General features: G+C 69.8%; 54 protein-coding genes, 1 rRNA gene, 2 pseudogenes and 1 riboswitch (1 of these 58 only partly in view). Of the genes and pseudogenes, 32 read left to right on the forward strand and 25 right to left on the reverse strand.

Translation table 11 applies throughout. The features are described from left to right. Nucleotides 1-152: 152 nt before the first annotated feature. The 11 genes from rrf (at nucleotide 153) to ACFYQ5_RS02570 (ending at nucleotide 10,409) form a co-directional block, all read left to right on the forward strand. Nucleotides 153-269, forward strand: a 5S ribosomal RNA gene (gene rrf / locus ACFYQ5_RS02520). Between the two features lie 148 nt (nucleotides 270-417). Further along, complete coding sequence (locus ACFYQ5_RS02525) at nucleotides 418-1,026, forward strand: CDP-alcohol phosphatidyltransferase family protein (RefSeq protein ID WP_389191988.1); 609 nt, start codon at nucleotides 418-420, stop codon at nucleotides 1,024-1,026. Between the two features lie 112 nt (nucleotides 1,027-1,138). Then, a complete protein-coding gene (locus ACFYQ5_RS02530) occupies nucleotides 1,139-3,634 on the forward strand; it encodes a sugar phosphate nucleotidyltransferase (protein WP_389191991.1) in 2,496 nt (831 codons plus the stop codon). Between the two features lie 97 nt (nucleotides 3,635-3,731). Continuing rightward, entirely contained in the window at nucleotides 3,732-4,652 is a 921-nt protein-coding gene (locus ACFYQ5_RS02535; RefSeq protein WP_389191994.1) for a DUF881 domain-containing protein, read from the forward strand. Continuing rightward, the gene (locus ACFYQ5_RS02540; RefSeq protein ID WP_003970459.1) at nucleotides 4,649-4,981 is read left to right on the forward strand and encodes a small basic family protein; all 333 of its coding nucleotides are present in this window, start codon (nucleotides 4,649-4,651) and stop codon (nucleotides 4,979-4,981) included. The genes ACFYQ5_RS02535 and ACFYQ5_RS02540 overlap by 4 nt, the downstream gene beginning before the upstream one ends. Nucleotides 4,982-4,986: 5 nt before the next feature. After that, nucleotides 4,987-5,820 carry a DUF881 domain-containing protein gene (locus ACFYQ5_RS02545; RefSeq protein ID WP_389191997.1) on the forward strand — a complete coding sequence of 278 codons (834 nt, stop codon included), beginning with the start codon at nucleotides 4,987-4,989 and terminating at the stop codon, nucleotides 5,818-5,820. A gap of 190 nt (nucleotides 5,821-6,010) precedes the next feature. Next, nucleotides 6,011-6,769 carry an FHA domain-containing protein gene (locus ACFYQ5_RS02550; protein WP_389192000.1) on the forward strand — a complete coding sequence of 253 codons (759 nt, stop codon included), beginning with the start codon at nucleotides 6,011-6,013 and terminating at the stop codon, nucleotides 6,767-6,769. A gap of 41 nt (nucleotides 6,770-6,810) precedes the next feature. Then, nucleotides 6,811-7,554, forward strand: a complete 744-nt coding sequence (locus ACFYQ5_RS02555; RefSeq protein WP_389192003.1) for a MerR family transcriptional regulator — start codon at nucleotides 6,811-6,813, stop codon at nucleotides 7,552-7,554. A gap of 53 nt (nucleotides 7,555-7,607) precedes the next feature. Next, nucleotides 7,608-8,081, forward strand: coding sequence for a bifunctional nuclease family protein (locus tag ACFYQ5_RS02560; protein WP_006123076.1), 474 nt, complete (start codon nucleotides 7,608-7,610; stop codon nucleotides 8,079-8,081). A 168-nt stretch (nucleotides 8,082-8,249) separates the two neighbouring features. Then, nucleotides 8,250-8,867 carry a MerR family transcriptional regulator gene (locus ACFYQ5_RS02565; RefSeq protein WP_389192006.1) on the forward strand — a complete coding sequence of 206 codons (618 nt, stop codon included), beginning with the start codon at nucleotides 8,250-8,252 and terminating at the stop codon, nucleotides 8,865-8,867. Between the two features lie 75 nt (nucleotides 8,868-8,942). Next, on the forward strand, nucleotides 8,943-10,409 hold the full coding sequence (locus tag ACFYQ5_RS02570; protein WP_389192009.1) for a DNA polymerase IV: 1,467 nt from the start codon (nucleotides 8,943-8,945) through the stop codon (nucleotides 10,407-10,409). On the opposite strand, the gene ACFYQ5_RS02575 is transcribed toward ACFYQ5_RS02570, so the two are convergent. After that, nucleotides 10,325-10,702 (reverse strand): PRC-barrel domain-containing protein, encoded by a 378-nt coding sequence (locus tag ACFYQ5_RS02575; protein WP_389192011.1) that lies wholly within the window; start codon nucleotides 10,700-10,702, stop codon nucleotides 10,325-10,327. The two genes, ACFYQ5_RS02570 and ACFYQ5_RS02575, sit on opposite strands and share 85 nt — an antisense overlap. Nucleotides 10,703-10,835: 133 nt before the next feature. Then, a riboswitch (glycine riboswitch) is annotated at nucleotides 10,836-10,931 on the forward strand. Nucleotides 10,932-11,124: 193 nt separating this feature from the next. Here ACFYQ5_RS02575 and gcvP point away from each other — a divergent pair. After that, nucleotides 11,125-14,010, forward strand: a complete 2,886-nt coding sequence (gene gcvP, locus ACFYQ5_RS02580; RefSeq protein ID WP_389192014.1) for an aminomethyl-transferring glycine dehydrogenase — start codon at nucleotides 11,125-11,127, stop codon at nucleotides 14,008-14,010. Between the two features lie 71 nt (nucleotides 14,011-14,081). Here the strand turns inward: gcvP and ACFYQ5_RS02585 are convergent, their stop codons facing one another. Next, on the reverse strand, nucleotides 14,082-14,288 hold the full coding sequence (locus ACFYQ5_RS02585; protein WP_389192017.1) for a DUF5999 family protein: 207 nt from the start codon (nucleotides 14,286-14,288) through the stop codon (nucleotides 14,082-14,084). Nucleotides 14,289-14,575: 287 nt separating this feature from the next. Then, entirely contained in the window at nucleotides 14,576-15,190 is a 615-nt protein-coding gene (locus tag ACFYQ5_RS02590; RefSeq protein WP_389192020.1) for a hypothetical protein, read from the reverse strand. A 492-nt stretch (nucleotides 15,191-15,682) separates the two neighbouring features. Here ACFYQ5_RS02590 and ACFYQ5_RS02595 point away from each other — a divergent pair, with 492 nt between their 5' ends. Then, complete coding sequence (locus tag ACFYQ5_RS02595; RefSeq protein WP_389192023.1) at nucleotides 15,683-17,188, forward strand: glutamate-cysteine ligase family protein; 1,506 nt, start codon at nucleotides 15,683-15,685, stop codon at nucleotides 17,186-17,188. Nucleotides 17,189-17,283: 95 nt separating this feature from the next. Beyond that, on the forward strand, nucleotides 17,284-18,063 hold the full coding sequence (locus tag ACFYQ5_RS02600; RefSeq protein ID WP_389192026.1) for a CPBP family intramembrane glutamic endopeptidase: 780 nt from the start codon (nucleotides 17,284-17,286) through the stop codon (nucleotides 18,061-18,063). Nucleotides 18,064-18,108: 45 nt separating this feature from the next. Here ACFYQ5_RS02600 and ACFYQ5_RS02605 read toward each other — a convergent pair whose 3' ends face one another. From ACFYQ5_RS02605 to ACFYQ5_RS02615, 3 genes are all read right to left on the reverse strand, one after another. Beyond that, on the reverse strand, nucleotides 18,109-18,930 hold the full coding sequence (locus ACFYQ5_RS02605) for a PhzF family phenazine biosynthesis protein (protein ID WP_389192029.1): 822 nt from the start codon (nucleotides 18,928-18,930) through the stop codon (nucleotides 18,109-18,111). 62 nt (nucleotides 18,931-18,992) lie between these two features. Continuing rightward, on the reverse strand, nucleotides 18,993-19,469 hold the full coding sequence (locus tag ACFYQ5_RS02610; RefSeq protein WP_389192032.1) for a hypothetical protein: 477 nt from the start codon (nucleotides 19,467-19,469) through the stop codon (nucleotides 18,993-18,995). After that, a complete protein-coding gene (locus ACFYQ5_RS02615; RefSeq protein ID WP_389192035.1) occupies nucleotides 19,466-20,119 on the reverse strand; it encodes a class I SAM-dependent methyltransferase in 654 nt (217 codons plus the stop codon). Before ACFYQ5_RS02615 ends, ACFYQ5_RS02610 begins: the two co-directional genes overlap by 4 nt. 118 nt (nucleotides 20,120-20,237) lie before the next feature. Here ACFYQ5_RS02615 and ACFYQ5_RS02620 point away from each other — a divergent pair, with 118 nt between their 5' ends. The 4 genes from ACFYQ5_RS02620 to ACFYQ5_RS02635 all read left to right on the forward strand — a co-directional run bounded on the left by ACFYQ5_RS02620 (nucleotide 20,238) and on the right by ACFYQ5_RS02635 (nucleotide 23,786). Continuing rightward, a complete protein-coding gene (locus ACFYQ5_RS02620; RefSeq protein WP_389192037.1) occupies nucleotides 20,238-20,831 on the forward strand; it encodes a PadR family transcriptional regulator in 594 nt (197 codons plus the stop codon). Between the two features lie 200 nt (nucleotides 20,832-21,031). Beyond that, nucleotides 21,032-21,574, forward strand: a complete 543-nt coding sequence (locus tag ACFYQ5_RS02625; protein ID WP_389192040.1) for a Clp protease N-terminal domain-containing protein — start codon at nucleotides 21,032-21,034, stop codon at nucleotides 21,572-21,574. A 67-nt stretch (nucleotides 21,575-21,641) separates the two neighbouring features. Continuing rightward, a complete protein-coding gene (locus tag ACFYQ5_RS02630; protein WP_389192043.1) occupies nucleotides 21,642-22,676 on the forward strand; it encodes a DMT family transporter in 1,035 nt (344 codons plus the stop codon). 153 nt (nucleotides 22,677-22,829) lie between these two features. After that, entirely contained in the window at nucleotides 22,830-23,786 is a 957-nt protein-coding gene (locus ACFYQ5_RS02635; protein ID WP_389192046.1) for a DMT family transporter, read from the forward strand. A gap of 36 nt (nucleotides 23,787-23,822) precedes the next feature. Here the strand turns inward: ACFYQ5_RS02635 and ACFYQ5_RS02640 are convergent, their stop codons facing one another. Then, nucleotides 23,823-24,518 carry a pyridoxamine 5'-phosphate oxidase family protein gene (locus ACFYQ5_RS02640; RefSeq protein ID WP_389192049.1) on the reverse strand — a complete coding sequence of 232 codons (696 nt, stop codon included), beginning with the start codon at nucleotides 24,516-24,518 and terminating at the stop codon, nucleotides 23,823-23,825. A gap of 35 nt (nucleotides 24,519-24,553) precedes the next feature. Here ACFYQ5_RS02640 and ACFYQ5_RS02645 point away from each other — a divergent pair, with 35 nt between their 5' ends. Next, nucleotides 24,554-25,885: an aminotransferase class I/II-fold pyridoxal phosphate-dependent enzyme gene (locus ACFYQ5_RS02645; RefSeq protein WP_389192051.1), complete on the forward strand. Its 1,332-nt coding sequence runs from the start codon at nucleotides 24,554-24,556 to the stop codon at nucleotides 25,883-25,885. Here the strand turns inward: ACFYQ5_RS02645 and ACFYQ5_RS02650 are convergent. Continuing rightward, nucleotides 25,872-26,267: pseudogene (locus ACFYQ5_RS02650) on the reverse strand (EamA family transporter); the annotation flags it as partial. The gene ACFYQ5_RS02645 and the pseudogene ACFYQ5_RS02650 sit on opposite strands and share 14 nt — an antisense overlap. Here ACFYQ5_RS02650 and ACFYQ5_RS02655 point away from each other — a divergent pair. Beyond that, nucleotides 26,266-26,787: pseudogene (locus ACFYQ5_RS02655) on the forward strand (LysR substrate-binding domain-containing protein); the annotation flags it as partial. The pseudogenes ACFYQ5_RS02650 and ACFYQ5_RS02655 overlap by 2 nt on opposite strands. 25 nt (nucleotides 26,788-26,812) lie before the next feature. On the opposite strand, the gene ACFYQ5_RS02660 reads toward ACFYQ5_RS02655, so the two are convergent. The 3 genes from ACFYQ5_RS02660 to ACFYQ5_RS02670 form a co-directional block, all read right to left on the reverse strand. Beyond that, on the reverse strand, nucleotides 26,813-27,283 hold the full coding sequence (locus tag ACFYQ5_RS02660) for a pyridoxamine 5'-phosphate oxidase family protein (RefSeq protein WP_389192054.1): 471 nt from the start codon (nucleotides 27,281-27,283) through the stop codon (nucleotides 26,813-26,815). Nucleotides 27,284-27,396: 113 nt separating this feature from the next. Continuing rightward, a complete protein-coding gene (locus ACFYQ5_RS02665) occupies nucleotides 27,397-27,852 on the reverse strand; it encodes a Rieske (2Fe-2S) protein (protein ID WP_389192057.1) in 456 nt (151 codons plus the stop codon). Between the two features lie 147 nt (nucleotides 27,853-27,999). Beyond that, entirely contained in the window at nucleotides 28,000-28,713 is a 714-nt protein-coding gene (locus tag ACFYQ5_RS02670) for a GntR family transcriptional regulator (protein ID WP_389192060.1), read from the reverse strand. 198 nt (nucleotides 28,714-28,911) lie between these two features. On the opposite strand from ACFYQ5_RS02670, the gene manD reads away from it, so the two are divergent. From manD to ACFYQ5_RS02690, 4 genes are all read left to right on the forward strand, one after another. Then, entirely contained in the window at nucleotides 28,912-30,120 is a 1,209-nt protein-coding gene (manD, locus tag ACFYQ5_RS02675) for a D-mannonate dehydratase ManD (protein WP_389192063.1), read from the forward strand. A 5-nt stretch (nucleotides 30,121-30,125) separates the two neighbouring features. Further along, nucleotides 30,126-31,571, forward strand: a complete 1,446-nt coding sequence (locus tag ACFYQ5_RS02680; RefSeq protein WP_389192066.1) for a mannitol dehydrogenase family protein — start codon at nucleotides 30,126-30,128, stop codon at nucleotides 31,569-31,571. 65 nt (nucleotides 31,572-31,636) lie between these two features. Next, complete coding sequence (locus ACFYQ5_RS02685; protein ID WP_389192069.1) at nucleotides 31,637-33,037, forward strand: MFS transporter; 1,401 nt, start codon at nucleotides 31,637-31,639, stop codon at nucleotides 33,035-33,037. Continuing rightward, entirely contained in the window at nucleotides 33,034-34,152 is a 1,119-nt protein-coding gene (locus ACFYQ5_RS02690) for an L-idonate 5-dehydrogenase (RefSeq protein ID WP_389192071.1), read from the forward strand. The genes ACFYQ5_RS02685 and ACFYQ5_RS02690 overlap by 4 nt, the downstream gene beginning before the upstream one ends. Before the next feature lie 21 nt (nucleotides 34,153-34,173). Here ACFYQ5_RS02690 and ACFYQ5_RS02695 read toward each other — a convergent pair whose 3' ends face one another. From ACFYQ5_RS02695 to ACFYQ5_RS02725, 7 genes are all read right to left on the reverse strand, one after another. Further along, nucleotides 34,174-34,983 (reverse strand): urease accessory protein UreD, encoded by an 810-nt coding sequence (locus ACFYQ5_RS02695; RefSeq protein WP_389192074.1) that lies wholly within the window; start codon nucleotides 34,981-34,983, stop codon nucleotides 34,174-34,176. Then, complete coding sequence (gene ureG, locus ACFYQ5_RS02700) at nucleotides 34,980-35,681, reverse strand: urease accessory protein UreG (RefSeq protein ID WP_389192077.1); 702 nt, start codon at nucleotides 35,679-35,681, stop codon at nucleotides 34,980-34,982. The genes ACFYQ5_RS02695 and ureG overlap by 4 nt, the downstream gene beginning before the upstream one ends. Nucleotides 35,682-35,715: 34 nt before the next feature. Beyond that, the gene (locus ACFYQ5_RS02705; RefSeq protein ID WP_389192080.1) at nucleotides 35,716-36,390 is read right to left on the reverse strand and encodes an urease accessory protein UreF; all 675 of its coding nucleotides are present in this window, start codon (nucleotides 36,388-36,390) and stop codon (nucleotides 35,716-35,718) included. 60 nt (nucleotides 36,391-36,450) lie between these two features. Then, a complete protein-coding gene (locus ACFYQ5_RS02710) occupies nucleotides 36,451-38,424 on the reverse strand; it encodes an urease subunit alpha (RefSeq protein WP_389193070.1) in 1,974 nt (657 codons plus the stop codon). Between the two features lie 5 nt (nucleotides 38,425-38,429). Then, nucleotides 38,430-39,143 (reverse strand): urease subunit gamma, encoded by a 714-nt coding sequence (locus ACFYQ5_RS02715; RefSeq protein WP_389192083.1) that lies wholly within the window; start codon nucleotides 39,141-39,143, stop codon nucleotides 38,430-38,432. A 209-nt stretch (nucleotides 39,144-39,352) separates the two neighbouring features. Then, the gene (locus ACFYQ5_RS02720) at nucleotides 39,353-40,060 is read right to left on the reverse strand and encodes a B3/4 domain-containing protein (RefSeq protein WP_389192086.1); all 708 of its coding nucleotides are present in this window, start codon (nucleotides 40,058-40,060) and stop codon (nucleotides 39,353-39,355) included. 197 nt (nucleotides 40,061-40,257) lie between these two features. Then, nucleotides 40,258-41,094 (reverse strand): EamA family transporter, encoded by an 837-nt coding sequence (locus ACFYQ5_RS02725; protein ID WP_389192088.1) that lies wholly within the window; start codon nucleotides 41,092-41,094, stop codon nucleotides 40,258-40,260. A 116-nt stretch (nucleotides 41,095-41,210) separates the two neighbouring features. Between ACFYQ5_RS02725 and ACFYQ5_RS02730 the strand changes: the two genes are divergently transcribed. After that, complete coding sequence (locus tag ACFYQ5_RS02730) at nucleotides 41,211-41,801, forward strand: helix-turn-helix domain-containing protein (protein ID WP_389192091.1); 591 nt, start codon at nucleotides 41,211-41,213, stop codon at nucleotides 41,799-41,801. Between the two features lie 4 nt (nucleotides 41,802-41,805). Here ACFYQ5_RS02730 and ACFYQ5_RS02735 read toward each other — a convergent pair whose 3' ends face one another. Further along, nucleotides 41,806-42,678, reverse strand: a complete 873-nt coding sequence (locus tag ACFYQ5_RS02735; protein ID WP_389192094.1) for a helix-turn-helix domain-containing protein — start codon at nucleotides 42,676-42,678, stop codon at nucleotides 41,806-41,808. Nucleotides 42,679-42,795: 117 nt separating this feature from the next. Between ACFYQ5_RS02735 and ACFYQ5_RS02740 the strand changes: the two genes are divergently transcribed. Beyond that, nucleotides 42,796-43,980, forward strand: coding sequence for an MFS transporter (locus tag ACFYQ5_RS02740; RefSeq protein ID WP_389192097.1), 1,185 nt, complete (start codon nucleotides 42,796-42,798; stop codon nucleotides 43,978-43,980). Between the two features lie 167 nt (nucleotides 43,981-44,147). Here ACFYQ5_RS02740 and ACFYQ5_RS02745 read toward each other — a convergent pair whose 3' ends face one another. The 6 genes from ACFYQ5_RS02745 to ACFYQ5_RS02770 all read right to left on the reverse strand — a co-directional run bounded on the left by ACFYQ5_RS02745 (nucleotide 44,148) and on the right by ACFYQ5_RS02770 (nucleotide 50,540). Beyond that, complete coding sequence (locus tag ACFYQ5_RS02745) at nucleotides 44,148-44,951, reverse strand: MerR family transcriptional regulator (RefSeq protein ID WP_389192100.1); 804 nt, start codon at nucleotides 44,949-44,951, stop codon at nucleotides 44,148-44,150. Continuing rightward, the gene (locus ACFYQ5_RS02750) at nucleotides 44,944-45,480 is read right to left on the reverse strand and encodes a VOC family protein (RefSeq protein ID WP_389192103.1); all 537 of its coding nucleotides are present in this window, start codon (nucleotides 45,478-45,480) and stop codon (nucleotides 44,944-44,946) included. The genes ACFYQ5_RS02745 and ACFYQ5_RS02750 overlap by 8 nt, the downstream gene beginning before the upstream one ends. Nucleotides 45,481-45,836: 356 nt before the next feature. Continuing rightward, complete coding sequence (aspA, locus tag ACFYQ5_RS02755; protein ID WP_389192106.1) at nucleotides 45,837-47,234, reverse strand: aspartate ammonia-lyase; 1,398 nt, start codon at nucleotides 47,232-47,234, stop codon at nucleotides 45,837-45,839. A gap of 62 nt (nucleotides 47,235-47,296) precedes the next feature. After that, nucleotides 47,297-48,352: an asparaginase gene (locus ACFYQ5_RS02760; RefSeq protein WP_389192109.1), complete on the reverse strand. Its 1,056-nt coding sequence runs from the start codon at nucleotides 48,350-48,352 to the stop codon at nucleotides 47,297-47,299. Next, a complete protein-coding gene (locus ACFYQ5_RS02765) occupies nucleotides 48,349-49,809 on the reverse strand; it encodes an amino acid permease (protein ID WP_389192112.1) in 1,461 nt (486 codons plus the stop codon). Before ACFYQ5_RS02765 ends, ACFYQ5_RS02760 begins: the two co-directional genes overlap by 4 nt. Continuing rightward, on the reverse strand, nucleotides 49,806-50,540 hold the full coding sequence (locus ACFYQ5_RS02770) for a FadR/GntR family transcriptional regulator (RefSeq protein ID WP_389192115.1): 735 nt from the start codon (nucleotides 50,538-50,540) through the stop codon (nucleotides 49,806-49,808). Before ACFYQ5_RS02770 ends, ACFYQ5_RS02765 begins: the two co-directional genes overlap by 4 nt. A 159-nt stretch (nucleotides 50,541-50,699) precedes the next feature. Between ACFYQ5_RS02770 and ACFYQ5_RS02775 the strand changes: the two genes are divergently transcribed. The 6 genes from ACFYQ5_RS02775 to ACFYQ5_RS02800 all read left to right on the forward strand — a co-directional run. Beyond that, nucleotides 50,700-51,173, forward strand: a complete 474-nt coding sequence (locus ACFYQ5_RS02775) for a MarR family winged helix-turn-helix transcriptional regulator (RefSeq protein ID WP_389192117.1) — start codon at nucleotides 50,700-50,702, stop codon at nucleotides 51,171-51,173. Continuing rightward, entirely contained in the window at nucleotides 51,170-52,051 is an 882-nt protein-coding gene (locus ACFYQ5_RS02780) for an SDR family NAD(P)-dependent oxidoreductase (protein WP_389192120.1), read from the forward strand. The genes ACFYQ5_RS02775 and ACFYQ5_RS02780 overlap by 4 nt, the downstream gene beginning before the upstream one ends. Nucleotides 52,052-52,379: 328 nt before the next feature. Next, a complete protein-coding gene (locus tag ACFYQ5_RS02785) occupies nucleotides 52,380-53,252 on the forward strand; it encodes a HipA family kinase (protein WP_389192122.1) in 873 nt (290 codons plus the stop codon). Next, nucleotides 53,249-53,632 (forward strand): DUF3037 domain-containing protein, encoded by a 384-nt coding sequence (locus ACFYQ5_RS02790; protein WP_389192125.1) that lies wholly within the window; start codon nucleotides 53,249-53,251, stop codon nucleotides 53,630-53,632. Before ACFYQ5_RS02785 ends, ACFYQ5_RS02790 begins: the two co-directional genes overlap by 4 nt. A 201-nt stretch (nucleotides 53,633-53,833) precedes the next feature. Beyond that, a complete protein-coding gene (gene fabG / locus ACFYQ5_RS02795; RefSeq protein WP_389192128.1) occupies nucleotides 53,834-54,595 on the forward strand; it encodes a 3-oxoacyl-ACP reductase FabG in 762 nt (253 codons plus the stop codon). Nucleotides 54,596-54,617: 22 nt separating this feature from the next. Beyond that, nucleotides 54,618-55,125, forward strand: the 5' portion of a protein-coding gene (locus tag ACFYQ5_RS02800) for an SDR family oxidoreductase (RefSeq protein ID WP_389192131.1). 248 nt of this gene lie beyond the right edge of the window; only the first 508 of its 756 coding nucleotides appear in the window; it begins with the start codon at nucleotides 54,618-54,620; its stop codon lies beyond the right edge, outside the window.

Genomic DNA, 55,125 nt, shown 5'->3' on the forward strand with positions numbered 1-55,125 from the left:
GTTGATAGGCCAGATGTGGAAGCCCGGTAACGGGTGGAGCTGACTGGTACTAATAGGCCGAGGGCTTGTCCTCAGTTGCTCGCGTCCACTGTGTTAGTTCTGAAATAACGAACGGCCGTGTTTTGTTCCGGTGTTGGTTAATTTCATAGTGTTTCGGTGGTCATTGCGTTAGGGAAACGCCCGGTTACATTCCGAACCCGGAAGCTAAGCCTTTCAGCGCCGATGGTACTGCAGGGGGGACCCTGTGGGAGAGTAGGACGCCGCCGAACAATTATTCCGGGAAAGCCCCGTGCCCTTGTGGCACGGGGCTTTTCTGCGTTCACAACCCCTCTTCCCGTACCCCTGTGCATCGGTGCTCGTACGGTGAGGGTAGGGTCAGGGGGCATCATTGGCACATTTTTCACAGGAGGCCCTCGGGTGGAGGTCCAGGAGACTCGAGTTCAGACGGACCGAGTACTCACCATCCCCAACATCCTCAGCATGGCTCGTCTCGTCGGCGTACCGCTCTTCCTGTGGCTGATTCTTCGCCCCGTGTTCGGTGGGCCCAACAGCGACGGCTGGGCCCTGCTGGTTCTGATGCTGAGCGGGGTCAGTGACTACCTTGACGGCAAGCTCGCCCGTCGCTGGAACCAGATCAGCAGTCTCGGCCGGCTCCTGGACCCGGCTGCTGACCGCCTCTATATTTTGTCGACCCTCGTAGGGCTCACCTGGCGGGAAATCCTGCCGTTCTGGCTGACGGCGGCGCTCCTCGCCCGTGAGCTGATGCTCCTCGTCATGGTCGGAATCCTGCGCCGGCACGGCTATCCGCCGCCCCAGGTGAACTTCCTCGGGAAAGCTGCAACATTCAACCTGATGTACGCCTTCCCCTTGTTGCTGCTCAGTGACGGAAGTGGTTGGCTTGCTTCGCTGGGCACCATTTTCGGATGGGCGTTCGCCGGGTGGGGTACAACCCTCTACTGGTGGGCAGGGATCCTCTACGTGGTCCAGGTCCGCCGTCTGGTCAAGGCGGATGAAGTAGCCGATTAGCTCGTTCACCTGGCGCCGTGCAGAGTCGCCGGCCCGCACCGGATAGTTGTGGTGTTGCCCCGACGGGTGAAGTCGGCTAGACCGTCGTCTCTTCAAGGAGGACGTTTCCGACATGAAGGCCGTCGTGATGGCAGGCGGCGAGGGCACACGCCTTCGCCCCATGACCTCAAGCATGCCCAAGCCGCTCCTGCCCGTGGCCAATCGGCCGATCATGGAGCATGTGCTGAGGCTGCTCAAACGGCACGGGCTCAACGAGACCGTGGTGACCGTCCAGTTCCTCGCCTCCCTCGTCAAGAACTACTTCGGCGACGGCGAAGAACTCGGGATGGAGCTCAGCTATGCCAATGAGGAGAAGCCCCTCGGCACCGCGGGAAGCGTGAAGAACGCCGAGGAAGCTCTGAAGGACGATACCTTCCTGGTTATTTCCGGCGATGCCCTCACCGACTTCGATCTCACGGACCTCATCGCCTTCCACAAGGAGAAGGGCGCACTCGTCACGGTGTGCCTGACCCGGGTTCCGAATCCTCTCGAATTCGGTATCACGATTGTGGACGAGGAAGGAAAGGTCGAGCGCTTCCTCGAGAAGCCGACCTGGGGTCAGGTCTTCTCGGACACCGTGAACACGGGCATCTACGTGATGGAGCCCGAGGTCTTCGACTATGTGCAGGCCGACACCTCGGTGGACTGGTCCGGTGACGTGTTCCCGCAGCTCATGAAGGACGGCAAGCTGATCTGCGGCTACATCGCGGAGGGCTACTGGGAAGACGTGGGCACCCACGAAAGCTACGTGAAGGCACAGGCCGACGTGCTGGAGCGCAAGGTCGACGTCGAACTGGACGGCTTCGAGATCTCTCCTGGGGTCTGGGTCGCGGAAGGCGCGGATGTCCACCCCGACGCCGTACTGCGCGGGCCGCTGTACATCGGCGACTACGCCAAGATCGAAGCAGGCGCCGAGATCCGCGAACATACCGTGGTGGGGTCGAATGTCGTCGTGAAATCCGGGGCGTTCCTGCACCGGGCGGTGGTGCACGACAACGTCTACATCGGTGAGCACAGCAATCTGCGTGGCTGCGTGATCGGCAAGAACACCGACATCATGCGGGCAGCCCGCATCGAGGACGGTGCCGTGATCGGCGACGAGTGCCTGGTCGGGGAAGAATCGATCATCCAGGGCAATGTCCGGGTCTATCCGTTCAAGACCATCGAAGCCGGCGCTTTCGTCAACACCTCGGTGATCTGGGAGTCGCGCGGCCAGGCACATCTCTTCGGTGCCCGCGGTGTCTCCGGCATCCTGAACGTCGAGATCACGCCGGAGCTCGCCGTCCGGCTCGCCGGAGCGTATGCGACGACGCTGAAGAAGGGCGCGACGGTGACCACCGCGCGTGACCACTCCCGTGGCGCGCGTGCACTGAAGAGAGCGGTCATCTCCGCGCTGCAGGCCAGCGCCATCGACGTTCGCGACCTGGAGAACGTGCCGCTGCCGGTGGCCCGTCAGCAGACCGCGCGGGGCAGTGCCGGCGGCATCATGATCCGTACGTCTCCCGGCGTGCCGGATTCGGTCGACATCATGTTCTTCGACGAGCGGGGAGCCGATCTCTCCCAGGCGCGGCAGCGGAAGCTGGACCGGGTCTACGCCCGTCAGGAGTACCGCAGGGCCTTCCCCGGGGAGATCGGGGATCTGCACTTCCCGTCGAGCGTCTTCGACTCGTACACGGGTTCCCTGCTCCGTAACGTCGATACGGCGGGCATCGCCGACGCGGGCCTCAAGGTGGTCGTGGACGCCTCCAACGGCAGCGCCGGGCTTGTTCTTCCCAGCCTCCTCGGACGCCTCGGTGTGGACGCGCTGACCATCAACCCGGGGCTCGACGAGTCCCGGCCGACCGAGTCCGTCGAGTCCCGGCGTGCAGGGCTGGTCCGCCTCGGCGAGATCGTGTCGTCCGCGCGGGCCGCCTTCGGGGTGCGGTTCGACCCTGTCGGTGAGCGGCTGTCCCTCGTGGACGAGCGCGGCCGCATCATCGAGGACGACAGGGCACTGTTGGTGATGCTCGACCTCGTGGCTGCCGAGCGGAGAAGCGGACGCGTGGCCCTGCCGGTGACGACCACCCGCGTCGCCGAACAGGTAGCCGCGTACCACGGAACGCAGGTCGAGTGGACGACCACGTCACCCGACGATCTGACCCGGGTAGGCCGCGAGGACACCACGATCTTCGGCGGTGACGGCCGCGGCGGCTTCATCATCCCCGAGTTCAGCAGTGTCTTCGACGGTGCTGCGGCCTTCGTCAGACTGATCGGCCTCGTGGCCAGGACACAGCTCACCCTCAGCCAGATCGATGCCCGTATCCCGCGCGCCCACGTGCTGCGCCGCGACCTCGCCACGCCCTGGGCGGTCAAGGGGCTCGTCATGCGCCGGGTCGTGGAGGCTGCGGGCGAACGCAGCGTGGATACCACGGACGGTGTGCGGGTGGTCGAGACCGACGGCCGCTGGGTGATGGTGCTGCCGGACCCGTCGGAGGCGGTCACGCACCTGTGGGCAGAAGGGCCCGACGACGCCTCGGCCCAGGCGCTGCTCGACGAGTGGGCGGCGGTCGTCGACAGCGCGGGCGACTGAGCAGGTGACCGTCGGTCCGGAAGCCGTGCCGCACGGCTTCCGGACCAACGGTGGGGCCATTCGGCGGCAGCGGGCATGACGTGCGACGATGTGCGGCATGTCGCAGCCGCCCCCCGATCGGAGTAGCGCTCCGCCGCGTCCTCGCCCGGACGCGTCCATGTCGCTGCTGACCACCGTGATGGAACACAGCCTCGACGAGGGATACGCCGAGGCCTCGGCACGTCGCCGTGCCGAGGGCAGCGACGGCATGCCGCGCACGCTGAAGGCGAAGCTGGGTCTCGCCGCGGGCTTGGTGCTGGCCGCCCTCGTGGTGACGCTCGGAGCCGCCGAGGCACAGGTCGCGGCGCCCGTCGTGGCCAAGGAACGCGAAGAGCTCATCGACCGGGTGAACGCCGAGACCTCCACGGCGGACACGCTCGAGGCGGATGTCGAGAAGCTGCGCAAGGACGTCGGCGAGCGGCAGCGTAAAGCACTTCAGAAGCATGGCGGGGACCAGGGCGGCCTGGTGGCGTTGTTGTCCGGTGCCACCCCGGTCGAAGGCCCCGGAATCAAATTGGTCGTGGACGACGCGGAGGACACCGACCAGGGCGGCGGCGGGCCCCGTGAGTCCACCGGCTTCGCCGACACCGGGCGGGTACGTGACCGGGACATGCAGCGTGTGGTGAACGGCCTGTGGCAGTCCGGCGCCGAGGCGGTCTCCATCAACGGGCAGCGGCTCACGGCGCTCTCCGCCATCCGCGCGGCGGGCGACGCCATACTGGTCGACAACAGGCCGCTCGTGCCGCCGTACACGGTGCTGGCGGTGGGGGACGGAAAAAGGCTCACCACCGCCTTCCAGGACAGCGCTGACGGCCAGTATCTTCAGGCGCTGCACGAGAGCTTCGACATCCGCACCAGCATCTCCGAGCAGGAGAACGTGCGTCTTCCGGCCGCGCCGAGCCTGATCGTACGTACAGCAGAGCCTCAGGCCGCAGACACGGGCAGTGGTGCGGCAGACACAGGGAAGGGCACATCGTGATCGCCGTACTGGGCCTCGTCGTGGGAGTCGTGGTCGGACTGTTGGTCCGGCCCGAAGTGCCGGCGGTGGTCGAGCCCTATCTGCCGATCGCCGTGGTGGCCGCGCTCGATGCCGTCTTCGGCGGTCTGCGGGCGATGCTCGACGGCATCTTCGTGGACAAGGTCTTCGTGGTGTCGTTCCTTTCGAACGTCGTCGTGGCCGCGCTGATCGTCTTCCTCGGTGACAAACTGGGCGTGGGAGCCCAGCTGTCCACCGGCGTGGTGGTCGTGCTCGGCATCCGGATCTTCTCCAACGCCGCGGCCATCCGCCGGCACGTCTTCCGGGCGTGAGGCCGATGAGTAACGAACAGAACCCGAGCAGCGGCCGGAACCACGGCGGGGAACCCGCCGGGGCGCTCCCGGCCGAAGCTCCCGCACCGGAACCGCCCCCGACGGCCCGGTCCGAGGAGGTCTCCGGCCGTCAGCGGCTCCGGGCCGGCCTCTGGCCGCCCAGGGTCAGCAGGGCCCAACTGATCGTGGCGCTCCTGCTGTTCGTCCTCGGTCTGGGTCTGGCCATCCAGGTCAGGTCGAACAGCGACAACAGCGCCCTGCGCGGTGCCCGCCAGGAGGACCTGGTCCGTATCCTCGACGAGCTCGACAACCGCACCCAGCGCCTCGAGGACGAGAGGCAGCGCCTCGACGACCAGCGCACGGAACTGGAGAACAGCTCCGACCAGGCGGAGGAGGCGCGCAAGCAGACGCTCGAGAAGGAGCGGCAGCTCGGTATCCTGGCGGGTACCGTCGCGGCGCACGGCCCAGGCATCACGCTGACCATCGGTGACCCGAGCGGCGCGGTGGAGGCCGACATGCTCCTGGACACCATCCAGGAGCTGCGAGCCGCGGGTGCCGAGGCGATCGAGATCAATGGTGTGCGCGTGGTGGCCAATACATATTTCTCCGGTGACGGGGGAGATCTGAGAGTTGACGGCCGGAAGATCAAGGCTCCCTTCGTGTTCGAGGTCATCGGCAAGCCGCAGGACCTGGAGCCGGCTCTGAACATCCCGGGGGGTGTGGTGCAGACGCTCGTGGGGGAGCAGGCCACAGCGGAGGTGGCGCGCGCCGACGACATCGTCGTGGACGCCTTGCGACCGGCGAAGCAGCCTGATTACGCTCGGTCCTCGACCCAGTGAGGCGGGGGTGCGCGGTGTTCGAAGGACACGGCCGGCAGGTTGCGGGGGGTCGGCGCAACAGATCGGTGACGCGTGGTGGAAACTGTCGGGTGGATACGGACGTTGTGAAGATGTCCGGGTCGGCAGGTGTGTTCATTCAGGGTTCGTCCTGCCCCACGGGCGGGTCTATTTCGGTCAAGGGGAAACGCCCGTGAAGTTGTTTGCGAAGTTGTTCGGAAAGAGCGCCCGTGAGGACAGCAACAGCGCTGCCCGCCACCGCGCTCCGCGTCAGGGTGCCGAGGAGCAGGGCTCGGAGCGCCCGCTCTTCCGCGACGAGGTCCAGGGTGCCGCCGGCGGGTCCGGCGCGTCGTCCGTCGACCCCGGAGGTGCAGGACGCATAGGTTTGGGTGGAGGGTTCGTCCCCGCTCCGGAGGGCTCGTCCATGCCGGTTTGTACGAGGTGCGGCCATCGCAACGCCGAGGCCAGCCGTTTCTGTTCCAACTGCGGTTCGCCGTTGAGGGGTGGAGTGCCCGAGCGTCCCTCGGAAACCACCTCGACCATCTCGATCTCCGGTATCGAGGCGTACGAGGCCGAGGCGACGGGCCAGACCGCCCTTCCCTCGCTCTCCCCGGAGGCACAGGCGGCCGTCGACGCCCTCCCGGCCGGTTCCGCGCTGCTGGTGGTCCGGCGTGGCCCGAACTCCGGCAGTCGCTTCCTGCTGGACGGTGACCTCACGACGGCCGGCCGTCACCCGGAGGGCGACATCTTCCTCGACGACGTGACGGTGTCGCGGCGTCATGTCGAGTTCCGCAGGAGCCCGGAGGGTAGTTTCACCGTGGGCGACGTCGGCAGCCTCAACGGCACCTACGTCAACCGCGAGCGCATCGATTCCGTCGCGCTGACCAACGGTGACGAAGTCCAGATCGGAAAGTACCGGCTGGTCTTCTACGCGAGCCAGCGGGGCGTGTGACCTCCCTCGGACTTCGTCCGAGGGGACCCTCAGGAAGGTCCATGCTGCGAACACCCACAGGCGGTGCCGGTAACGGCACCGCCGCCGCAGGCGAGCGCGCGATGAGCATCGGCACGGTGCTTCTGCAACTGCGCGACGAATTTCCCGAAGTCACCATCTCCAAAATCCGCTTCCTGGAGGCGGAAGGGCTCATCGAGCCTCAGCGGACGCCGTCGGGCTACCGGAAGTTCAGCCCTGCCGACGTCGAGCGGCTGTCTCAGGTGCTGCGCATGCAGCGGGACCATTACCTGCCGCTCAAGGTCATCCGTGAGCACCTGGAAGCCCTGGCGCGCGGTGAACAGGCGGTGCTGCCGGCCGGCGGCGGGCAGGGTGAGCCCGTCGACGCCTTCCGCGACCAGGGTCCAGGGCAGGCCACCGCCGCCCGTATCGGACGCTCCGAGCTCCTGGCCGCCGCTGGGGCCAGCGAGGAGCAGCTCGACGAGTGGGAGTCGTACGGGCTGATCGTGGCCGTCTCCGGGGGCAGCTACGACGCCGAGGCGGTGACCGTGGCGCGTCTGGTGGCGGACCTGGGCAGATTTGGCCTGGAACCTCGGCATCTGCGGGCCGTGAAGGCGGCTGCGGAGCGCGAGGCGGGGCTGGTCGAGCAGGTCGTCGCACCCCTGCGTCGGCACCGGAATCCGCAGACCAGGGCCCATGCGGAGGCCACCGCGAAGGAGCTCGCGGAGCTCTCCGTCCGGCTCCACGCCGCGCTCGTGCAGAGCGCTCTGAAGGCCGGCTTCCACTGAGGGCGGAGGAGCCCGACTATCCAAACATGGCGGGCACGTCCTAGGGTTGCTGTGTGAACGAGCTCGACGTTGTGGGTGTCCGGGTGGAAATGCCCTCCAACCAACCGATCGTGCTCCTGCGTGAAGTGGGAGGCGACCGGTACCTCCCTATTTGGATCGGCCCTGGGGAAGCGACCGCGATCGCCTTCGCCCAGCAGGGCATGGCTCCGGCCAGGCCGCTGACCCATGATCTCTTCAAGGATGTGCTCGAGGCGGTAGGCCAGGAGCTCACCGAGGTCCGCATCACGGACCTACGTGAAGGGGTCTTCTACGCGGAGCTGGTCTTTGCCAGTGGGGTCGAGGTGAGCGCGCGGCCGTCCGACGCCATAGCGCTCGCCCTGCGCACCGGTACGCCGATCTACGGCAGTGACGGGGTGCTGGACGACGCAGGCATCGCCATCCCGGACGAGCAGGAGGACGAGGTGGAGAAGTTCCGCGAATTCCTCGACCAGATCTCCCCGGAGGACTTCGGCACCAACAGTCAGTGACCGTCCCGCGGCGGCAGTGTCAGCGCATCCGACAAGCCGTTCCCCGGAATCAGTCACGGGAAACCACTCTCAGGGTGATTATCACTCGGCGTGCCGAGTGTGGCGATCGTTGACGCACCCCCGGTGACTGCCTACCTTCGAGGTGGCAGGTCAAGGACGGAGGTCGGCGTGAGAAGCAGCGGCGACGGTACGGTCGCGGGTGGGCCGTATCGGCAGCACGGTAGTGCGGCCGACCATTCCATCAGACAGCCGGTTCAGCCGGCGGTGGTGGCGGCGGACGGTGTGGCAGTGGCAGGGGACATCGGCTATCGGGGGCCGACAGCGTGCGCGGCGGCCGGGATCACCTACCGTCAGCTCGACTACTGGGCGCGCACGGGACTCGTGGAGCCGAGCGTACGTCCGGCGTGCGGGTCGGGGACACAGCGTCTCTACAGCTTCCGGGACGTGGTTCTCCTCAAGATCGTCAAGCGGTTCCTGGACACGGGCGTCGCTCTCCAGAACATCCGCACCACCGTGCAGCACCTCAGAGCCCGTGGATTCACGGATCTCGAGCGGATGACCTTGATGAGTGACGGGGCGACGGTCTACGAGTGCTCCTCGCCCGACGAGGTCGTGAATCTGCTCCAGGGCGGTCAGGGCATTTTCGGTATCGCCGTCGGCGTCGTCTGGAAGGACGTCGACGCGGCTCTGTCCCAGCTTCACGGGGAGCGCGTCGACACGGGGGAGACCCTGATCGGGCACAATCCCGCTGACGAACTGGCACGGCGGCGCAATCGCGCGGGCTGAGGCACCAGGGCGGGACGGCGTGGCTCGGGTGCCGGGCGGGGCGGTTGTCAGTGGCGTAGGGCAGCATCGGTCCATGTGAGAGTCGCGCCTACCATCCTGCATCTGGACATGGATGCCTTCTACGCCTCCGCGGAGCAGGCGGCGAAGCCCAGCCTCCGCGGTAAACCCGTGGTGGTGGGAGGTCTGGGGATGCGCGGCGTGGTCGCCACCGCTTCGTACGAGGCGCGGCGACTCGGCGTGCATTCGGCGATGCCCATGGCACAGGCCAGGCGGCTCGCGCCCAACGCCGCTTATCTCGTCCCGCGTTTCGCGCTCTACCGGACGGTGAGCGACCAGGTGATGGAGCTTCTCGGGCGGCTGTCACCTCTCGTCGAGCCGCTCAGCCTGGACGAGGCCTTCGTCGATCTGGAGGCCGGGGGCGTCGCCGACGACTCGGCCTCCGCGCGGGCGATCGGTGAGCAGCTGCGCACCGTGATCAGGGGCGTCACGGGACTCAGCGGTTCCGTCGGCCTGGCCGGCTCCAAGATGCTGGCCAAGATCGCCTCCGAGGAAGCGAAACCGGACGGACTGCTGCTGATCGAACCCGGCACCGAGCGTGAGCTCCTGGCACCCATGTCCGTGCGCATTCTCCCGGGTGTGGGGCCCGCAACCGGCGACCATCTCCGGCGCGCCGGCATGACCGTCGTCAGTCACCTCGCCGAGGCGGGCGAGGCGGAGCTCGTGCGGCTGCTGGGAAAGGCGCACGGCGTCGCGCTCCACCGCATGGCAAAGGGCTACGACGACCGTCCCGTCGTCGCCGAACGGGACGCCAAGTCCGTGTCGGTGGAGGACACCTTCGACGTGGACCTGCACGACCGGGTGCGCGTCAGGGCGGAGGTGGTGCGGCTCGCCGACCGCTGTGTGCAGCGACTGCGAGACGCGGGGCGGTCGGGGCGGACCGTCGTCCTCAAGGTCCGCCGCTTCGACTTCTCGACGCTCACCAGGTCCGAGACCCTGCGTGGCCCCACCGACGACCCCACGGTGGTCAGGGAGGCCGCCGCGCGCCTTCTGGAGGCCGTGGACACGACCGGCGGCGTACGACTGCTCGGGGTGGGTGTCACGGGGCTGGCGGACTACACACAGGAGGATCTCTTCGCTCAGGCGGCCGACGCGGAGCACGCCGCCGAGGAGGCAGCGGCGGCCGACGCCCCGGACGAGGGGGAAGGCACGGTGGAGGCGGCGGCAGGTGCGGAGGCCCGGGCGAGCGAGGAGCCGCCGGCCTCGCGGCGCTGGCAGGCCGGGCACGACGTACGGCACGACGTCCACGGCCACGGTTGGGTGCAGGGGAGCGGCGTCGGCAGGGTCACCGTGCGCTTCGAGGAACCGGGGACGCCGCCCGGCCGGGTGCGTACGTTCCGTATCGACGATCCTGAGTTGCAGCCGGCCGATCCGCTTCCCCTGGTGCGGGACCCGGTGGACTACTCCTCGTGGCCGGCGAGCTTGCCGAAGTCCCTGTCGGGGTCCGTCCCGGCGGAGGGAGAGGGGGAGGTGTCCAGCCCGTAATGACGGTAGAGCTGCAGTTCCTGCTCGGGAGACAGATGGCGGCCCACGCCGAAGTCGGGCGCGTCCTTGATCAGGGCCCGGTCGAAGGGGATCAACAGCGAACCGTCGACGAACTCGCTCGGCTCCAGCGGGACGAACGCGTCCCTGGTGAAGAGACCGGTGCGTACGGCGGCCCATTCGGGCAGGCCGGTGGCGTCGTCGAGATAGACCTCGTCCACCGTTCCGATCTTGGCACCTTGACGGTCGAAGGCCTTGCGGCCGATCAGGCTGCGCGGATCGATGTCGGTCTGCACGGTGCCTCCCACTGGTCACGACGGCATCAGGTGGTCGCGGCTGCTCCACAGGCACTACGAAAGGCCAGATCCGGGATGTCGGCCACTCGAGACGGCCCGCTCCGGCCTCGCTGGTAGGCTGGAACACGGCTGCTGACCCTGTGCGGGAGAGTCCTTCGGAGCGATCCGGAGGCGCCGAAGGAGCAACTCCTCCCCGGAATCTCTCAGGCCCCCGTACCGCACGGACGAGGTCACTCTGGAAAGCAGGGCGGGATCCGTACGGCACGAGCCGCCACGGGCACCTCCCTCACCGACGGTGAAAGCCGGTATGCCCCAGGGCGTGCCGGTGAAGCTCTCAGGTCGAGATGACAGATGGGGAGGCCGTTCGGGCAGCCACGCCGTGGCGCCCCTCGCAGGTCGTGACAGACCAGGAGGCCTCCACCATGACCCCCCGTCGCACTCCGCTCTCCCAGCTGGAGCAGGGCATTCCGTTCGAGCAGCGCCACATCGGGCCCGACGCCGAGGCCCAGGCGAAGATGCTCGCGCAGGTCGGCTACGGCTCCCTCGACGAGCTCACCGCCGCCGCGGTGCCCGACGTGATCAAGAGTGCCGAGGCGCTGAACCTCCCCGCGGCCCGTACCGAGGCCGAGGTCCTGGCCGAGCTGCGCAGCCTCGCCGACCGCAACCAGGTGCTCGCACCGATGATCGGGCTCGGCTACTACGGCACGTTCACCCCGCCGGTGATCCTTCGCAACGTCATGGAGAATCCCGCCTGGTACACGGCCTACACGCCGTATCAGCCGGAGATCTCCCAGGGCCGGCTCGAGGCCCTCCTGAACTTCCAGACGATGGTCGCCGACCTCACCGGGCTGCCGACCTCCGGTGCCTCGCTCCTCGACGAGGGGACGGCCGCTGCCGAGGCCATGGCGCTGGCGCGACGGGTCGGCAAGGTGAAGGACGGCGTCTTCCTGGTCGATGCCGACACCCTGCCGCAGACCATCGCGGTGATCGAGACCCGCGCCGAGCCGACCGGCGTCGCGGTCGTCGTCGCCGACCTCAGCGACGGCATCCCGGCAGAGGTCGCCGAGCGCGGCGTCTTCGGTGTGCTGCTCCAGTACCCGGGCGCCTCCGGTGCCGTGCGGGACATCAAGCCCGTCATCGACCAGGCGCACGAGCTGGGCGCGATCGTGTCCGTCGCCGCCGACCTGCTGGCGCTCACGCTGCTCACCTCGCCCGGTGAACTGGGCGCGGACATCGCCGTAGGCACCACGCAGCGTTTCGGCGTCCCGATGGGCTTCGGCGGACCGCACGCCGGCTTCATGGCGGTACGCGAGAAGTTCGCCCGCAGTCTGCCCGGCCGTCTCGTCGGGGTCTCCGTCGACGCGGACGGCGACAAGGCCTACCGCCTGGCCCTGCAGACCCGTGAGCAGCACATCCGTCGCGAGAAGGCCACCAGCAACATCTGTACCGCACAGGTGCTGCTCGCCGTCATGGCCGGTATGTACGCCGTCTACCACGGACCTGAGGGACTGCGGACGATCGCCCGGCGCACCCACCGGTTCGCCTCCGTCCTGGCCGAGGGCCTCCGCGCCGCCGGGACCGAGGTCGTGCACGACACGTACTTCGACACCGTCACGGTCCGCGTGCCGGGTACGGCGGCCGACGTGGTCGCCGATGCGCGTGAGCGCGGGGTGAATCTGCGCCTCGTGGACGCCGACCACGTCTCCGTCGCGTGTGACGAGACCACCACCCGCACCCGGATCGCCGCGGTCTGGGCGGCCTTCGGAACCGGTGGCGACATCGAGGCGCTGGACGCCGAGGCGGCCGACGTGCTGCCCGAGGGGCTGCTGCGCACCGATGCCGTCCTCACCCACCCGGTGTTCCACCAGCACCGCTCCGAGACGGCGATGCTGCGCTACCTCCGCAAGCTCGCCGACCGTGACTACGCGCTGGACCGCGGCATGATCCCGCTCGGCTCCTGCACGATGAAGCTGAACGCGACCGCCGAGATGGAGTCGATCACCTGGCCCGAATTCGGAGCGCTGCACCCCTTCGCGCCGGCCGAGCAGGCACAGGGCTTCCTCACCCTCATCCGTGAGCTGGAGGAGCGTCTCGCCGAGGTCACCGGTTACGACGCCGTCTCCATCCAGCCCAACGCGGGATCGCAGGGCGAGTTCGCCGGCCTGCTGGCCGTGCGCGCGTACCACCGGGCCAACGGGGAGCACGGGCGCACCGTCTGCCTGATTCCGTCCTCCGCGCACGGCACCAACGCCGCGAGCGCCGTGATGGCCGGTATGAAGGTCGTCGTGGTGAAGACCGCGGACGACGGCGAGGTCGACATGGAGGACCTCCGGGCCAAGATCGCGAAGCACCGCGACGAGCTCGCCGTCCTCATGATCACCTACCCCTCCACGCATGGCGTCTTCGAGGAGCACGTCGCGGACATCTGCGGCGAGGTACACGACGCCGGCGGTCAGGTGTACGTGGACGGTGCCAACCTCAACGCGCTGGTCGGTCTGGCCAAGCCGGGGCATTTCGGTGGCGACGTCTCCCATCTGAACCTGCACAAGACCTTCTGCATCCCGCACGGTGGCGGCGGTCCGGGTGTCGGCCCGGTCGGGGTGCGCGCCCACCTGGCGCCGTACCTCCCCAACCACCCCCTCCAGCCCGCGGCGGGCCCGGAGACCGGCGTCGGCCCGATCTCGGCCGCTCCGTGGGGCTCGGCGGGCATCCTGCCGATCTCGTGGGCGTACGTACGCCTCATGGGGGGCGAGGGGCTGAAGCGTGCGACGCAGGTCGCCGTACTCGCGGCCAACTACATCGCCAAGCGCCTCGAACCGCACTTCCCGGTCCTGTACAACGGTCCGGCCGGTCTGGTGGCGCACGAGTGCATCGTGGACCTGCGTCCGATCTCCAAGGCGACCGGCGTCAGCATCGACGACATCGCCAAGCGGCTGATCGACTACGGCTTCCACTCGCCGACCATGTCGTTCCCGGTGGCCGGGACTCTGATGATCGAGCCGACCGAGAGCGAGGACCTCGCTGAGCTCGACCGGTTCTGCGACACGATGATCGCCATCCGCGGCGAGATCGAGAAGGTCGCCTCCGGCGCCTGGAGCGCGGACGACAACCCGCTGCGCAACGCCCCGCACACGGCTGCGGCGCTCGGTGGCGAGTGGGACCACGCCTATACCCGCGAAGAGGCGGTCTTCCCGTCCGGCGTCACGCCTGCGGACAAGTACTGGCCGCCGGTACGCCGGATCGACGGCGCGTACGGTGACCGCAACCTGGTCTGCTCCTGCCCGCCGCTGGACGCGTACGACCAGTAGGGAACGCGGATACGCGTCGGGGCCGGTGCGGAGACTTCTCCGGGCCGGCCCCCGTGTCCGGTCAGCAGTGGTCAGGCAGCCTTCATCACCTGGCCGCTCTTGAGCGGGCGGTGCGGGGCGATGATCTGCCCGTCCGGAAGCAGCTCACCGGTGTCCTCGAAGAGCAGGACGCCGTTGCACAGGAGGCTCCAGCCCTGTTCCGGGTGGTGGGCCGTCAGGCGTGCGGCTTCCCGGTCGTTGGAGTCGGCGGTCGGACAGGGTGGTTTGTGCTGGCACATGGGTGGGTTCTTTCGCTGCGTTGAGTCGAGTGTCCTGCGGCTGGACGATGTGTTCATGGCCGCCCCCGTATCAGTCGGTCCGGTCCCAGTGTTGCCCTGTGGGCGTCTCTCTGCAGGGATTTCGCGGCAGCCGCTGTTCTCCTCCCACGCCGCATCACCCGGCCGGACGGTTCAATCCAACTCTGCTGTCCGTTCGGATGGTTCGGGGTGACCTGACCTGACTAGTCCGGACGGGCACGGGCGCGCCCCCGCCGAACAGCTCGGCAGGGGCGCGTGAGGAAGGGGGGTCAGGCCGGCGACCCGAGGAGACCGGGAACCCCGGGAACGTCCGGAAGGGGTGTCGGGGTGACACGCAGCGTCATGACCGGGAGCAGATCCGCGACCCGGTGCGGGCGGTGTGCCGTGATGCCCGGGGGAGCGGGTGCCAGGGGCACCAGCACATCGGTCGGTGCGAGAGCACCGCTGCCCGCGTCGGCCTCGATGTCGTGGTGCAGCCACAGCGTGAACATGTACAGCTCGGGCACCGACAGCAGACGCGGCTGGTAGGGCGTCGTCGTCGACTCCGCCTGCCGTACGGCGAGTTCGGTGGAGGCGATGTAGGGACCCTCGAAGAAGTGCGAGAAGGTCCAGCCGTCGGCGGTGAGCATGGTGTCCGCGGCGGCGACGGCGCGCCCACCGCTGCGGATCAGGAAACGCCATCCGGCGAGGCGGGTGCGCGGTGCGGCCTGGTTCGGCACGATCCGGTCCAGTACGTGGACGGGAAGCGGGAGTTCGGGGCTCAGCGATCCCTGGACGGAACGGAGAGCGGGCGTGTGGGCCTCGCGGACTGCGGTGGGAGAACCGAGTGCCGCGAGAACGCTGCGGAGTGCGGGCGCTGGGGCCGGGGAAACATGCAGCGGCATGGTGGGTTGCCTCTCACTTCGGAGACACGGTGATGCGTGGGCGGGTGCAGACGGCGCTGTCGGCGTGCGGGGCCAGAGGAAGGCCGGTGACGGGACGACCGGCCGGTGCGTCAACTCTCTGCCTCGTTCGCAGAGTTTATACGACAAATGTTCACGCGATGTTTCAGCTAGCCGTTCCACATATTATACGCAAGGTGGATTTGAGCCTTTGAATTGCGCGGTTTCTGTGGATTCGAGCCGCTTCCGGCCCCCGCCGCCAGCTATTTTCTCGATGCGGCGGTAGGCTGAAACTCATCGGTGTTTCCGCCGTGTGCCTCGATCACGCACCCTGCATATGCCACATGCCTTCGGAATGTGCCTCCGGCTTCAGTCATCAGACTACCGGGTGCTCGTGGGTCGTGGGGGCGTTACGGATCATCTCGTCGGGGCATTATCGATCGTGATACGAGCGGCCCTGTGCCTCGGGCCGTCCACTCGAGGAGGGAACCTTCGATGGGCGAAAAGGTCGTGGCGGGCGCCTTTGCCCCGTCCGATCGGCAGGCGTACCGCGAGAAGCTCACCCAGTGCCTGACCGGGCTGGAGAGGCTCCTGTCGGAGCGGAGGTTCGATCGTCCCAGAAATCTTATGGGACTGGAGATCGAGCTGAATCTCGCGGGTTCGGACGGCATGCCGAGGATGCGGAATGCGGAGGTGCTCCAACGCATCGCCAGCCGGGATTTCCAGACGGAACTGGGGATGTTCAATCTGGAAGTAAATATTCTTCCCCACCGGCTGAGCGGCCGGGTATTCGATCAGCTGGCCGAGGAGTTGCGCACAGGGCTGGCATATGCACACCGGAAGGCGGCGGAGGTCGACGCCGGGATCGTGATGATCGGCATCCTGCCGACCCTCGGACAGGACGACGTCGTGCCGGCGAACCTGTCGGACGTCGACCGGTATACGCTCCTCAACGACCAAATGGTGGCCGCGCGCGGCGAGGAATTCGCCCTCGATATCGAAGGTGTCGAGCGATTGATCTCGACCTCTGCGTCGATCGCCCCGGAATCGGCGTGTACGTCGGTCCAGTTGCACCTGCAGGTGACACCGGACCGCTTCGCGGACGTCTGGAACGCGGCTCAGGCCGTCGCGTCCGTGCAGATCGCCCTCGGGGCCAACTCTCCCTTCCTGTTCGGAAAGGAACTGTGGCGGGAGTCGAGGCCACCGCTGTTCCAGCAGGCCACGGACGTGCGGCCGCCCGAACTGCGGAATCAGGGAGTGCGCCCCAGGACCTGGTTCGGGGAGCGCTGGATCAGCTCGGCGTACGAGCTCTTCGAGGAGAACGTGCGTTACTACCCACCTCTGCTGCCGATCTGCGACGAGGAGGATCCGCTTCGGGTCCTGAACGAGGGTGGTGTGCCGGCACTGGCCGAACTCGTCCTGCACAACGGCACGGTCTACCGGTGGAACCGCCCGGTGTACGGGCTGGCCGACGGTGTTCCCCACCTGAGGGTGGAGAACCGGGTCCTGCCCGCCGGCCCCACGGTCGTCGATGTGATCGCCAATGCGGCCTTCTACTACGGCCTGGTGCGCGCGCTCGCCGACGAGTCCCGGCCGGTGTGGTCCAAGCTGCCCTTCGAGGCGGCAGCCGAGAACTTCGACGCCGCCTGCCGCCACGGGATCGACGCCGAACTGCTCTGGCCGCGCCCCGGCCGCTCCGGCGGCGTGGCGAAGGTGCCAGCCGTCAAGCTCGTACGGGACGAACTGCTGCCCCTCGCGGCCGCCGGGCTCGACGCCTGGAACATCGAGCCCTCGGACCGCGACCGCTACCTCGGCGTCATCGAGGAGCGGTGCAGGCTCCGTGTGAACGGCGCCTCCTGGCAGGTCGACACGTATCACCGTGCCCTGGAGGCCGGTCTCGAACGGGAGGGCGCGCTGGCAGCCACCACCCGGCGCTACGGCGAGCTGATGCAGGCGGGTGAGCCGGTGCACACCTGGCCGGTCGGCTTCCCCGCCCCCTGAGGAGCGGGCTGCCCCGTGTCCCGCCGCCCCGGCCCCGTCGGGCAAGCTATGACGACGCATGGCTGACGGCAGGTGTACAGGTGGAGGCGGGGCGCGTGGCTGATTCCAATCCTCACGAAGGGGTGTCCCGGCGGACCCTCCGGTCGGAGACGCTGCTCGTGCTGGCTCTCTCACTCGGGGCCAGTGGGGTTTCCGCCCTGATCAGCTTCATCGGGTCGCTGACGAAACCGGGGGGCCTCAAGGACCAGGCGGCGACGCTGAACGGGTCGTACGCCCCCGGGCGGCCGTGGCTGGACCTTGCCTGGCAGCTGTTCGGCATCGCGACGGCCCTGGTACCCGTCGCCCTGGTGGCGCATCTGCTGATGCGGGAACGGGCCGGTCTGCGGACCCTCGGTCTCGACCGCACCAGGCCCTGGCCGGACCTCGGCCGGGGCACCCTGGTCGCGGCGGGCATCGGCAGTGCGGGACTGGCGTTCTATCTGGTTGCGCGGGCCGCGGGATTCAACCTGACGGTGGTTCCGGAGTCACTGCCCGATGTGTGGTGGAAGTTTCCGGTACTGATCCTCTCCGCGGTGCAGAACTCGCTCGTCGAGGAAGTCATCGTCGTCGGCTATCTGCTGCGCCGGCTGGGGCAGTTGGGATGGACGCCGATGGCCGCCCTGGTGGCGAGCTCCGTGCTGCGCGGTTCGTACCACCTGTACCAGGGGATCGGCGGTTTCATCGGGAACATGGTCATGGGCGTCGTCTTCGTGCTGCTGTACAGGCGCTGGGGGCGGGTCGGGCCGCTGGTCGTCGCACACGCCCTGCTCGACATCGGGGCGTTCGTCGGCTACGCGCTGCTCGCGGGAAGGGTGGACTGGCTGCCCACCCCGTGAGCAGCCGGTCCCTCGCGTGGAAGTGGCGGCCCGCTCCCGGCTCATTCACAGCCCGGTGAGCAGCTCCCCGTCGATCACCGTGACGGCCCGGCCGGTCAGCAGTGTGCGTTCGCCGCGCAGCGAGGTGCGGACCAGGCCCGAACGGGCGGAGGCCTGGAGGCCGATGAGGTCGTCGCGGCCGAACCTGGCCGACCAGAAGGGCGCCAGGGCGGTGTGCGCGCTGCCGGTCACCGGGTCCTCGTCGATGCCGACCCGCGGGAAGAAGCCGCGCGAGACGAAGTCGTACCCGCCCGTGGGGTCCGTGGCCGCCGCCGTGGCGATGACGCCCCGCCGGGAGCAGGCGCTGAGCGCGCGGAAGTCCGGCCGCAGGGCGTGTACGGCCGCTTCGTCGGCCAGTTCCACCAGGAGGTCGCCGATGCGTTCACCCGTGTCGTGGAGGGAGACGGGCGACGCGCCGAGCGCCTCCGCCAGCCCCGGCGGGGCGGGCACCGGCGTCAGCGGCGCCGTCGGGAAGTCCAGAGTCAGGGTGCCGTCGGCGTGGGCGGTGGTGCGCAGGATGCCGGAACGGGTGGCGTAGCGCACCGTACCGCTCGCGGTTCCGGTGGTGTGCAGGACATGGGCGGTGGCCAGCGTCGCGTGCCCGCAGAGGTCGACCTCGGTGGCGGGGGTGAACCACCGCAGCGCCCAGTCGGCCTCCCCGTCCGGCGGCAGGGGGTGGGCGAAGGCGGTCTCCGCGAGATTGACCTCGGAGGCGACGAGCTGGAGGCGGTCCGCCTCGGGGAAGGTGCCGGAGTCCAGGATCACGACTCCGGCGGGGTTGCCGGTGAAGGGGCGGTCGGCGAACGCGTCAACGATGCGGATCTTCATGAAGCCGACCGTAGGCGGGGCTGTTCCACGCGGTCCAAGGCCAATCCTGGATGCGCGGCCCGTCAGCGCCCGGCTCGTACGCGCCTGGGGTCGAGGTGGAGCTCGTACGCGGTGTAGCACTCGCTGATCCTCGTTCCCACCGCGGTGCCACAGGGGCAGAGCTGGTTCAGCCCGTTCTCGCCGTGCAGCCCGCAGCAGCCCCAGTGGCCCCCGTCGCGGTCGGTGCACAGCTCCGGTGCGTCGTCGCAATGCAGCACGATCGTGTCGCGCGGGCCACCCGACATCAGGAAGCCGGCTCCGTCCGGAGGTGATGCGCAGGGGCCTCCGGGAAACATCGCGACGGGTTCGTCGGTCAGCAGGAACGGAGGTCCCCAGGGCTCTGGATCGAGAGCGTAGAACCCCCTGGGCACGGTGGCCGGCGCCCGCCGGATCCCGTCGGGCCCGACCCGGCCGTCGAATTCCGGCCCGCTCGGCATCTCCGACAGCTGTACGTCCTCGGTCAACGGACCTGAGCAGGCGGCACACACGAATACGGTCACGACTCTTCGGGCTTCGTGGCCAGGAAGGTGCAGACCGTCCTCTTCGTCCCTTCGTCCGGCTCCTGCAGCAGACGCGCGGTGACGACGAGTCCGGCCTGGGCCAGGAGGGTGGCGATCCGGTCCGGCGGCACCAGATGGGACTCGTAGGACACCGGATGGCCCCCGTACGCCCGCGTCGGGCGCAGGAGTTCGTCATCGCCCACGTAGCCGGCCGTCATCAGGTGACCCCCTGGCGCGCGCCGAAATCCTGCGAACACGGCGGGCAACAGCTCCGGTGGCGTGTGATGGGTCGAGTAGTAGGCCAGGATGCCGCCGAGCTCGCCGTCCCGGATCGGCGGCGCGGTCATCGAGCCCACGGCGAAGTGCAGGCCAGGAAAGGCCCGCCGAGCCAGCTCGATCATCTTCGGGGACAGGTCGATGCCGAGGACGGACAGCCCCAGGTCGGCCAGGTGTGACGTGACCTTGCCGGGCCCGCAGCCCAGATCTGCTACCGGTCCGCGCCCGGCCGTCCGCACGAGTTCGGCGAACGTGGCCAGCATCGCGCGCGACAACGGGTCCAGATCCGCAGGGGGTTTGACGACGGCCGCGTAGTCGGCGGCCACGGTGTCGTACGACTCCCGGACCGCGGCGAGGTAGGAGGACTCAGTCATGCGGGTGACCTTAGGGCCTCTGGGACGGGCCTTGCTGCGCGATAGTTTCCGATATATCGTTGAGGCATCGCGACCGTTCAATGAAGAGTCGCGTAATCACGATGAGAGGAGCGCGGTCATGCGTTCACATGGAAACGACCATGGACACGGCCCCGGGTGCCGAGGCGCCGGCAGGGGAGACTTCGAAGGGGGCCGTGCCGCGTTCGGTCCGTTCGGACCGCCCTTCGGCGGCGGGCCCTTCGGTGGCGGACGCGGCCGGGGAGGCGGCCGGGGGAGGGCCAGGCGGGGTGACGTACGCGCGTCCATCCTCGCGCTGCTCAAGGACCGCTCGATGCACGGGTACGAAATGATCCAGGAGATCGGCGAGCGCAGTGGAGGGGCCTGGAAGCCCAGCCCCGGCTCGGTGTACCCCACCCTCCAGCTGCTGGAGGACGAGGGCCTGATCATCAGTGCCAGCGAAGGCGGGAAGAAGCTGTTCACGCTCACCGACCTGGGGCGCGGCGAGGCCGAGTCCGGCCCCGACGCCCCTTGGGAAGAGGCGGGGCGCGGTGTCGACTGGGAGGGTGTGAACGAGATCCGGCAGGCCGGGTTCGGTCTGATGGAGGCGTTCGGCCAGGTCTGGAAGACCGGCTCGGCCGACCAGCGGCAGAAGGCCCTCACGGTGATCAACGACGCCCGTAAGAAGCTGTACCTGATCCTCGCCGACGACTGAGCGGTGCGGTACGCGCGAACGGAGAAGGGCCCCGTCCAGGGGCCCTTCTTCTGTGCGTCGTGTATGCCGCCGAACCGCCACGTATGGCGTGATCTCATCCGCAAGGATGAGGGATCCCCCTTCGGTCCCCGCCTTTCGCGGGATGCCGGATGGGCCGCAACGGGGATGTTTTCGCTCCTTGGGGCTGATGAGGTGGAGATGTGCGAATCCGGACGTCAGGGATCCCCGAACAAGCCCCGCCGAACCACACGCGGGCCGGTTCCGGGCTGAGCGCCGCCATGACCGGTGTCGTGACCGGTGCGCGCAGGCGGGCCGTGCGTGACGGCGACAGGCATGTCGACACGGCTCATCTCCTGCACTCCCTCGTCGAGTCCGACCCCGAGGTCCGGGAGGCCTTCGACGGTGGGCCCCAGCTGGCCAAGGTGCTCGGGTACCTCGTGCAGCGCAGCATCGGATACGGCCTTCGCTGGCAGGGGACGCAGGAGGATTCGGGCGCGTTCCCGGCCGTGCGGGAGCCCGCGGGTGAAGGGTGGTCGCCTTCGGCGGTGGCGGCGCTGGAACGTGCCGCCCGTGCCGCGCTCCTGCGCGGGGAGCTCCACGCCGGCGGCCTCGATCTGCTGGCGGCCCTGGTCGCGGATCCTCGGTGCCGTGCGGTCGAGGTGCTGGAGCGGGCAGGGGTCGCAGCCGAGTGGCTGGCCGCCCGCGCCGCGGACAGGACGGCGGCGCGGGCCCCGCAGGGGTGATCATGAACACGCGGCGGACAGGTGTGACAGTGGTGACGCTGCTGACGCCTGCTGCCATGATGTGCCGATGCACTCGTCTCAGGGGAGAAGAGCCGGCCTGGGCCTGGCCCTTGCCTCGGCCTTCGCGTTCGGCGGTTCAGGGGTTGCGGCCAAGCCGCTGATCGAGGCGGGACTCGGCCCGCTGCACGTGGTGTGGCTACGGGTGGCAGGCGCCGCCCTCGTCATGCTGCCGGTTGCCTGGCGGCACCGGAATCTGGTGCGGGAGCGGCCCGTCCTGCTGGCCGGCTTCGGACTGTTCGCCGTAGCCGGGGTGCAGGCCTTCTACTTCGCCTCGATCTCACGCATCCCGGTCGGTGTCGCCCTCCTGATCGAGTATCTGGCACCGGCACTCGTCCTCGGCTGGGTGCGCTTCGTTCAGCGACGGCCCGTCACCCGCGCCGCCGCGGTCGGCGTGGTGCTGGCGGTCGGCGGACTCGCCTGCGTCGTCGAGGTGTGGACCGGTCTGAGCTTCGACGTGATCGGGCTGCTGCTCGCACTCGGTGCGGCGTGCTGCCAGGTGGGCTACTTCGTCCTGTCCGACCAGGGCGCCGGCCACGGCGACACGGCCGACGCCGAACCCCCGCATCCCGTAGGCGTGATCGCGTACGGACTGCTGGCCGGCGCGGCCGTACTCACGGTGGTGGCCAGGCCCTGGGGCATGGACTGGGCGGTTCTCGGCGGGAGCGCGGACATGGGCGGGCGCGATGTCCCGGCGTGGCTGCTGCTCGGCTGGATCGTGCTGCTCGCGACCGTGCTGGCCTACGCCACCGGTGTGGTGTCGGTACGGCTGCTCTCGCCGCAGGTCGCGGGCGTCGTCGCCTGTCTCGAGGCGGTCATCGCGACCGTGCTCGCCTGGGTGCTGCTGGGTGAGCACCTCTCCGCGCCGCAGCTCGTGGGCGGCGGGGTGGTGCTGATCGGTGCCTTCATCGCGCAGTCGTCCGCGCCCAAGCCCCCGTCGGGGCCGGTGGCTTCGGGGCCGGGCGCGCCGGTCGTGGGGACGACGGGAGCGCACGAGCCGGATGTCCCTGAGGGCGAGTTGTCCAGGCCTCCGGCCCCGTCGTAGGGTGTCGGACATGTTGCTGACCGTACTTCCGCCGCCTGCCGCCTAGCGCGAGGCGGCCACTCCGGACGAAGACCGGGCTCGGGTACGCCCCGAGCGGTTCGTCGCTGCCCGCGCGCGGAGCCGAGCGACCACCCCCTTCTTCTGGAGAGTCACGTGTCCCACCCTGTTTCCGGCCTGCCCGTCGGGCGGAGCCTGGTCTATCTCGTCGTTGCCGGTATTGCCTGGGGTACGGCCGGCGCGGCCGCCTCCCTGCTCTTCCGGATCAGTGACCTCGGGCCTCTCGCCCTGTCGTTCTGGCGTTGTGCCGGCGGTCTCTTCCTGCTGGCCGGGGCGCTCGTGCTGCGTCCCCGCCGCCCGCGTACCGCCGCCGAGCCGCGACGCAGGAGGCTGCTGCGGATCCTGGGGACCGGTGTCGGTCTCACCGTGTTCCAGAGCGCGTACTTCGCGGCGGTCGAGGCGACCGGACTCGCCGTCGGAACCGTGGTCACGCTGGGCGCGGGGCCCGTCCTCATCGCGCTCGGAGCGCGGCTGACCATGGGGGAGCGGCTGGGCAGGGGCGGGATCGCCGCCGTGGCCGGTGCGCTCACCGGCCTCGCCGTGCTGGTGCTCGGCGGCGAGCCGGCCGAAGTGCGGCCCGCCGGACTGCTGCTGGCCCTGCTGTCCGCCGCGGGTTATGCGGCGATCACCCTGCTGACCCGGTGGCTCGGCCGGGACGGCGCGGCGGGCGACTCCCTGTCCACCAGCGCGTGGGCCTTCGGCATCGGCGCCGTGGGACTGCTGCCCATGGCGGCGGCCGAAGGCCTCGTGCCGCGCACCGCCGAGACGGGCCAGGTGCTGTGGCTGCTCGTCTACGTGGCGGCGGTGCCGACCGCACTCGCCTACGCGCTCTACTTCGCGGGCGCCGCGGCGGTCCGGTCGGCGACCGTCTCCGTCATCATGCTCCTCGAGCCGGTGAGCGCCGCTGTCATCGCGGTGACCGTGCTGCGGGAGCAGCTCACCGCGGCCACGGTCATCGGCACGCTGCTCCTGCTGACCGCCGTGGCGGGGCTGGCCTTCGCCGAGACGCGCGGCGCGGCGGCCGCCCGTCGCCGGGCCGCCGTGGCGGCCTGACCGACAGGTCACGGGGCGGGCGGCGGACGCTTCGGGTCAGAGCACGGTGAGGTAGTCCGGGACCTGGACGGCGGGGTCCAGGTCGTCGGACGGCACCGGTGCCGCGTGCCCGCGCGTCAGCGGAACCACGCCGGCCCAGTACGGCAGCGAGAGGTCCTCCGGGGCGTCGTTCGGGCCGCCGGTACGGATCTTGGCGGAGACCTCGTCCAGATCCAGGCGGATCACCGCGGTCGCGGCGAGCTCCTTCGCGTCCGCGGGCCGGGAGTCCTTCGACCGGCCGGTCACGACCTGGTCGACGATGGCGTCGAGCGCGACGCGACGCTCCTCCGGGTCGGTCACGGTCCTGGCGATCCCGTGGACCACCACGGAGCGGTAGTTCATCGAGTGGTGGAAGGCCGAACGGGCCAGCACCAGACCGTCCACATGCGTCACGGTCAGACAGACGGCGAGGCCCGGGTCCGCCGCACCCGTCGCGCGCAGCGGCCGCGATCCGGTCGAGCCGTGCACGTACAGCCGCTCGCCGACCCGTCCGAAGAGCGTCGGCAGGACGACGGGCGCACCGTCGCGGACGAAGCCCAGATGGCAGAGGTAGGCAGCGTCGAGTATCGAGTGGACCGTCTCCCGGTCGTACGAGGCGCGCTCCCTGGAGCGGCTCGGGACCGTGCGCTCCGTCGGCTTGTAGGCAGCGGCCTCGGGGAGGCCGGTGCTGTCGGGCGTGGCGGTGTCCGGCATTGCGTACTCCATTGCACTAGTACATAATGGATTTTGTGCTAGGAGAGTATCGGATCAATGGGCGGCGTGCATCGGACATTGCCGCGAGTGTGGAGCGGGGGGTCGCCTCGGGTGACCTCGAGCCGGGTCATGTGCTGCCGCCCATGCGGGAGTTGGCGACCCTGCTCGGCGTCAATCCGAATACGGTGGCCGCCGCCTACCGGTCCCTCCGCGAGCGCGGAGTGATCGAGACGGCGGGGCGGCGGGGAAGCCGGGTGCGGTCCCGGCCCGCGAGTACGGCGCGGGGCTCGCTCCGGGTGGAAGCTCCTCCGGGCGTACGTGACCTGGGTGACGGCAATCCCGATCCCGCCCTGCTGCCCGACCTCGGTGAGGCGTTGGCGGTGGCCGCCGAGGCGTACGGCCGGGAGCTCGGTCTCTACGGCGACGCAGCGGTGGTCCCCCGGTTCGCGGAGCTCGCGCGGGCCGGTCTGGACGCCGACGGTGTGCCGGCCGGGCCGGTGGCGGTCACCTCCGGGGCCCTCGACGCGATCGAGCGGGTGCTCACCGCGCACCTCAGGCCCGGCGACGCGGTGGCCGTCGAGGACCCGGGGTGGGGTGCCCTGCTGGATCTCGTTCCGGCGCTCGGGATGCGCGTCGTTCCGGTGGCGCTGGACGAGGAAGGTCCGCTGCCCGGCGAGGTGGAGCGGGTTCTGCGGGCGGGCGCCAGGGCCCTGGTGGTCACCGACCGGGCACAGAACCCGACCGGTGCGACGGTGGGGAGCCGCAGGGCGAAGGAACTGCGGTCCGTCCTCGCGGAGCACCCGGGCGTGCTCCTGATCGAGGACGACCACGGCCACGCCATCGTCGACCTGCCGGTGCACCCTCTGGCGGGGGTCACGGAGCGCTGGGCCTTCGTGCGGTCCGTCTCCAAGGCGTACGGGCCGGATCTGCGGGTCGCCGTGGTCACCGGGGACGGGCTGACCGTGGACCGGGTGACGGGGCGTCAGCGGCTGGGGCCGGGCTGGGTCAGCGGACTGCTGCAGCGGACCGTGGCACACCTGTGGGAGACGGGCGCCGTCGACGCGGCTGCGGTCGCCCGCTCCTACGGGGAGCGCCGTGACGCTCTCGTGCGGGCGCTGGGGGAGCGGGGGGTCACGGTGTACGGGCGGACGGGGATGAACGTGTGGGTGCCCGTGAGCGACGAGACCGGGGCGGTGGCCAGGATGCTGCACTCGGGCTGGGCGGTGGCACCGGGGGCTCGGTTCCGCATGGTCTCGCCGCAGGGGGTGCGCCTGACCGTCTCGTCGCTTTCCGTCGCCGACATCGAGCCCTTGGCCGACGCGGTGGTGGCGGCGGCGGCGCCCGCCCGCCCGGTCAGTTACGGCTGAGTGGCCCGGACCCGGTGACGCGACGGGACGGGGCGGCACCGGCTTCGACGGAGCCGCGCGCCCGGCTCTGGGTGAGTGCCGCACCCGCGAGCACCACCAGTGCGCCCACCGGAGTGTTCCAGCTCAGCCGCTCGCCGAGCAGGGACACTCCGGCCGCCGTGGCGATCACCGGGATGAAGTAGGTGACCATCTGCGCCGTCGTGGGGCCGACTTCCTCGACGAGGCGATACTGCAGAAGGGTCGCGAGCCCGGTTCCGAGTGCTCCCAGGGCAACCACGGCGAGTGTGGGGAGCAGGGGGAAGTGTCCCGGAATCGAGGTGAACACCGGCACGATCACGGCCAGTTGCACAGTCCCCAGGAAGAGCTGGCCGACGGCCAGCGATCTCGCCGTGGTGCTCGACTGGAGCAACAAGCGCCTGCCGGTCCCCGGAGGTCTGACCAAGGCCGAACTCCTCGACGACGCACCGGACATCGCCATGCCCGCTGACCATCCGCTCGCGGGCCGGGAGGAGGTGGACCTCGAGGAGTTCGCCGACGACGACTGGGTGTCCTGGCTGGCCGGTGAATTCTGTTACGACTGGCTGATGTTCACCCTGCGGTCCAAGGGCATCGAGCCCCGCATCGCGCACCTGGCGGGCGAGCACCACACCGAACTCGCCCTGATCGCAAGCGGATTCGGCGTCTGCGTGGCACCCCGGCTGGGACGGGGGCCGGTGCCGGACGGGGTGCGTCTGGTGCCCGTGCGGCAGCCGGTGCGACGCCACGTCCACGCCGTGTGGCGCGGGGACGCGGACCGGAGGCCGTCGATCAGGGCCGCCGTGGAGGCCTTGCGCTCCGCGGGCCGGGCCCTGCACGCGCCGATCCCCGCGGAGTCCGGGTCGTCGTCCCGTTCCTCACGATGACCTGCTGGACGGCGGGGGCCCGGAGTCACCCCGGGCCGGGCAGCTTCCTGAAGTCCCAGGACCTGACGGCCTGTGGGGTGAGGCGGAGCCATGCGTGTCGTTCGTCGTGCGGCATGGAGTCCAGGCCGAAGTACTTCGCCGCGAACAGCCGCTCGGGACGCTCCAGTTCGGCGCAGTCCTCGCCCGTGCGGGGGGACTCGCCGACGAAGGAGACCTCGCCGGACAGCTCCACCCCGCGCAGTTCGCCGTACTCCACCCCGTCGTCCACCACTACGCCGATCCGCGGGTCGCGCCGGAGCTGTGCCCAGCGCAGGCTCCGGGTGAGGGAGTAGAGCCAGACGGAGGTGCCGTCCCACACGAACCACAGGGCCCCGACATGTGGCATGCCCTCGGGGGAAACCGTCGCCACCCGACAGGTGCGCTGTTCCGTGAGGTAGGCGTCCCGTTCCGCGTCGGTCATCATGATCCGACGGCCACGTCGCTGGGCAACGGTCACGGGACGCCCTTCCTGCGGTCCGGGTTCCGGTCGGTCCTGGACGGGTTCCGGCCGGTTCCGGAAATGATGGAGCCTCGTCCGTGATCACGCAACGGTCCGGGGCGGCCGGTCTCTCACGCCAGGGTGATGGAGCCGTTCTCCACGCGGATCTGCTTCTCCGGCAGCGGCAGGGTCGCGGGGCCGCCCGTCGCCTCACCGGTCGAGGCATCGAACGTACTGTTGTGGCAGGGGCAGTTGATGACGCCGTCCGCGATTCCCTTCACCGCGCAGCCCTGGTGGGTGCACTTGGAGGAGAACGCCTTGAACGTGCCGGCCGTGGGCTGTGTCACCACGACACCCTCGTCCGCGAAGACCACCCCGCCACCCTCGGGGATGTCGGCTGTCTTCGCGAGAGCCGTGCCGTCGCCGTTCGTACCGGCTCCCTCCTCCGCCGGCCTGACGGTGTCCGACCCCGTGGCGTCCTGCGAGCCTCCGCACGCGGTGAGAGCGGCCGCCGCTCCCACTGCGCCGACCGCCGCGACGACGGTGCGGCGCCCGAAGCGTGCCTGGCTCCTCTGCGATGTGCTCATGCCGACTTCCCTTCAACGGAGTGACAGGACCTCAGAAGTGGACACGCATCGGTGGCCCCGCGCGTTCAGCGGCGCCCGGCCGGGACAGCGACCGGGGAGGGAGTGGGGCCGTTCCTCGGTGGACCGCCCTGGGTCACGGGTGCGCGATCACTCCCAGACCACGACGCTGCGCCGTACCGGCACGGTCGAGGGGTCCGTGGCGAACAGTTCGGGGGAGTGGGCGCGGATGCGTTCGATGTCGTTGAAGACCGCCCGCAGGTGGTCGCGCATGCGGGAGCGGGCCAGCGGAACAAGACCGTCGGCAACGGCTTCGAGGATCTCCCGGTGCTGGGCGGTGAAGACGGCCGGTGACACGTTCTCGTGCAGACCGAGGCGTCGAGCCCTGTCCAGGTGTCCCTTGGCCGCGACGACCGTGGTCCAGACGTCGCCGTGACCGCTGAGCCGCATCAGGCCGTGGTGAAACGCCTCATCGAGTGCGAAGAACTCCTCGAGACCGAGGTCCGGACGCTGCTGTCGCTCCAGGTTGTCCCGCAGTTCGGCGACGACGGCCGGGTCGAGTCGCGGCGGCAGGTTGTCCAGGGAGGCGAGCTCCACGGCCTCCCGCAGGAACTGCGCGTCGGCCACCTGTGCCGGGTCCACGCGGGACACGAACGAACCGACCTTCGGGAAGACCTGCACCAGGCCCTCCCGGGACAGCAGGATCAGGCTCTCCCGTACCGGGGTGCGGCTCACCCCCAGAGCCGCGGCCAGCTCGTTCTCCGAGAGGGCGGCACCGGGCGGGAGTTCCAGGGTCAGCACCATCTGACGCAGCTTCAGATAGATGCTGTGCCTGTTGGTCCGCCGCCCGTTCTCTTGAGCCATGCGCCCCATCCTACGTACCGGCCGCACCGAGCCCGACCAGCGGTCGAAGGCGGGCGGCGAGTGGAACGGAAGATGACGGGACTATTGCCGAGCTGCGCGACAGGTGCTTGTATACAAGCTCTGCACGACAGGCGTGCCCGACAGGTCGGGGCGCCCGGGCCGGGACCCCTGCCCCGTCCGCCACCGCAAGGAGACCCCGTGAGCAAGATCGAACGCGTCGACGTGTTCGTCGCCTCCCCCGGGCGTACGTTCGTCACACTGCGCATCACCACCACGGACGGGGTGACCGGACTCGGCGATGCCACGCTCAACGGCAGAGAACTCGCCGTGGCGAGCTATCTGCGTGACCACGTGGCTCCGCTGCTGATCGGCAAGGACCCCGGTCGCATCGAGGACATGTGGCAGTACCTGTACAAAGGCGCCTACTGGCGCCGCGGGCCCGTGACGATGACGGCCGTCTCCGCCGTCGACACCGCGCTGTGGGACATCAAGGGCAAGGTCGCAGGGCTCCCCGTCTACCAGCTCCTCGGCGGGCGTTCCAGGGACGGTGTGCTGGTCTACTCGCACGCCAGCGGCACCGACGTCCCCTCGCTCCTCGACGACGTCGAGCGCTATCTGGAGCTGGGTTACCGCGCCGTCCGGGCCCAGGCCGCCGTACCCGACGTGGGCGGCACGTACGGAGTCCGCAAGGGGAAGGTCTACGAGCCGGCCGCGACCGAGCTGCCGGACGAGCAACCGTGGGACACGGAGGCGTACCTCGGCTTCGCGCCGACCTACCTGGAGGCGGTGCGCGAGCGCTTCGGCTTCGGGTTCCACCTGCTGCACGACGTCCATCACCGGCTGAGCCCGATCGAGGCGGCACGGTTCGGCAAGAGCGTCGAGGCCTGCCGGCTCTTCTGGATGGAGGACCCGACCCCGGCCGAGAACCAGGAGTCGTTCCGGCTGATCCGGGAACACACGACCACACCGATCGCGGTCGGTGAGGTCATGAACTCCATCTGGGACGTGCAGCACCTCATCACCGGACAGCTCATCGACTACGTACGCACCACCGTCGCCCACGCGGGCGGCATCACCCACCTGCGACGGATCTTCGACCTCGCCGCGCTCTATCAGGTGCGCACCGGTTCCCACGGCGCGACCGATCTCTCCCCGGTCAGCATGGCCGCCGCCGTGCACCTCGACGTGACCGTGCCGAACTTCGGCATCCAGGAGTACATGGGCCACCCCGAGGAGGCCGCCGAGGTGTTCCGCACCGGTGTCACGTTCGCCGACGGCATGCTTCATCCGTCCGAGGAGCCGGGTCTCGGCGTGGAGTACGACGAGAAGGCGGCCGAACGGTTCCCCTACCAGCGGCGTTACCTACCGGTCGCGCGCCGCCTCGACGGCTCGGTGCACGACTGGTGAGCGCCATGAACCTGCCTCCCTTGAACCGCGCGGCGCTGTCCCGGATGGCGCCGGACCTCCGTCCCGCCGTGGACCCGGCCGAACTGCGCACCCGCATCGTGCACTTCGGACTCGGCGCCTTCCACCGGGCCCATCAGGCGGTGTACACCGAGAACGCCGCCGCCAGCTCCGGCGAACCCTGGGGCATCACCGCCGTCGCACCCCGGTCGGCGGGGACCGTGCGCGCCCTGCGGGACCAGGACTGCCTCTACTCGCTCACCGAACGCCGTCCGGGTGGCGGCGCGAGCCGGGTCGTGGGCGCGGTCGTCGACGCCCTGACCATGGGCCCCGACACCGAAGCCGTCGACGCCCTGCTCACCGACCCGGACGTCACCGTGGTGACCCTGACCGTCACGGAGAAGGGCTACCACCGGTCCCCCTCGACCGGCGGGCTCGACATCTCGGCGGCACCGGTGGCCGCAGACCTCGCGGCGGTCCCGGGCGGGCCCCTCACCACGGTGGTGGGCAGGCTGGCCGCCGGACTCGCCGCGCGGACGCGGGCCGGAGCGCCGCCGGTCAGCGTCGTGTCCTGCGACAACATGGCGGGCAACGGCACCGTCCTGCGCCGGGTCGTCCGCGACTTCGTCCGGTCTTCGGCCTGGCCGGAGCGCGACGCAATACTGGACCGGATGGCCAGGACCGTTTCCTTCCCCTCGACCGTCGTGGACCGGATCGTGCCCGCGCCCGGTGAGGCCGACCTGTCGGCGGCCTCCGCCGCGCTGGGCGTGCACGACGCCCTGCCCGTGGCGGGGGAGCCCTACCGGCAGTGGGTCCTGGAAGACTCCTTCGCCGCGCCACGGCCGCCCTGGGAGCGGGACGGCGCCCTGGTCGTCCCGGACGTCACGCCGTACCAGCTCACCAAGCTGCGGCTGCTGAACGGCTCGCACTCGGCGCTCGCACATCTGGGCCTCGCCACCGGGTGTGTCACGATCGCCGGCACGATGGCGGCCGACTGGGGAGAGAGCGTCGTCCGCGCCCTGTGCGCGGAGGTCGCCGCGACCCTCCCCGCCGGCGGCCCCGATCCCCTCGCCTATACCGACGACCTCGTCGGCCGGTTCCGTAATCCCGCGATGCACCACCTTCTGCGGCAGATCGGCTCCGACGGTTCGCTGAAGATCGCGGAACGCTGGCTTCCCGCCCTGCGGGAGTTGCGCGGACGCGGGGCGGCCACCCCGGTCCTCGAACTGGCCCTCGCCGCCTGGGCGCACGGCACGCGCCCCGGAGCCGCTGCCCCCGACGACCCCGCCGCCGACGCACTCGCCGCCTGCTGGTCGGCTCCGGTCCGGCCCGCGGAAACGATACGTGCGCTGTTGCGCGCCCTCGGCGCGGCGGACCTGGCCGGTGACGACGCTCTCACCGCCGCTGTCGCGGACCGGCTGCCGGCACTGCGCGCCGGCCGCGTCGAGATCTGAGCCGCCGGCTGCGGACGCCTTTCGACCCCCACACCGCTCGAAGCCCCCGAACAACGGAGTTCACGATGAAGGACAGTGCTGTCGCCGCGGAGCAGAAACGCCCCGCGCAGCGCACCACGGGTGACCTGACCCGAGCCGCGGTCTCGGGCTGGCTGGGTACGGCCATGGAGTTCATGGACTTCCAGCTCTACTCGCTGGCCGCGGCAATCGTGTTCAACAAGATCTTCTTTCCCGATGTCAGTCCCGCCATCGGTCTCATCGCCGCGATGGCCACCTACGGGGTGGGATACGTGGCCCGGCTCGCCGGTGCCGTCTACTTCGGCCGGATGGGGGACCGGATCGGCCGCAAGCGGGTCCTCTATATCACCATCCTGATGATGGGCGCCTCCACCACCCTGATCGGCGCCCTGCCCACCCACGCCACCATCGGCATCCTCGCGCCGATCCTGCTCGTCGTCCTCCGGCTGGTGCAGGGGTTCGGGGCCGGCGCAGAGATCGCGGGGGCGACCGTACTGCTCGTCGAGTACGCCCCTGTCCGCCGCCGCGGTCTGGTCGCCTCGCTGGTCTCGCTCGGCACCAACTCGGGGACACTCGCCGCCTCGGGCCTGTGGGCGATTCTGCTCGCCGTGCTCACCGAGGAGCAGTTGCTCTCCTGGGGTTGGAGGCTGCCCTTCCTGCTCAGCTTCGGACTGATGTTCTTCGCCGTCTGGCTGCGCCGAGGGCTCAAGGAGAGCCCTGTCTTCGAGGAACGCCCCGATGTGGTGGACGGAGTGGCGCTGGCCCGCGACGAGGTCGAGTCCGTCATCGCCGAAGCCGACGCCGACTCCGGTAAGGGCGACGTCCTGGCGGCAGGCATCCGGCAGCGTAAGGGCAAGGCCTTCTTCATCGCGCTGGGACTGCGCCTTGGCCAGGCGGGAAACTCAGGACTGATCCAGACCTTCCTCGTCGGCTACATCGCCACCGAGCTCGCCGTCGGCCGGTCCGTCCCGACGGACGCGATCGTGTACGGCTCCCTGCTGGGCTTCGCGACCGTGCCCGTCGTGGGCATGCTCGGAGACCGTTTCGGACGGCGCGTGCTCTATCTCGCGCTCAGCCTGCTGACCGTCGTCATCGCCTTCCCGGTGATGTTCCTGATCAGTTCCGGCTCGACGCCGGCGGTGATGATCGGCATGGTGCTCGGTCTGAACGTCGGAGTCCTCGGGCTGTTCTCGCTGGAGAGCGTGACGATGGCCGAACTCTTCGGCTCCCGGACCCGCTTCACGCAACTCGCGCTCGCCAAGGAGATCGGCGGCATCCTCGCCACCGCGATCGGCCCCGTACTGGCGGCCACGCTCACGGCCCTGACCGGCAGTTGGTGGCCGATCGCGGCGATGCTCGTCGCCTACTCGCTCATCACATTCGTCAGCGCGCTTCTCGCGCCGGAGACCCGCGGACGTGACCTGGTCCGCCTGGAGGACGCCATATGACCGCCGTTGCTGGAGAAGGCCGCACGAGTGCGGCAGCCGGCGAGGAATCCCGTACGCGTGCTTCGGACGCCGGCGAGCGGCGGATGCGGGCCGTCGTGGTGCACGGACCGGGAGACCTGCGTGTCGACGAGAGGACCCGGCCGGAGCCCGGCGTGGGAGAGGTGCTCCTGGCCATGGAGTGGGGCGGGATCTGCGGGTCCGACATCGCCTACTGGAGGAAGGGGGCGTCCGGTACGGCCGCGCTCGCGCATCCCCTGGTGCTCGGGCACGAGGTCGCGGGCCGGATCGCCGCGCTCGGCCCCGGCGTCACGGGTCTCGGCGAGGGAACGCCGGTGACCGTCCATCCGGCCCAGCTCGTCGGCGACGGGGTGCTGCCGGAACGGATCGCGGGACGCACCAACCTCTACCCGCACGTCCGCTACTTCGGTTCGGCGGCCTTCACCCCGCACACCGACGGCGGGTTCAGCGAGTACCGGACGGTCCGCGCGGAGCAGATCCGGCCGCTGCCGGCCGGAGTGGGCACCGAACAGGGCGCCCTGGCCGAACCGTTGGCGGTCGCCCTGCACGCGGTCGGCCGGGTCCCCGACCTGCGCGGCCGGACCGTCCTGGTCAACGGCGCCGGACCGATCGGCTCCCTCGTCGTCGCCGCTGCCAGGCATCGTGGAGCGGGCACCGTCATCGCCTCGGACCTGTCGGCCCCCGCGCTCGCCGTGGCCCGCGCCATGGGCGCCGACGAGACCCGCGACCTGGCGCGGGGCGACGTCCTGCCGCAGGACATGGACGTGGTCTTCGAGGCATCCGGCGCCCCGGCCGCCCTGGGCCCGGTTCTGCGAGCCACGGCGCGGGGCGGCACGCTCGTCCAGGTCGGCAACCTGCCCGGGGCGGCCGCCCCGGCGGTCCTCGGTGACCTGGTGACCCGCGAGATCACCTGGATCGGGTCGTACCGCTTCGTCGAGGAGATGGACGACGCCCTGCTCGCCCTGCAGGAAGGACTGGACCTGACCCCGTTGATCACTCACCGCTTCCCGCTGGGACGCGCGGCGGAGGCGCTGGCGGTCGCCGCCGACCCGGCCGCCGGCAGCAGCAAGGTCATGCTGCGCCTGTCCGGCGCGTGAGACACCGCGCGCCGCCGTTCCTCACCGCAGGCCGCTCCGGACAGTGTTCAGGAGGCGGCGCAGCCGGAGACCGTCAGGAGCGACGGCGGTGACGAGCGCGGCGGGCCCCGGGAGCGGGGTGAGGACGGCATGGCCGTCTTCCGGTGCGCCGGCGAGGACGCGGATCCCGGGCGGCTTCTCCTCGAAGGCGGGATCGACGAGCAGGATCTGCCCGGTCGCGCGGTATCCGGCGAGGACCGCAGGGCCGTCCCAGCCGGGTGTGCCAGGGCCGTATGCGGCTTCCTGGTCGAGAAGGAGCTGCCCGCCGCGTCGGACGGTGAGCCGGGTGGTCACCTGGCCGGATGGTTCGCCTGTGCGTCCCAGTACCTGCTCTTCGCGCAGGACGAGCCGTGCGGTGGGGGCGAGATCGATGGTCCACGACTGGCGCAGACTGCTGCCGGCCGCGCAGATCAACGGCTTGGGCCGCCAGCGGAGCTCCGCGTGCTCCTCCACGGTCAGGTGTACGTCGTAGGTGGCGGGGGCCGTGGTGGGGCCTTTCAGGGCGAGGGTCGCGGCGGCGGAGGTGATGTGGAGCTCCGCCCCCTGCCGGGCGGTGGCTTCGATGCGCAGCCGGTCGCCGCCGAGCGGGGCGCTCATGGCACCGACGACGCACACACGTGCCTCGGTGCCGCGTGCCCGCAGGCGCCGGAGTTCGAAGGGGCCGTCTCCGTCCAGGACGGGCAGGACGGTGGTGCCGCCCCTCGCGGCCGCGGCGATGCGGGCCGTTGCCCGCAGGCCGGTGACCGATGTGCACTGCGCGGTCTCCGCCGTGTGTCCGGTGGTGAGGGTCATGAGGGGCCCGCGGCCCAGTCGCTGAGGCGTTCGCGGATCCAGTCGGCGACCGGTTTGACGCCGCCTTCCTCCTTGAGGCAGGTGAAGACGACGGGGAGCTCGCCGCGCTGGGCTCCGGCGTCGTGGGCCATGGCATCGAGGTCGGAGCCGACGTAGGGAGCGAGGTCGGTCTTGTTGACGACGAGGAGGTCGGCGGTGGTGACACCGGGGCCGCCCTTACGGGGGATGTCGTCGCCGCCGGCCACGTCGATGACGAAGATCTGGCTGTCCACCAGTCCTCTGGAGAAGGTCGCGGTGAGGTTGTCGCCGCCGGATTCCACCAGGATCAGATCGAGGGGACCGACCTCGTCCTCCAGGTCCTCGACGGCTTCGAGGTTGGCGGAGATGTCGTCGCGGATCGCGGTGTGCGGGCAGGCACCGGTTTCGACCGCCTTGATCCGCTCGGGCGGCAGAACCGCTTCCCGGAGCAGGAAATCGGCGTCCTCGCGGGTGTAGATGTCGTTGGTGACCACCGCGATGGACACTTCGGTGCGCAGCGCCCGGCACAGCGCGGCGACGGTGGCGGTCTTTCCCGAGCCGACCGGTCCGCCCAGTCCGACGCGCAGGGCGCGTCGGCTGCCGTCGGGACGCCGGTGGCCGGCGGCACCGTAGGTGTGCCGGTGGGGGAACTTCTCGTCGAGTTCGTGACCGAGGTGCATACGGCTTCCTTGCGTGATGTCTCGTGACGGGTGGTCAGGAGGCGAAGAGTCGTACCGGCCAGGCGGCGTGCTGCTGCGCGGTGATGTCCAGCAGCGGCGCTGAGGCAGCGGGCAGTACGTCGATGCCCTCTCCGGGGATGCGCAGGGCCGCCGTCATGGCGGCCGTGGCGATCCGGTCGAGGTCCGGGGTCAGGCGGGCCAGAACGGCGGTGGCGTCGAACGGGTCCAGGCTGAGCAACCGGACCGTTGCCGTGGTCGGCCCGCTGACGGCTTCGTACACCGCCGCGTAGGAGGCGTCCAGGGGTGTCAGCCCGGCCGACCGGGCGGCCAGGCCCAGCACCACGGGCTGGTGCGCGCCCCGCGGCCGGGCCGCCGCGAGCGCGTCGAGTTCGGCCGACGGCCAGGTGGCACGGGCGGCCCGCATCATCTGCCGCCCGAGTTTGCGGGCGGTGGTCCGCAGTGCCTGCACCGGGGTGCGGGCGTCCGCGGCCCGGTCCAGGGCCAGCGGATCGTGCCCCGTGGCAGCCGCGGCGGCCAGTGCCGCCGCGACCAGGCCCGCGGTGTGCAGGCGTCCCCGGCAGAAGGACTCCAGCGAGGCCGCGTCCCGGATGCGGCCCGCCGCCACGGCCGCTTCGGCCCCGCCGGAGTGCGCGTGCCCTCCGGCGGGGAACCGGCCGTCGGCCAGGACGAGCAGCGCGGCACAGTTCATCGTTCGTTCCTCTTCCTCATGTTCTCCACGGCTCAGGTCCTGCGGTGCCGAGCTCCTCGATCAGAAGAGGAAGTACCGCTGCGCCATGGGAAGTTCGGTGACGAAGGAACGGTCGACGATCTGGCCGTCGACGAATGTCGTCACGTCCGTCACCTTCGCTCCGCCGATAACGACGTCGTAGGTGTCGGGGTCGATACGGACGTCGGGGGTGGCGTTGTTCTCCCTCATGTCGGCCTTCTTGACTGCGCGCGTGTCCTTGATGGCCTTGAACTGCTTGGTCAGTCTGCGGCCCTTGGCCAAGCCCTTCTTGACCGCCCGCTCGGTGACGAAGTTGTAGGAGAGGGAGCCGGGTGCCAGCCCGGTGGCTCCCCACATGGGGCGGGGCAGGACGGGCTGGGGCGTGGGAATGGACGCGTTGGCGTCGCCCACCTGCGCGTACGCGATCTGCCCGCCCTTGATGACCAGGTGCGGTTTGACGCCGAAGAACTTCGGTTCCCACAGCACCAGGTCGGCCAGCTTGCCGGTCTCAACCGATCCGACGACGGCGTCGATGCCTTGGGCCAGGGCCGGGTTGATGGTGTACTTCGCGACGTAACGCCGGGCACGCCGGTTGTCGGCCAGGGGCAGCTCGGCCTCCGGTGTCGTGTCCGGCGGTGCCGTATGCGCCGGTGTCCCGTCCTTTGTCTTACGGGCCTTCTCGGCGGGCGGCTGGTCCTCCTCCAGAAAGCCGCGGCGCGCCTTCATGACGTGCGCGGTCTGCCACGTCCGCATGATCATTTCACCGATGCGGCCCATGGCCTGGGCGTCCGAGGACATGATCGAGATGGCGCCGAGGTCGTGGAGGATGTCCTCGGCGGCCATCGTGGAGGGCCGGATGCGGGAGTCCGCGAAGGCGAGATCCTCCTCGACCTTCGGGTTGAGGTGATGGCACACCATCACCATGTCGAAGTGCTCCTTGACCGTGTTGACGGTCAGGGGCCGGGTGGGGTTGGTGGAGGCGGGCAGCACGTTCGGCTCGCTCACCATCTTGATCATGTCGGGGGCGTGGCCGCCTCCCGCCCCTTCGACGTGGAAGATGTGGATGGAGCGGCCGTCGACGGCATCGATGCTGTCCTGAACGAAGCCGGCCTCGTTCAACGAGTCGGCATGGAGCGCGAGCTGGACTCCGGTCTCCTCGCAGACCTCCAGGCACTTCTTGATGACGGCCGGAGTGGCACCCCAGTCCTCGTGGATCTTGAATCCGACAACGCCGGCGTCCACCTGGTCGAGCATGGACTCCCTCGACATGGTGGCGCCCTTGCCGAGCAGACCGATGTTGACGGGGAAGCCGTCCAGCGCCTCGAACATGCGGTCGATGTGCCAGGACCCCGGCGTCACCGTGGTGGCGGTGCTGCCTTCCGCCGGTCCCGTACCCCCGCCGATGAGCGTGGTGACACCTGCGGCGAGCGCCTCGTGGACCTGGTCGGGGCAGATGAAGTGGACGTGGGTGTCGATCCCGCCGGCGGTGAGGATCCTGCCCCGGCCCGCGATGACCTCGGTGTCCGGACCGATGACGAAGTCGGTGGGTTCGGGGCCGATGCCGTTGTGCGGGGCGGCTCCCTCGTGCAGAGGGTTCATGGTCTCGGGGTTGTACGCCTTGCCGAGCGCGACGATGTTCCCGTCACGGAGGGCGACATCGGCCTTGACGACGCCCCAGTGGTCCAGGACCACGGCGCCGGTGATGACGGTGTCCGGGGGGAGCGCCATGGCAGGACCGGCGGATGTGCCGGCCCTGCCCCGGCCGGGGTCGCGCGGCATGACGGACTGCCCCATCGACTCGCGGATCACCTTGCCGCCCCCGAAGACCATTTCGTTGCCGCTGCGCCCGGGGCCTCCCGACCAGTCGTCCTCGATCTTGATCTGGAGTGCCGTGTCGGCGAGGCGGATACGGTCGCGGGTCGTCGGGCCGTACCGGTCCGCGTAGGCGGCGCGGGTCAACGGGTCGAAGGGCGTCGGCTCGTCCTGGCAGCAGGAACAGTCGGGGCACCGGGCCATGGAATTCACCCCCGCTCCTCGTCGAACGAGCCCTCGACGTCGTCGAGCGATCCCTTGACCTTCTCGGGCAGACCCCGGACCTTGACCCGCAGACCGTGAACCACGCGGTCGCCTTCGATGGGCACGAGTTGGACCACTTCGGTGATGCCGGGCTCGAAACGTACGGAGCTGCCGGCGGGGACATTCAGGCGCTTGCCCCATGCCTCCTTACGGACGAACCGCAGCCCGTCGTTGGCCTCGGCGAAGTGGTAGTGCGAACCGACCTGGACGGGACGGTCGGTGGGGTTGCCGACCTCCAGCTCCGTGACCTGGTCCAGTTGCCTGTTGTGCTCGTTGAAGACGATGACGCAGTCTCCCTTCCGCGTGGAGAAGTCCACCTCTCCCGGACTGACGAGGGGCTCTTCGCCTTCGCCTGCCTCAGGGAAGGGGCCGTGGACGGTGACCAGCTTCGTACCGTCGGGGAACGTCGCCTCGACCTGTACGTTCTCGATCATCTCCGGGACACCTTCCATGACTTCCGCACGGGACAGCACCGTCCGTCCGGAGGACATGAGGTCGGCGACGGTCCTGCCGTCGCGGGCCCCCTCGAGGACGTGCACGATCAACAGCGCCATCGTCTCGGGGTAGTTCAGCCGCACCCCGCGGGCCCGCCGCTTCTCCGCTACGTCCGCCGCCACATGCATCATGAGGCGCTCTTGTTCATGCGGTGTCAGATGCACAGCCACTTCCCTGTGTTCGCTCCTGCCCAGGACTTCTGTCCTGGAGTCGCGTGCTGAGGGTGTGGCCACACACAGGTCCGCCTTCGGCCGCCCATCCCCAACCCGACGTGCGCCATCATGATCACGGCAGGGTGGGCCGAAGCGACGTACCGGCGACATGGCACCCAGATAAGTGATTTCCGGGGCAGGACATCTGAAAGGACCGGTCCTCAGACGGTGACAGGGAGACGACCCGGGCCGAGGTAGTGCACGGCGGTCCGCTCGGCGTGGGCATCGAGCAGCCCTTGCAGCGCCAGAGCCGCGGCCTCGAGGAGGTGGCCGTCGCGGGTGGCGTGGAGGGTTTCGAGGGCGAAGACGACGTGGGTGGAGTCTTCGGTGACCCGGGTGCGGTGGGCGTCGCGGTGGTTCCAGTGGCGGGTCAGGACGCCGGTGGTGTCCGCGTAGATGATCTCGCCCGGCTTGGTGATCTCGACAGTGTCGGGTTCACCGAGCGGGGTGAACTCCTCGCTGCCGTCCGCGTACCGGATGTCGACGTCACCGGCGACGTGGGCGAGATCGAAGGCACCGGCCGGCAGTCCGTGGTGGACGGAGACGGCGTTGTACGAGTCGACGGCCGGGTTGACGCGCGGCAGGGTCCCCTTCTTCGCGAAGCGGCGGCCGAGTGCGTCGACGCTGGGGCGGATACGGCGTGGGTTGGTGCCGAAGGAGCGGTAGGCGGTGTGCCACGCCTCGATCCGCGGGTCGGTCTCGTCCGCCGGCTGCCAGGTGCCCTCGGAGAGCTGCTGCTCCAGTCCCCGAAGCGCGTCGGTGGTTTCGGGCCAGGGTTCGCGGCCGCGCATGCCGGTGGCGGTGACCAGGGCGATGAGGGTGTCGGGGAAGGCGTCGGCGACGGTGGGGGCGATGCGGAAGGTGGTCATGGGCGGGGGCTCCGTTCCTCGTACGTACGTGCGTGAGATGTGGGTCAGGCTTTCCAAGGGCCGAGGCGGTCCAGGCGGTGCGGGAGTTCGGCCCCGGCCGCGGGGTCGTCGACCAGGTGGGCGCGGCAGGTGAACTGCACGGCCGCGTGATAGCTGGCGAGGCCGAGCGGTCGACGAGGGCGGGCTCCGGGCTCGGCTCAGGTCAGGGCGAGGAGGCTGACGGCGACAGCGGCGGTGCCGAGCCCGACCAGTTGGCCGCGGTGGATGCGTTCGGCCAGCACGCTGCGGGCCAGCAGTACGGTGCCTGCCGGGTAGAGGGCGGTGATCACGGCGACGACGGCGAGGTCCCCGCTGCGGGCGGCCATGAGGAACAGCAGGTTCGCCACCGAGTCCAGCACGCCTGCGGCGGCCGACACCGCGTGGTCGGGCCGCTCGGAGCCCAGCCTCCGGTACATGAGCCCGGCCGTGGCCAGGGTGACGGCCGAGGAGACCGCCCGGCCCACGATCAACGGGGCCACCCCGCTGTCGGACGGCGCCTGATGCAGGAAGATCAGCTGGAGGGCGATCGCCGTCCCGGCGCCGAGGGCCAGCAGCAGCGCCGTACGCGAGGGTCGCGCCGACCCCGCGCCATGACCGGCGCTGACCATCACCACTGAGGCCAGCGCGAGCGGCAGGCCCACCAGTCCGGCGAGGCCCAGGTGCTCGCCCTGCAGCAGGCCCACGCCGACGGGAAGCATGGCGGACACCAGTGCGGTCACGGGCGAGAGCACGTTCATGGGGCCGATCGCCAGGGTGCGGTAGAGCAGGGCGAACGCGGCGGCCGAGGCGACCCCGGACGCGATGCCCCAGCCGAGGGCGCCGGCACTGAACGAGGCGCCGAGCACCGGCCACAGCATCAGTTCGACCGCGAGAGAGGCCGGGGCGGCGAGCACCACGGTGCGTAGTACATGGGCCTTGCGTGCGCCCAGGCCGCCGAGGAAGTCGGCGCAGCCGTAGGCGAGGGAGCTGCCCAGAGCCAGCAGCAGAGCGATCACGAGACATCCCTTACTATTCAGTGGAACGACCTCAACGTACAACGAACCGACCGGCCTGTGTCAACAAAACGACCGCACGGTGCATTCCAGTGGTCCACCTGAAGAATGGTGAGCGGATGGACGAGACGGACACGGACGCGCCCCTGCGGACGCTCGCGCACAACGTCAGGGCGGCCCGCACCCGCGCCGGGCTGTCCCTGGACGAACTGGGCCGGCGTGCCAAGGTCAGCAAGGGCGCCCTGGTCGCACTGGAGAAGGCGCAGGGAAACCCGAACTTCGCCACCCTCGTCCGGCTTGCCGACACCCTCGGCGTATCCGTGTCGGCCCTCATGGAAGGGCGGACCGAGGGCCGCGTGCGAGTCGTGTCCGTGGACACGGTGACGCCGCTGTGGACCGGCGGACAAGGCGGTGAAGCCCGGCTCATGCTGACGACCTCAGGGCCGGCCCCCACCGAGGTCTGGCGCTGGCGGCTTCAGCCGGGCGAGGAATACCCCAGCCACCCCCACCAGGCCGGAGTCGTCGAGACCGTCAGCGTCACCTCCGGGCGGATGGTCCTGGTCGTCGACGGCACCGAGTACGCGGTCGACGCCGGACAGACCGCCACCTTCGACGGCGACGCCTCCCACTCCTACCGCGGTGCCGGCGCCGAGCCGTGCCACCTGATCATGACCGTCCACCTGCCGCCCGGCCCCGCCTCCGCGCCCTGACCTGTCACTCGGGCAGGTGCGCGCCGCGGGAGTCCAGCAGCGCGCGGGTACGCGTCCCGTCGGGGTCGTCGCGCAGTTCGTAGATCTCTATGCGCTGGTCGGGCCGGTCCGCCTGGGCCCAGAGCTGGAAGTCGACGGTGATCTCGCCGGCGTGGGGGTGGATCATGCGTTTGGTGCCGGCGACGCATTCGCCGACGCGCCCTGAGGCCCACAGGGCGGCGAAGGCGTCGTCACGGACGCACAGCTCACCGACCATGCGGGTCAGGGCCTCGTCGTCCGGGTACTTTCCGCTGATCAGCCGCAGGTAGGCGACGTAGTCTGCGGCTTCCTGGCCCCAGTCCCGGTACAGGGCGCGGGCCTGGGGGTCGAGGAAGAGCAGGCGGGGCAGGGAGGGCCGGATGTCCGGGGCGTCCAGGCCGTCCGGGGCGTCGGCGGGCAGGTGCGGGGCGATCAGCGCGTGCCCGAGCTCGTTCCAGGCCAGGACGTCGTTGCGTCGGCCGAGGATCACCGCGGGGCGCTCGGAGACCAGGGCCAGCAACGTCCGTGCGTTCGGGCTGACGGTTTCCGGGCCGGAGGCCGCGTCCGCGGTGGGGGTGCGTGATGTCCGCGTCAGGTCCAGCAGGTGCTCGGTCTCGGTGACGGACAACTGCAGTGCCCGGGCCAGGGCCAGCAGGACCTCGTCGGAGGCGCGGCGGCTGTGCCCCTGTTCCAACCGGGTGTAGTACGTGACACTGACCCCGGCCAGCTGCGCCACCTCTTCCCGACGCAGGCCAGGCACCCGTCGGCGGACGCCGAACCCGTTCATGGGAGTCGCCTCCGGCGAGAGGGCGGCGCGCTTCGCCCGGAGGAAAACGGCCAGATCACCCGGATCATTCATATATCAACCGTATGCGGTGTGCCTGGACGCGACCATATCCCTGTCGGTGCCACCCTTCCCGAGGGGTGCAAGGAGCGGGATCTGGTAGCTGATCTGTACATCTTTCACGATCGGAGCATGCCCCTTCCCATCCTCGCTCTCGCCCTGACCGCCTTCGCCCTGGGTACAGCCGAACTCGTCCCCAACGGTCTGCTCCCCCTCATCAGTGACGATCTCGGGGTTTCGGTGTCCCGGGCGGGCTGGGTGACCACCAGCTTCGCGCTCGGCGCGATGATCGGTGGTCCGCTCGTCGTCGCCGCCACCCTCCGCCTTCCCCGCAAGCCCCTCGTGACCGGCCTGGCCCTCATGTTCCTGATCGCCAACGCCATCACCGCCCTCACCGGCAGCCTGCTCGTCGTGTCCCTCTCCCGTGCCCTCGCCGGAGCGATGCTGGGCGGCTTCCTCGGCGTCGCGATCACCATCGCCGGCGGTATGGTCGCCCCCACTCGGCGCGCCATGGCCATCGCCGTGGTGTTCACCGGATTCACCGTCTCCAACGTGATCGGCGTACCCATCGGCAACATCGTCGGACGCGCAGCCGGTTGGGAGTCGGCCTTCTGGGTCGTCTCGGGCCTCGCCGCCATCGGCGCCCTCGCCATGTGGCTGCTCCTGCCCAGCACGCAGGGCGCCGCCACCGATGGTGAGGACCGCGGCTTCACCGTCCTGCGCAGCGGGGCGCTCTGGGCCGCGTTCCTCGCCATCGCACTGAGCTACGGCGGCTTGTTCGTCGTCTACACCTACATCGCCCCGTACCTGACCACCGTCACCGGAGTGTCCGCCGGCTCCGTCACCTGGCTGCTGCTCCTGTTCGGCGCGGGCCTGATCGCCGGCAACGTCCTCGGCGGCCGCTACGCCGACCGCTCGGTGTCCCGCACGGTGATCGTCATCCTCGGCGTCCTGGTCGTCGGACTGCTGGCGCTGTGGGCGCTGGGCTCGGTCCTGCCCGCCGTGCTCGTACTGCTGGTACTGCTCGGCGGCGCGGGCTTCGGCATGGTGCCCCCGCTGCAGTCCTACGTCCTGCACATCGCAGGCACCGCGTCCGCCCTGGTCTCCGCGCTCGCGGCCGCCTCCTTCAACGGAGGCGTCGCCCTCGGCTCCGCAGTCGGCGGTCTCGTCCTGAACCACAGCACCCATTACCCGGTGCTGGCCCTGGCCGGTGCCTCCATGACCCTGCTCGGACTGATCGTCTTCCTGCTCACCCACCACCGGCACCAGGCCCGGCGGACCGCACCGGGGGACCATGCCGTGGTCCAGCACGCCTGAACCGGGAACAGGATCAGCGCCGCTGCGTCAGGGCACCGGCCGGGCGAGCCGGATCTCCAGATGATCAGTCGCCTTCCGTCAGACGGGTGTGTGCGTGCGTCAGGAGTACCTCCGGGTTCGTGACGGCGTCGGACGCCCCCACGGGTGCAGGCTTCCGGGCCCCCGCCCTACTGCCAGGTCGCGGTGTCGGGGTCGATGTCATGGGCGCGTGCGCCGGCGTCGATGATGCGACGGAACCACGTGGCGAGGCCGGCGCGGATGCCGTCGTAGTGGGCGGCAAAGGCCGGATCGGCCTCGTACATGCGGCCGAGACAGACCTGCATCTGCCTGGTGAGGGGAAAGTACGAAGCGAAAACTTCGCGGTGCCGCTCGACGAGTTGATTCGCCTCCGGGCTGCCAGGTGTGACGCCGGCGCCCATCGCGTCCCCGAGGGCGCGCTCGACGCCGGCCATGGCGTCGGCGATCTCCTGCCACTCCTTCGGACCGCGAGAGGCCGAGAGTTCGGCGTACTGCTGCCATTGCGTCGTGTCTCCGTAGCGCTGACGGGCTTGGGCGGGCCAGTCCGGGTTCCACCGAGGGCCGAAGACCGCGGCCTGCTGCTCGACGGTCAGCAGCAGGCCGCGCTCGTGGGCGTCGATCATCCGGTCGAGTCCGGCGCCGAGCTGCTGGAGGCGGTCGATCCGTTCAGCGACCTGGGCGCGCTGCGCGCGCAGCGCGCCGGGCACGTCCGCGGTCGAGTCGTCCAGGACGGCCCGAATCCTGTCCAGGCCGAGACCGATCTCGCGGTAGACGACGACGCGGTGCAGGCGTTCCAGATCATCAGCGGTGTAGAGCCGGTATCCGGCAGCCGTGCGCAGCGACGGTCGCGCCAGCCCGATCTCGTCCCAGTGGTGCAGCGCGCGGACAGTCACGTCCAGACCCGTCGAGACCTGACCGACGGTCAGGCCATCGGGGTCGGTGGCATCAGACATGCTCCTCATTGTCGCCGCGACCGACGTCCGGTGGGGTGATCCCGATGGCTTCAAGGTTCCGTGCCTCCTGACTGGCGGGATCGAAGGGCTTCGCCGCGGTGAAGACGATCGTTGCGTTCTCGGGGGTGGTCACCGCCACATCGCGGGTGTTCCAGGGAGTGTCCCGTGGACCGTCGACCGAGTCCGGGCGCAACGCACGGCAGGCCTCGACCAGGGAATCGACCTGGCTGAGCACACACGCGAAACTGACGCTCATCGCCGGCGCCTCGTCCGGATCGCTCGCCGCCGAGACGAGGAGTACGTCCTGGAACGCCCAGCGGCGCAGATGCACCAGCGTGCCGGGGATGCTGAACAGCTCGAAGAACCCGAGCCCACGCACCCAGAAGTCCACCGACGCCGCCAGATCACTCGTCGGGATCGTCACGAACGCGGGCATGCCGTAGATGCCACGGAACAGCTCCGGCGGAACCGCGTCCGGGCCGGGATCGGGCACGGGGCTTGTCTCGAACGCGTTGTAGTAGTCGCTCATGCGCTCCACCCTCCGGCCTCACGCGACGTGAGGGTCAAGCGTGAATCTCGCCCGGTCCCAACGGTGCGACCGCCGTGGTGACCGGGTGCGGCCGGTGAGCTGAGCGGGAGGGGCGTCGTCGGTCGAGCACGAGCCGTCCAGGTCCGAGGATTCCGCCGTTGCCGGTGACGTCCGCAGCCGGCGCGCCGACTGGAGCGACAGTCCTCGGCCTTTCGTCCGGACCAGGACCGTCGACGCAACACATCATCGACACCAACCTCACCGGCTCCATTCCTCGCTGGTTCGGGCGCGGGACCGTGACCCGTGCGGCAACGCCGCTTCGGCGCGACAAGGCCCACCCGCCCGCGCCCTCCCGGTCAGCCGGCCCGCATCCCCGCCAAAACCTCCGGACGGAGCAACGCGGCCAGCCTGTCGGCCGGCAACAGCCCCTTCTCCAGAACGAGTTCGGCCACACCGCGCCCGGAGGCGAGCGCTTCCTTGGCGATGGAGGTGGCCGCCTCGTACCCGATGTGCGGATTGAGCGCGGTCACCAGGCCGATGGAGTTCTCGACCGCGGCGCGCAACTCGTCCGTGTTGGCCGTGATCCCCGCGACACACCGCTCGGCCAGCGTCAGGCACGCGGCCCGCAGATGCGTGATGCTCTCGGAGAGGGAGTGCTGGATGATCGGCTCGAAGGCATTCAGCTGGAGCTGACCGGCCTCCGCCGCCATGGTGATCGTGACGTCGTTGCCGATCACCTCGAAGGCGACCTGGTTGACGACCTCGGGGATCACCGGGTTCACCTTGCCGGGCATGATGCTCGAACCGGCCTGCACCGGCGGCAGGTTGATCTCGTTCAGACCCGCCCGCGGCCCGGACGAAAGGAGCCGGAGGTCGTTGCAGCTCTTGGAGAGCTTCACCGCGATCCTCTTCAGCACCCCGGACATCTGGACGAAGGACCCGCAGTCCTGCGTCGCCTCGACGAGGTTGGCGGCGGTGACGAGCGGCAGCCCGGTGATGTCCGCGAGGTGCCGGCGCGCGGACTCGGCGTACCCGGCGGGCGCGTTGAGCCCGGTTCCGATCGCCGTCGCGCCCAGGTTGATCTCGTGGATCAGCGCGACCGCCTCGGCGAGCCGGCTGCGGTCCTCGTCCAGCATCACCGCGAACGCCGAGAACTCCTGCCCGAGCGTCATCGGCACGGCGTCCTGCAGTTGCGTACGGCCCATCTTCAGTACGTCGCGGAACTCGACAGCCTTGCCCGCGAAGGCGTCCTGCAGCACGGCCATCGCCTTGAGTAGCTCGCGCACCGCGAAGACCGTGGCGATCTTGACGGCCGTCGGGTAGACGTCGTTGGTGGACTGCCCGAGGTTGACGTCCTCGTTCGGGTGCAGGAACGCGTACTCGCCCTTGGTGTGGCCGCACAGCTCCAACGCCCGGTTCGCGATGACCTCGTTGGCGTTCATGTTGGTCGAGGTTCCGGCCCCGCCCTGGATGACGTCCACGACGAACTGGTCGTGCAGCTTCCCCTCCCGGATCTCCCGACAGGCCTCGACGATGGCGGCCGCCTTGCGAGGCTCAAGGAGGCCGAGCTCCTCGTTGGCGCGGGCGGCGGCCTCCTTGACGGCGGCGAGCGCCACAATCAGATGCGGGTACGCGGAGATCGGTGTCCCCGTGATGGGGAAGTTCTCCGTGGCGCGCAGGGAGTGGACACCCCAGTACGCCTCGGCGGGGATGTCACGGTGGCCGAGCAGGTCGTGTTCGCTGCGGACGGTCATGGCGGTGTGGAGCTTCCTTCCGGAGTGGGTGGACGTGGGCGTAGGAATCGAGGGGCGGCGAGTCAGGCGTACATGGCGTCGGACACCGGAGCGGCCGTGAGTAGCTCGAGCGCCCGCGTCGGCCGGATTCTCCCGACCACAGCCTCGCCCCCGAGCAGCGGCGCACCGGCGAACTCGGTGAGCGTGGCCGGGTCGACGCCGCAGTGCGCGAGCGCCGCCGCGGTCACCGGCACGCGCGCCCGGTCCGCCCCGTCCGCGATCTTCACGGCGACGGTCCTGCCGTCCGGGAGCGCCGCGACCTGCACCCCTTCGAAACCGTCCTTGGAGATCAGCCCCGGCACGGCCCGCATCAGCGCGGCGACATCACGGCCGGAGCCCGACGCCATCTCGGCGTGCTCGCGCATCGCCTCGGCCACCCGCGCCTCGGGGCTGCCGGTCGGAGCCGTCGCGATGCGGGCGGCGGCGCGCGCGAGGCCGTGCAGGGAGACGGAGAACAGCGGAGCGCCGCAGCCGTCGACCGTCACCTGTGCGACGGCCTGCCCGGTGAGGTCCTCGACGGTCTCCGCGATCGCCCGCTGCAGTGGATGCGCCGGGTCGAGGTAGTCGTCGAGCGACCAGCCGGCAAGCTGAGCCGTGCAGAGCATCGCCGCGTGCTTGCCCGAGCAGTTCTGCGCGAGCCTCGACGGCAGTCGCCCCGCGCGGATCCAGTTCTCGCGGACGACCGGGTCGAAGGGCAGGTCCTTGATGTTGCGCAGATCGGCCTCGGCGAGACCGGCGAGCTCCAGGATCCGCCGGGTCCCGGCGAGGTGCCGTTCCTCGCCGGAGTGGCTGGCCGCGGTCAGCGCGAGCAGTTCGCCGTCCAGCGGCAGCCCCGCCCGCAGCAGCGCCACGGCCTGTATGGGCTTGAGCGCCGAACGAGGGTAGAAGGCCACCTCGATGTCACCGATCTGCAGCTCCACCCGCCCGTCCGCGCCGAGCACGACGACGGAGCCGTAGTGGATGCCCTCGATGACACCGCCGCGTACGAGCTGGGCGACGGGCACGTGCAGGGGGTCCCGGACACAGGGCGCCTCGGCGACCGAACGGCCTGACGCGGAAGGTGTGTTGAGCTCACTCATGCGCCCGCTCCGGACTTCCGCACAGCCGCCACCCGGCCCCGTACGCCGTACCACCCCGCCACCAGCGCCGCCGCGATCAGCGGCAGACACAGCACCGTCGTGCGCCCGGCGCCCCCGTCGGCGTACATCAAGAGGAGAACAGAGCCGAGGAAGAGCAGCGTGACGAGCTCGGTCCAGGGCGAACCGGGCAGTCGGTAGCTCGGCCGCTCCAGTTCGCCGTCCTCCGCCTTCCGCCAGAACTTCAGATGACAGATCATGATCATGCCCCAGGTGGCGAGGATGCCGATCGCCGCGAAGTTCAGCACGATCTCGAACGCGTCCGCGGGGACCACGAAGTTGAGCCCGACGCCGAGGACGCAGATACCGCTGGTGAGCAGGATTCCGCCGTACGGGACCTGGCTGCGGCTCATGACTCCGGTGAATCGCGGTGCGGATCCGGCCATGGCCATCGAGCGCAGGATGCGGCCGGTCGAGTAAAGACCGGAGTTCAGCGACGACATGGCCGCGGTGAGGACGACGAGGTTCATCACGCCTCCGGCCGCCGGAATGCCGAGGTTGGAGAGCACGGTGACGAACGGACTCTCACCGGAGGTGTACGTGTTCCACGGCAGCAGCATCGAGAGCAGCACCACGGAGCCGACGTAGAAGAGACCGACGCGCCACATGATGGAGTTGATGGCCTTCGGCAGGATCTTCTCGGGGTTCTCGGTCTCACCCGCCGCGACACCGACCAACTCGACGGACGCGTAGGCGAAGACGACGCCCTGGACGATCAGCAGCATCGGCAGCAGGCCGTTGGGGAAGATGCCGCCGTTGTCGGTGATGAGGGACGGGCCGGGGGTGTGCCCGTCCACGGGGTGCTGGGTGACCAGCAGGAAGATCCCGATCAGCATGAAGACCACCAGCGCGCTGACCTTGATGATCGCGAACCAGAACTCCAGTTCCCCGAAGAACTTCACGGAGATGAGGTTCACGGTGAGCACGACGGCGAGCGCGATGAGGGCGATCACCCACTGGGGGATGTCGGAGAACATCCCCCAGTAGTGGGTGTAGGTGGCGACTGCGGTGATGTCGGCGATTCCGGTGGTCGCCCAGTTCAGGAAGTACATCCAGCCCGCCGTGTACGCGCCCTTCTCGCCGAGGAACTCCCGGGCGTACGACACGAAGGCGCCGGACGACGGCCGGTACAGGACGAGTTCGCCGAGGGCCCGCACGACCAGGAAGGCGAAAAGGCCGCAGACGGCATAGGCGATGAACAGCGAGGGACCGGCGTCGGCGAGGCGGCCGCCCGCGCCGAGGAAGAGCCCTGTACCGATGGCTCCGCCGATGGCGATCATGTTGACGTGCCGGGACTTCAGGGACTTGCTGTACCCGGCGTCTCCGGCGTCGACGTGACCGCCGTGTGTCCGTATCTGCCCGTCCTGCCCGTCCTGCTCTTCGAGCGACTGCTTGCTCACGCCTGGGGTCCGCCTTCTGTGGTGGCGTCGGTGCGCTCGGGGCGCACGATCGCGGTGAGGCTCGTCTCGACGCGGTCGAGGTGGTGCGCCATGGCCTCGGTCGCGTCGTGTTCACTGCCGTCGACGAGGGCTTCGACGATGGCGCGGTGCTCTTGGTTGGACTGCTCGCGGCGGCCGCCGAGGTCGTTGAGGAACGCCGACTGGCGGGCCAGCGCGTCCCGGATCTCCTCGATCACACGACGGAAGACCGGGTTCTGGGCGGCCTGCGCGACGGCGAGATGGAAGAGCGTGTCCATGGCCACCCACGCGGTGGTGTCGGTCTCCCGCTCCATCCGCTCCATGAGGTGGGCGAGGTGGTCGAGGTCCTCGGGCGTACGGCGCGCTGCCGCGTAGCCCGCCACGGGGATCTCGACGTGCCGCCGGACCTCGAGGAGGTCACTGGCCGCGTAGTCGCCGAAGGTGGGGTCCTCGTCGGGCCCGTTCGACACCACGAAGGTGCCCTTACCGGAACGGGAGACGGTGAGTCCCATCGTCTGCAGGGCCCGCAGGGCCTCCCGCAGCACGGGCCTGCTGACCTCCAGGCGACGGCAGAGCTCCGCCTCGGAGGGAAGTTTGTCTCCCACGGCGTAGTCGCCGCGCTCGATAGCACCGCGCAGATGACCGAGCACCGCTTCCATGGCGCTGACGCGCCGCGGTACCGAGTCACCTGTCTGGCTGTCTGACAGGTTCATGGGGGTGATCCTGAGGGGAAGCGGGAAGCGCTGTCAAGGGTGGGCTCGCGGGCTGAGACCGGCTCGCCGCCGATCGGTCATCGTGGGACTGACTGACTGGCCGGCTTGCGTACTGCATGGATTGTCCAATGATTGGATTTTCCATGTAGCGTGGTGGTCATGGATGACCGACAGTTGACCGAAGAGCTATACGACTCCCTGTTCGCGATCCGCACCCAGGTGCATGCCGAGCTCAAGGAGCTGGCCCGGGAAGCGGGGCTGACTGACACTCAGACCGATGCGTTGTGGCGGCTGAGTCGCGGGCGGGAGATGACCGCGCGGCGTCTGGCCGACCTCTTGCAGTGCGACGCCTCAACCGCCACGTCGATGATTGACCGGCTGGAGAAGCGCGGCCTGGTCCGCCGTGTGCCCCACCCCACCGACCGCCGTGCGAAAGTCGTCCAGCTCACCCCCGAGGGATGCGCGCTGCGCGATCGCGTCATCCAGTACACCACCGAGCACTCACCCTTCGCCCGCCTCGACCACGAGAGCAGGCTGCGCCTGCACACGCTTCTCCGCGAAGTGACCGACGGCCCCCGCCCGACAGGTGAGGCCGCCGGCGTCGAGGGCACCGTGAAAGAGGAACAGCGATGAGCGGCGGGACCGCGGTCATCACGGGCGGAGCCTCGGGCCTGGGCCTGGTGTCGGCACGTCACCTGATCAAGGCCGGTCGGAGCGTCATCCTCGTCGGCCGGGACGCGACGCGCACCCGGGCCGCCGCGGACAGCCTGCGCGGCCTGGCCCCGGCGGGCAGTGACGCGGCACCGCCGAGAACGTACACCGCTGACCTCGAACAGTGGTCGCAGGTACGGGAACTGGCAGCGGAACTGGCCGCCGACGGTCACCCGGTGGATGTCCTCATCAACAACGCAGGGGCGGCGTTCCCTCGGTACGAGCAGACATCGGACGGCGTGGAGCGCACCTACGCACTCAATCACCACGCCCCGTTCTTGCTCACCCACGCCCTCCTGGCCGAAGGAGTGCTCACGCTCGAAGCGCGGATCATCAACATGTCGTCGTACGTGGAAAAGCGCGGCAAGCTCGACGCCGCCGATCCGGATGTCGCGGGAACCTCGTGGAGCAGGCGCTTCTACAACCAGATCAACGTCTACGCGACGAGCAAACTCGTCAGCCTCCTGGCCGCGCGAGAACTCGCACGCCGCCTGCCCGACGGCATGAGCCTGTACAGCGCCGATCCCGGCATGGTCAAGGGCACCGCGATGAACAGCAACGCCGGTGGCCTGATGCGGCTGACCGCCCCGCTGTTCCGCCCGTTCGCCACCACCCCGGACAGAGGTGTGCGGACCCCGGTCTGGCTCGCCAGTGCCTCGCCCGCACCGCGACCCAGCGGCGGCTTCTTCAGCGAGTCGCGACCGGACACCCCGTCGCGCCTGGCCCTGAACGACGCTCTCGCCCGCACCGTCTACACCAGAACCGCAGCCCTCCTCGGGGTGGAGCCCCTCACGAGGTAAGGCCGGCCCGGAATCGGTTGTCACGCCTGGGTTGCGGCTGCTTCTTCCTTGCGAGGTGCGCGGGCCGGGATGTCGGAAGCGGGAGAGTCTGTCGTCACCCTGGCCCGGTGGCCGGGGCGCGCGTCGCCGTCGTTACTACGCGCGCTTCACGCCGGAAGCCGGAAGCCGGAAGCCGAGGCCGGGCTGATCGACGGATTCCTCGGGGAGCGGGCCGCCGGTCAAAACTCCCCAGCTTCTCCCCGGGGCTGATCGGGGCGATTCTCCGGCTGCTGTGGCCCTGCTCCTGGTCCGTGGATCCGCAAGGAGTGGAGCCGTATAGCCTGGGGAAATGCTGACAGAAGTCACCGCGACTCGCTATGTCACGCCCCTGCGTGAGGGCGGCTCGCTCCCCGGGATCGTCGAGGCCGATGACCTGGGTACGTACGTCATGAAGTTCACCGGAGCCGGACAGGGACGCAAGACCCTGGTCGCGGAGGTCATCTGCGGCGAGCTCGGCCGGAGGCTGGGGCTGCGGGTGCCGGAGCTGGTGACCATCCAGCTCGACCCCGTCATCGGTCTCGCCGAGCCCGACCAGGAGGTGCAGGAGCTCCTCAAGGCCAGCGCCGGGTTGAACCTCGGGATGGATTATCTGCCCGGCTCACTCGGATTCGACCCGCTCGCCTACGAGGTCGGGTCGGCGGAGGCCGGCAAGGTCGTCTGGTTCGACGCGCTGATCAACAACGTGGACCGGTCGTGGCGAAACCCCAACATGCTCGTCTGGCACGGCGATCCGTGGCTGATCGATCACGGCGCGACCATGATCTGGCACCACAACTGGCCGGGAGCGCAGGCCTCCGCGGCGAAGCCGTACAACGCCTCCGACCACGTCCTCGCGCCGTTCGCCCCCGACATCGCCGCTGCCGCCGCCGAGCTCGCCCCACTCGTCACCGAGGAGCTGCTCACCGAGGTGGCGGCCGAGGTGCCGGACGAGTGGCTGGCCGGCGAACCGGGCTTCGAGACCACGGATCAGCTGCGCCGGGCGTACGTGGAGCCGCTGCTGGCCCGCGCCGGGAGCATCCATGAGCGGATCTCCATGGGGGAGCCCACGAAGACGCAGCCCTCCAGGGCGCCCGGCTGGCTCACCGAGCGGCTGGCTCCGACGAAGAAGGACCGAGCCGTCCGGACGGACACCGGACAGAACTGCAAGGACGGCGGCCGATGAGCAAGCGCGATGTCTTCGAGTACGCGGTCCTGCGTGTCGTGCCCCGGGTCGAGCGCGGCGAGTGCTTCAACGCGGGCGTGCTGGTCTACTGCCGGGCGAAGTCCTTCGTCGCCGCGCGCACACACCTGGACGAGCACAAGCTCAAGGCCCTGGACCCGCACGCCGACGTAGTGGGCGTACAGGCCGCCCTGCGTGCGGTCGAGGGGGTCTGCTGCGGTGGTGAAGCGGCGGGCCAGGCGGCCGGTGACGACCCGGGGCGGCGTTTTCGCTGGCTGATCGCGCCGCGCTCCACGGTCGTCCAGCCCGGCGTCGTGCACAGCGGTCTGACCACGGATCCGGCCGCCGAGCTCGAGCGGCTGCTCGACCTGCTGGTGCGCTGACCGTGGGCAGGTGCCGCCGCCAGGGACGTACGGGGCGGCGGCGCCGTCCGGTGTGACATGCGCCCGTGGTCCCGTGTGCCGTTGACACCGGGTGCCAGGGCTTCTAGCGTCTCGTCTGCTGAAGGTACTAAGCGGTTGCTCAGTTATCGGGAACTTCCTGACGTCCGCTGAGCCGCGATCCAAGGGCGAGGAGAACCAAGCATGTCCACCACCGAGCAGCGCGTCGCCATCGTGACGGGAGCGGCACGGGGCATCGGCGCCGCCACCGCCGTACGCCTGGCGGCCGAGGGCCGCGCCGTCGCCGTACTCGACCTCGACGAGGCGGCGTGCAAGGACACGGTCGAGGAGATCACCAGCGCCGGGGGCAAGGCCCTCGCCGTCGGTTGCGATGTGTCGGACAGCGCTCAGGTGGAAGCCGCCGTCGCGCGCGTCGCCGCCGAGCTCGGCGCCCCGACGATCCTCGTCAACAACGCGGGTGTGCTCCGCGACAACCTGCTCTTCAAGATGAGCGAGTCCGACTGGGACCTCGTGATGAACGTGCACCTCAAGGGCGCGTTCCTCATGGCGAAGGCCGTCCAGTCGCACATGGTCGAGGCCAAGTTCGGCCGCATCGTCTCGCTCTCGTCCTCCTCGGCGCTGGGCAACCGCGGCCAGGCCAACTACTCCGCCGTCAAGGCCGGACTCCAGGGCTTCACCAAGACGCTCGCCAAGGAGCTCGGCAAGTTCGGTGTGACCGCCAACGCCGTGGCTCCCGGCTTCATCGTCACCGAGATGACCGCCCAGACGGCGGCCCGCGTCGGCATGGGCTTCGAGGAGTTCCAGGCCGCCGCGGCGACGCAGATCCCGGTGCAGCGCGTGGGACGCCCCGAGGACATCGCCAACGCCATCGCCTTCTTCACCGGTGAGGACGCGGGCTTCGTCTCCGGACAGGTCATGTACGTCGCCGGCGGACCGCTCAACTGACCCCGGAAGGGCAACGGACAACATGACTGTGCAGGACAGTGGCAAGGTCGCGCTCATCACGGGTGCGAGCCGGGGCATCGGTTACGGCATCGCCGAGGCGCTCGTCGCCCGGGGCGACCGGGTCGTCATCACGGGGCGTGGCGAGGACGCCCTGAAGGAGGCCGTCGAGAAGCTCGGTGCCGACCGGGCGCTCGGCATCGCGGGCAAGGCGCACGACGAGGCGCACCAGGCCGCAGCCGTCGAGCGTGCCATGGAGGCGTTCGGCCGGGTCGACTACCTGGTCAACAACGCCGGCACGAACCCCGTCTTCGGGCCGATGGCCGAGCTCGATCTCAACGTCGCGCGCAAGGTCTACGAGACCAATGTGATCTCGGCGCTCGGGTTCGCCCAGCAGACCTGGAGGGCATGGCAGAAGGAGAACGGCGGCGCGATCGTCAACATCGCCTCGGTCGCGGGGGTGTCCGCGTCACCGTTCATCGGCGCCTACGGCATGAGCAAGGCCGCCATGGTCAATCTGACCCTCCAGCTGG

Source organism: Streptomyces sp. NPDC005794 (assembly GCF_042871445.1).
In the GTDB taxonomy this organism is placed as follows: domain Bacteria; phylum Actinomycetota; class Actinomycetes; order Streptomycetales; family Streptomycetaceae; genus Streptomyces.

Bases quoted from the DNA above. Each gene is read 5' to 3' on its own strand.
- ACFYQ5_RS02730 (WP_389192091.1), top strand. From the start codon at position 41,211: ATGGACGAGACGGACACGGACGCGCCCCTGCGGACGCTCGCGCACAAC.
- ACFYQ5_RS02740 (WP_389192097.1), top strand. From the start codon at position 42,796: ATGCCCCTTCCCATCCTCGCTCTCGCCCTGACCGCCTTCGCCCTGGGT.
- ACFYQ5_RS02535 (WP_389191994.1), top strand. From the start codon at position 3,732: ATGTCGCAGCCGCCCCCCGATCGGAGTAGCGCTCCGCCGCGTCCTCGC.
- ACFYQ5_RS02775 (WP_389192117.1), top strand. From the start codon at position 50,700: ATGGATGACCGACAGTTGACCGAAGAGCTATACGACTCCCTGTTCGCG.
- ACFYQ5_RS02735 (WP_389192094.1), bottom strand. From the start codon at position 42,678: ATGAATGATCCGGGTGATCTGGCCGTTTTCCTCCGGGCGAAGCGCGCC.
- ACFYQ5_RS02710 (WP_389193070.1), bottom strand. From the start codon at position 38,424: ATGGCCCGGTGCCCCGACTGTTCCTGCTGCCAGGACGAGCCGACGCCC.
- ACFYQ5_RS02620 (WP_389192037.1), top strand. From the start codon at position 20,238: ATGCGTTCACATGGAAACGACCATGGACACGGCCCCGGGTGCCGAGGC.
- ureG (WP_389192077.1), bottom strand. From the start codon at position 35,681: ATGCACCTCGGTCACGAACTCGACGAGAAGTTCCCCCACCGGCACACC.
- ACFYQ5_RS02770 (WP_389192115.1), bottom strand. From the start codon at position 50,540: ATGAACCTGTCAGACAGCCAGACAGGTGACTCGGTACCGCGGCGCGTC.
- ACFYQ5_RS02640 (WP_389192049.1), bottom strand. From the start codon at position 24,518: ATGCCGGACACCGCCACGCCCGACAGCACCGGCCTCCCCGAGGCCGCT.
- ACFYQ5_RS02545 (WP_389191997.1), top strand. From the start codon at position 4,987: ATGAGTAACGAACAGAACCCGAGCAGCGGCCGGAACCACGGCGGGGAA.
- ACFYQ5_RS02595 (WP_389192023.1), top strand. From the start codon at position 15,683: ATGGGCGAAAAGGTCGTGGCGGGCGCCTTTGCCCCGTCCGATCGGCAG.
- ACFYQ5_RS02760 (WP_389192109.1), bottom strand. From the start codon at position 48,352: ATGAGTGAGCTCAACACACCTTCCGCGTCAGGCCGTTCGGTCGCCGAG.
- ACFYQ5_RS02530 (WP_389191991.1), top strand. From the start codon at position 1,139: ATGAAGGCCGTCGTGATGGCAGGCGGCGAGGGCACACGCCTTCGCCCC.
- ACFYQ5_RS02585 (WP_389192017.1), bottom strand. From the start codon at position 14,288: ATGTGCCAGCACAAACCACCCTGTCCGACCGCCGACTCCAACGACCGG.
- ACFYQ5_RS02750 (WP_389192103.1), bottom strand. From the start codon at position 45,480: ATGAGCGACTACTACAACGCGTTCGAGACAAGCCCCGTGCCCGATCCC.
- ACFYQ5_RS02780 (WP_389192120.1), top strand. From the start codon at position 51,170: ATGAGCGGCGGGACCGCGGTCATCACGGGCGGAGCCTCGGGCCTGGGC.
- ACFYQ5_RS02630 (WP_389192043.1), top strand. From the start codon at position 21,642: ATGCACTCGTCTCAGGGGAGAAGAGCCGGCCTGGGCCTGGCCCTTGCC.
- ACFYQ5_RS02745 (WP_389192100.1), bottom strand. From the start codon at position 44,951: ATGTCTGATGCCACCGACCCCGATGGCCTGACCGTCGGTCAGGTCTCG.
- ACFYQ5_RS02615 (WP_389192035.1), bottom strand. From the start codon at position 20,119: ATGACTGAGTCCTCCTACCTCGCCGCGGTCCGGGAGTCGTACGACACC.
- ACFYQ5_RS02555 (WP_389192003.1), top strand. From the start codon at position 6,811: ATGCTGCGAACACCCACAGGCGGTGCCGGTAACGGCACCGCCGCCGCA.
- ACFYQ5_RS02790 (WP_389192125.1), top strand. From the start codon at position 53,249: ATGAGCAAGCGCGATGTCTTCGAGTACGCGGTCCTGCGTGTCGTGCCC.
- ACFYQ5_RS02695 (WP_389192074.1), bottom strand. From the start codon at position 34,983: ATGACCCTCACCACCGGACACACGGCGGAGACCGCGCAGTGCACATCG.
- ACFYQ5_RS02785 (WP_389192122.1), top strand. From the start codon at position 52,380: ATGCTGACAGAAGTCACCGCGACTCGCTATGTCACGCCCCTGCGTGAG.
- ACFYQ5_RS02590 (WP_389192020.1), bottom strand. From the start codon at position 15,190: ATGCCGCTGCATGTTTCCCCGGCCCCAGCGCCCGCACTCCGCAGCGTT.
- gcvP (WP_389192014.1), top strand. From the start codon at position 11,125: ATGACCCCCCGTCGCACTCCGCTCTCCCAGCTGGAGCAGGGCATTCCG.
- ACFYQ5_RS02605 (WP_389192029.1), bottom strand. From the start codon at position 18,930: ATGAAGATCCGCATCGTTGACGCGTTCGCCGACCGCCCCTTCACCGGC.
- ACFYQ5_RS02685 (WP_389192069.1), top strand. From the start codon at position 31,637: ATGAAGGACAGTGCTGTCGCCGCGGAGCAGAAACGCCCCGCGCAGCGC.
- ACFYQ5_RS02705 (WP_389192080.1), bottom strand. From the start codon at position 36,390: ATGAACTGTGCCGCGCTGCTCGTCCTGGCCGACGGCCGGTTCCCCGCC.
- ACFYQ5_RS02690 (WP_389192071.1), top strand. From the start codon at position 33,034: ATGACCGCCGTTGCTGGAGAAGGCCGCACGAGTGCGGCAGCCGGCGAG.
- fabG (WP_389192128.1), top strand. From the start codon at position 53,834: ATGTCCACCACCGAGCAGCGCGTCGCCATCGTGACGGGAGCGGCACGG.
- ACFYQ5_RS02670 (WP_389192060.1), bottom strand. From the start codon at position 28,713: ATGGCTCAAGAGAACGGGCGGCGGACCAACAGGCACAGCATCTATCTG.
- ACFYQ5_RS02720 (WP_389192086.1), bottom strand. From the start codon at position 40,060: ATGACCACCTTCCGCATCGCCCCCACCGTCGCCGACGCCTTCCCCGAC.
- ACFYQ5_RS02680 (WP_389192066.1), top strand. From the start codon at position 30,126: ATGAACCTGCCTCCCTTGAACCGCGCGGCGCTGTCCCGGATGGCGCCG.
- ACFYQ5_RS02665 (WP_389192057.1), bottom strand. From the start codon at position 27,852: ATGAGCACATCGCAGAGGAGCCAGGCACGCTTCGGGCGCCGCACCGTC.
- aspA (WP_389192106.1), bottom strand. From the start codon at position 47,234: ATGACCGTCCGCAGCGAACACGACCTGCTCGGCCACCGTGACATCCCC.